General features: G+C 36.0%; 48 protein-coding genes and 1 pseudogene (1 of these 49 running past the window's edge). 12 read left to right on the top strand and 37 right to left on the bottom strand.

Annotated elements, in window-relative coordinates; all coding sequences use genetic code 11:
- The 5 genes from LC095_RS21010 to LC095_RS20990 all read right to left on the bottom strand — a co-directional run.
- Nucleotides 1–304 carry the beginning of a DsbA family protein gene (locus tag LC095_RS21010; RefSeq protein ID WP_226530030.1) on the bottom strand. The gene continues 377 nt to the left of window position 1, outside the view, so only the first 304 of its 681 coding nucleotides appear in the window; its start codon is at nt 302–304; the stop codon falls past the left edge of the window.
- A 9-nt stretch (nt 305–313) separates the two neighbouring features.
- Nucleotides 314–715 carry a DoxX family protein gene (locus LC095_RS21005; protein ID WP_026562190.1) on the bottom strand — a complete coding sequence of 134 codons (402 nt, stop codon included), beginning with the start codon at nt 713–715 and terminating at the stop codon, nt 314–316.
- A 138-nt stretch (nt 716–853) separates the two neighbouring features.
- Nucleotides 854–1,708 carry a M56 family metallopeptidase gene (locus LC095_RS21000; RefSeq protein WP_226530029.1) on the bottom strand — a complete coding sequence of 285 codons (855 nt, stop codon included), beginning with the start codon at nt 1,706–1,708 and terminating at the stop codon, nt 854–856.
- Entirely contained in the window at nt 1,705–2,124 is a 420-nt protein-coding gene (locus LC095_RS20995) for a BlaI/MecI/CopY family transcriptional regulator (protein WP_226530028.1), read from the bottom strand. Before LC095_RS20995 ends, LC095_RS21000 begins: the two co-directional genes overlap by 4 nt.
- Nucleotides 2,125–2,383: 259 nt before the next feature.
- Nucleotides 2,384–3,076 carry a TerC family protein gene (locus LC095_RS20990; protein ID WP_226530067.1) on the bottom strand — a complete coding sequence of 231 codons (693 nt, stop codon included), beginning with the start codon at nt 3,074–3,076 and terminating at the stop codon, nt 2,384–2,386.
- A 464-nt stretch (nt 3,077–3,540) separates the two neighbouring features.
- Between LC095_RS20990 and LC095_RS20985 the strand changes: the two genes are divergently transcribed.
- The gene (locus tag LC095_RS20985; RefSeq protein ID WP_226530027.1) at nt 3,541–4,476 is read left to right on the top strand and encodes a pectinesterase family protein; all 936 of its coding nucleotides are present in this window, start codon (nt 3,541–3,543) and stop codon (nt 4,474–4,476) included.
- A gap of 131 nt (nt 4,477–4,607) precedes the next feature.
- Nucleotides 4,608–5,393: an alpha/beta hydrolase gene (locus tag LC095_RS20980; protein WP_226530026.1), complete on the top strand. Its 786-nt coding sequence runs from the start codon at nt 4,608–4,610 to the stop codon at nt 5,391–5,393.
- Between the two features lie 51 nt (nt 5,394–5,444).
- Here the strand turns inward: LC095_RS20980 and LC095_RS20975 are convergent, their stop codons facing one another.
- The 6 genes from LC095_RS20975 to LC095_RS20950 form a co-directional block, all read right to left on the bottom strand.
- Complete coding sequence (locus LC095_RS20975; protein ID WP_226530025.1) at nt 5,445–6,797, bottom strand: glycoside hydrolase family 28 protein; 1,353 nt, start codon at nt 6,795–6,797, stop codon at nt 5,445–5,447.
- Between the two features lie 17 nt (nt 6,798–6,814).
- A complete protein-coding gene (locus LC095_RS20970) occupies nt 6,815–7,930 on the bottom strand; it encodes a glycoside hydrolase family 105 protein (RefSeq protein WP_226530024.1) in 1,116 nt (371 codons plus the stop codon).
- 6 nt (nt 7,931–7,936) lie between these two features.
- Complete coding sequence (locus LC095_RS20965) at nt 7,937–9,523, bottom strand: glycoside hydrolase family 43 protein (RefSeq protein WP_226530023.1); 1,587 nt, start codon at nt 9,521–9,523, stop codon at nt 7,937–7,939.
- An 89-nt stretch (nt 9,524–9,612) separates the two neighbouring features.
- Nucleotides 9,613–11,124: an extracellular solute-binding protein gene (locus tag LC095_RS20960; RefSeq protein ID WP_226530022.1), complete on the bottom strand. Its 1,512-nt coding sequence runs from the start codon at nt 11,122–11,124 to the stop codon at nt 9,613–9,615.
- A gap of 111 nt (nt 11,125–11,235) precedes the next feature.
- Entirely contained in the window at nt 11,236–11,859 is a 624-nt protein-coding gene (locus LC095_RS20955) for a YesL family protein (protein ID WP_226530021.1), read from the bottom strand.
- 47 nt (nt 11,860–11,906) lie between these two features.
- Complete coding sequence (locus LC095_RS20950; protein ID WP_319005829.1) at nt 11,907–12,764, bottom strand: ABC transporter permease; 858 nt, start codon at nt 12,762–12,764, stop codon at nt 11,907–11,909.
- Between the two features lie 429 nt (nt 12,765–13,193).
- Here LC095_RS20950 and LC095_RS20945 point away from each other — a divergent pair, with 429 nt between their 5' ends.
- Nucleotides 13,194–14,066: a carbohydrate ABC transporter permease gene (locus LC095_RS20945; protein WP_226530020.1), complete on the top strand. Its 873-nt coding sequence runs from the start codon at nt 13,194–13,196 to the stop codon at nt 14,064–14,066.
- 289 nt (nt 14,067–14,355) lie between these two features.
- Here LC095_RS20945 and LC095_RS20940 read toward each other — a convergent pair whose 3' ends face one another.
- The 3 genes from LC095_RS20940 to LC095_RS20930 form a co-directional block, all read right to left on the bottom strand.
- A complete protein-coding gene (locus tag LC095_RS20940; RefSeq protein ID WP_226530019.1) occupies nt 14,356–16,638 on the bottom strand; it encodes a helix-turn-helix domain-containing protein in 2,283 nt (760 codons plus the stop codon).
- A 381-nt stretch (nt 16,639–17,019) separates the two neighbouring features.
- Nucleotides 17,020–18,123 (bottom strand): alpha/beta hydrolase family protein, encoded by a 1,104-nt coding sequence (locus tag LC095_RS20935; RefSeq protein WP_226530018.1) that lies wholly within the window; start codon nt 18,121–18,123, stop codon nt 17,020–17,022.
- A gap of 126 nt (nt 18,124–18,249) precedes the next feature.
- Nucleotides 18,250–18,990 (bottom strand): rhamnogalacturonan acetylesterase, encoded by a 741-nt coding sequence (locus tag LC095_RS20930; protein WP_226530017.1) that lies wholly within the window; start codon nt 18,988–18,990, stop codon nt 18,250–18,252.
- A 192-nt stretch (nt 18,991–19,182) separates the two neighbouring features.
- Between LC095_RS20930 and LC095_RS20925 the strand changes: the two genes are divergently transcribed.
- Nucleotides 19,183–20,052, top strand: a complete 870-nt coding sequence (locus LC095_RS20925; RefSeq protein WP_226530016.1) for an AraC family transcriptional regulator — start codon at nt 19,183–19,185, stop codon at nt 20,050–20,052.
- Between the two features lie 33 nt (nt 20,053–20,085).
- Here the strand turns inward: LC095_RS20925 and LC095_RS20920 are convergent, their stop codons facing one another.
- The 14 genes and pseudogenes from LC095_RS20920 to LC095_RS20855 all read right to left on the bottom strand — a co-directional run bounded on the left by LC095_RS20920 (nt 20,086) and on the right by LC095_RS20855 (nt 40,319).
- The gene (locus LC095_RS20920) at nt 20,086–22,176 is read right to left on the bottom strand and encodes an ABC transporter ATP-binding protein (protein ID WP_226530015.1); all 2,091 of its coding nucleotides are present in this window, start codon (nt 22,174–22,176) and stop codon (nt 20,086–20,088) included.
- A 1-nt stretch (nt 22,177) separates the two neighbouring features.
- Nucleotides 22,178–22,411 (bottom strand): hypothetical protein, encoded by a 234-nt coding sequence (locus tag LC095_RS20915; RefSeq protein ID WP_226530014.1) that lies wholly within the window; start codon nt 22,409–22,411, stop codon nt 22,178–22,180.
- 117 nt (nt 22,412–22,528) lie between these two features.
- Nucleotides 22,529–22,855, bottom strand: a pseudogene (locus tag LC095_RS20910) (ATP-binding cassette domain-containing protein); the annotation flags it as partial.
- Nucleotides 22,856–22,869: 14 nt separating this feature from the next.
- Complete coding sequence (locus tag LC095_RS20905; RefSeq protein ID WP_226530013.1) at nt 22,870–23,970, bottom strand: ABC transporter transmembrane domain-containing protein; 1,101 nt, start codon at nt 23,968–23,970, stop codon at nt 22,870–22,872.
- Nucleotides 23,971–24,174: 204 nt separating this feature from the next.
- Nucleotides 24,175–24,960: an NAD-dependent epimerase/dehydratase family protein gene (locus LC095_RS20900; RefSeq protein ID WP_226530012.1), complete on the bottom strand. Its 786-nt coding sequence runs from the start codon at nt 24,958–24,960 to the stop codon at nt 24,175–24,177.
- 119 nt (nt 24,961–25,079) lie between these two features.
- Entirely contained in the window at nt 25,080–28,799 is a 3,720-nt protein-coding gene (locus LC095_RS20895) for a GH32 C-terminal domain-containing protein (protein WP_226530011.1), read from the bottom strand.
- A 98-nt stretch (nt 28,800–28,897) separates the two neighbouring features.
- Nucleotides 28,898–29,866 (bottom strand): carbohydrate kinase family protein, encoded by a 969-nt coding sequence (locus tag LC095_RS20890; RefSeq protein ID WP_264196146.1) that lies wholly within the window; start codon nt 29,864–29,866, stop codon nt 28,898–28,900.
- A 94-nt stretch (nt 29,867–29,960) separates the two neighbouring features.
- Nucleotides 29,961–31,439, bottom strand: a complete 1,479-nt coding sequence (locus LC095_RS20885; RefSeq protein ID WP_226530010.1) for a glycoside hydrolase family 32 protein — start codon at nt 31,437–31,439, stop codon at nt 29,961–29,963.
- 170 nt (nt 31,440–31,609) lie between these two features.
- A complete protein-coding gene (locus LC095_RS20880; RefSeq protein WP_226530009.1) occupies nt 31,610–33,214 on the bottom strand; it encodes an ABC transporter substrate-binding protein in 1,605 nt (534 codons plus the stop codon).
- Between the two features lie 49 nt (nt 33,215–33,263).
- Nucleotides 33,264–34,142, bottom strand: coding sequence for a carbohydrate ABC transporter permease (locus LC095_RS20875; RefSeq protein WP_226530008.1), 879 nt, complete (start codon nt 34,140–34,142; stop codon nt 33,264–33,266).
- A 20-nt stretch (nt 34,143–34,162) separates the two neighbouring features.
- The gene (locus tag LC095_RS20870; RefSeq protein ID WP_226530064.1) at nt 34,163–35,083 is read right to left on the bottom strand and encodes an ABC transporter permease; all 921 of its coding nucleotides are present in this window, start codon (nt 35,081–35,083) and stop codon (nt 34,163–34,165) included.
- Nucleotides 35,084–35,380: 297 nt separating this feature from the next.
- The gene (locus tag LC095_RS20865) at nt 35,381–36,712 is read right to left on the bottom strand and encodes an ABC transporter substrate-binding protein (protein ID WP_226530007.1); all 1,332 of its coding nucleotides are present in this window, start codon (nt 36,710–36,712) and stop codon (nt 35,381–35,383) included.
- A 20-nt stretch (nt 36,713–36,732) separates the two neighbouring features.
- Entirely contained in the window at nt 36,733–38,316 is a 1,584-nt protein-coding gene (locus tag LC095_RS20860; protein WP_226530006.1) for a response regulator, read from the bottom strand.
- Between the two features lie 239 nt (nt 38,317–38,555).
- On the bottom strand, nt 38,556–40,319 hold the full coding sequence (locus LC095_RS20855; protein ID WP_226530005.1) for a sensor histidine kinase: 1,764 nt from the start codon (nt 40,317–40,319) through the stop codon (nt 38,556–38,558).
- 228 nt (nt 40,320–40,547) lie between these two features.
- Here LC095_RS20855 and LC095_RS20850 point away from each other — a divergent pair, with 228 nt between their 5' ends.
- From LC095_RS20850 to LC095_RS20840, 3 genes are all read left to right on the top strand, one after another.
- Nucleotides 40,548–41,549 carry a fatty acid desaturase gene (locus LC095_RS20850; protein ID WP_226530004.1) on the top strand — a complete coding sequence of 334 codons (1,002 nt, stop codon included), beginning with the start codon at nt 40,548–40,550 and terminating at the stop codon, nt 41,547–41,549.
- 139 nt (nt 41,550–41,688) lie between these two features.
- Nucleotides 41,689–42,801, top strand: coding sequence for a sensor histidine kinase (locus tag LC095_RS20845; RefSeq protein ID WP_226530003.1), 1,113 nt, complete (start codon nt 41,689–41,691; stop codon nt 42,799–42,801).
- A 10-nt stretch (nt 42,802–42,811) separates the two neighbouring features.
- A complete protein-coding gene (locus tag LC095_RS20840) occupies nt 42,812–43,411 on the top strand; it encodes a response regulator transcription factor (protein ID WP_226530002.1) in 600 nt (199 codons plus the stop codon).
- Nucleotides 43,412–43,669: 258 nt separating this feature from the next.
- Here the strand turns inward: LC095_RS20840 and LC095_RS20835 are convergent, their stop codons facing one another.
- Complete coding sequence (locus LC095_RS20835; protein WP_169908222.1) at nt 43,670–43,843, bottom strand: hypothetical protein; 174 nt, start codon at nt 43,841–43,843, stop codon at nt 43,670–43,672.
- Between the two features lie 335 nt (nt 43,844–44,178).
- On the opposite strand from LC095_RS20835, the gene LC095_RS20830 reads away from it, so the two are divergent.
- The 4 genes from LC095_RS20830 (at nt 44,179) to LC095_RS20815 (ending at nt 46,607) form a co-directional block, all read left to right on the top strand.
- Nucleotides 44,179–45,111, top strand: a complete 933-nt coding sequence (locus LC095_RS20830) for a LysM peptidoglycan-binding domain-containing protein (RefSeq protein ID WP_226530001.1) — start codon at nt 44,179–44,181, stop codon at nt 45,109–45,111.
- Nucleotides 45,112–45,400: 289 nt separating this feature from the next.
- Nucleotides 45,401–45,544, top strand: coding sequence for an FbpB family small basic protein (locus tag LC095_RS20825; protein ID WP_253958147.1), 144 nt, complete (start codon nt 45,401–45,403; stop codon nt 45,542–45,544).
- Nucleotides 45,544–45,930 carry a sporulation protein gene (locus tag LC095_RS20820; RefSeq protein ID WP_226530000.1) on the top strand — a complete coding sequence of 129 codons (387 nt, stop codon included), beginning with the start codon at nt 45,544–45,546 and terminating at the stop codon, nt 45,928–45,930. Before LC095_RS20825 ends, LC095_RS20820 begins: the two co-directional genes overlap by 1 nt.
- 407 nt (nt 45,931–46,337) lie before the next feature.
- On the top strand, nt 46,338–46,607 hold the full coding sequence (locus tag LC095_RS20815) for a YkvA family protein (RefSeq protein ID WP_226529999.1): 270 nt from the start codon (nt 46,338–46,340) through the stop codon (nt 46,605–46,607).
- A gap of 188 nt (nt 46,608–46,795) precedes the next feature.
- Here LC095_RS20815 and LC095_RS20810 read toward each other — a convergent pair whose 3' ends face one another.
- From LC095_RS20810 to LC095_RS20785, 6 genes are all read right to left on the bottom strand, one after another.
- Complete coding sequence (locus LC095_RS20810) at nt 46,796–49,876, bottom strand: efflux RND transporter permease subunit (RefSeq protein WP_226529998.1); 3,081 nt, start codon at nt 49,874–49,876, stop codon at nt 46,796–46,798.
- 149 nt (nt 49,877–50,025) lie between these two features.
- The gene (locus LC095_RS20805) at nt 50,026–50,598 is read right to left on the bottom strand and encodes a TetR/AcrR family transcriptional regulator (protein WP_226529997.1); all 573 of its coding nucleotides are present in this window, start codon (nt 50,596–50,598) and stop codon (nt 50,026–50,028) included.
- A 163-nt stretch (nt 50,599–50,761) separates the two neighbouring features.
- Nucleotides 50,762–51,691: a manganese-dependent inorganic pyrophosphatase gene (locus LC095_RS20800; protein ID WP_226529996.1), complete on the bottom strand. Its 930-nt coding sequence runs from the start codon at nt 51,689–51,691 to the stop codon at nt 50,762–50,764.
- 85 nt (nt 51,692–51,776) lie between these two features.
- Entirely contained in the window at nt 51,777–52,667 is an 891-nt protein-coding gene (locus LC095_RS20795) for a 50S ribosomal protein L11 methyltransferase (protein ID WP_226529995.1), read from the bottom strand.
- 249 nt (nt 52,668–52,916) lie between these two features.
- Nucleotides 52,917–53,768: an NAD-dependent epimerase/dehydratase family protein gene (locus LC095_RS20790; protein WP_226529994.1), complete on the bottom strand. Its 852-nt coding sequence runs from the start codon at nt 53,766–53,768 to the stop codon at nt 52,917–52,919.
- Nucleotides 53,769–53,780: 12 nt separating this feature from the next.
- A complete protein-coding gene (locus LC095_RS20785) occupies nt 53,781–54,728 on the bottom strand; it encodes an aldo/keto reductase family protein (RefSeq protein WP_226529993.1) in 948 nt (315 codons plus the stop codon).
- 158 nt (nt 54,729–54,886) lie between these two features.
- On the opposite strand from LC095_RS20785, the gene LC095_RS20780 reads away from it, so the two are divergent.
- Nucleotides 54,887–55,204: a winged helix-turn-helix transcriptional regulator gene (locus LC095_RS20780; protein ID WP_078432946.1), complete on the top strand. Its 318-nt coding sequence runs from the start codon at nt 54,887–54,889 to the stop codon at nt 55,202–55,204.
- Nucleotides 55,205–55,274: 70 nt separating this feature from the next.
- On the opposite strand, the gene trpB is transcribed toward LC095_RS20780, so the two are convergent.
- Nucleotides 55,275–56,441, bottom strand: coding sequence for a tryptophan synthase subunit beta (gene trpB / locus LC095_RS20775; RefSeq protein ID WP_226529992.1), 1,167 nt, complete (start codon nt 56,439–56,441; stop codon nt 55,275–55,277).
- Between the two features lie 105 nt (nt 56,442–56,546).
- Entirely contained in the window at nt 56,547–57,437 is an 891-nt protein-coding gene (locus LC095_RS20770) for a peptidylprolyl isomerase (protein WP_226529991.1), read from the bottom strand.
- Nucleotides 57,438–57,671: the final 234 nt, after the last annotated feature.

Genomic DNA, 57,671 nt, shown 5'->3' with positions numbered 1-57,671 from the left:
TAAAAGAATAATTAACGAAGTAAAATTTAGCTTGACCATTTTCTACAAAGTCCTTCTGTATTTGCGGAACAAATTCTTCATGAAAATTTTTACAAATAGGACATTTATAATCTCCAAATTCTGCGATTTGAACAGGAGCATTGTCTTGACCAAGATATGGTTGATTTTCAACGTTTAGTGCCTCCACTGTTGTGCTAGAGGAACTTGATATAAAAATCAATGCAGCCATACATATAACTAGAATACTAACGATCCAAACGATTAATTTTTGTGGTTTACTCTCTCTTTTCTTATTAGAAACCATTGGTTCACCTTACTCTCTTCCTTTATTCCCTATCTTAGATTCCAAAGATAGAGATGACGCAGGATAAAAAACGAAGAAGATAGCCATTACAGCATAAGCCAAATCCAGTTCAAACCCTGATCCTTGACCATTTCCCATAAAACCTGAGGATAGTTTCACCTTTAATGTTGCAACCAACATGATGATAAAAAATAGTGCTGATATGTAACGTGTGCCAAACCCAACAATTAAAAGTAATCCTCCAACTAATTCAACAGCTGCAACTATATAAGCTGCAAAGCCCGGTAACCCGATACTATCAAACCAACTAGCTGTGTTACCAACACCACCTTGAAACTTTGCAAGTCCATGCATAAAAAAAGCAAAACCCAAATAAACCCGAAGAATGAATAAGCCTACTTCCAATCTCATTTTTAATCTCCTCTCACCATAACACTACGTATTGTAGTGTTTGTTTTTAAAAAAATATAGGGACAAATATACTCTCTCCCACCTACACTACCCATTGTAGTGCAGGTGAACTTTTAGGTCAAGCGTAAACATTGTAAACTAAACCATCATCATCAATAGCACCAAAAATGCAATCATATTAATAGAAACAATTATCGATATGAGCGGACATTTAACAGGTATTGTAGACTCAGGTTCTAATAGCTGTTTTATACGGTAATTTACCGATCCATCTGAAAATGGTACTAAAACTGGAGCAGAGCTTCGATTTTGGATATAGGATTTTATTAGTTTTATTAAAGCACTTCCAAGTCCAACCTCAGATCCCATACATTTAACCGCATATTCATCCGCAACCAGTTCAACCATTATTTTATAATTTTCATAACACCATTTTGCTATCGGAATGTACCACATAACCTCTGATATGAGTTGTAAAAGAAAGACTTTGAATGGATCATTGTATTTTTGATGCGCTGTTTCGTGGTGAATAACAGCCTCAAGCTCATTTTTGTCCAACAATTCGATAAGACTGGTTGAAATGATAATGATCGGTCGGATAAATCCTACTGTATAAGCAACAGGCTCTTGATTTTGGATCACATAAATATCTTTATTCCCGCGATTAAATAGGGTATTCACTTTTTCCGTTATAGAATGATTTAATTTTTCTTTCATTCTGTTCTTCATTTTAGAGTAAAAGAAAACCTGTTTTATAATTTTTATACATACCATGATAAAAGTCCATGCTATAAACGAGTTTACTAAAAATAAAACGAGATGATAAAGAATCGTATTCCCACTAAAGAGACTAATACAAAGCTGAAATACATTGTAATGAATAAATGTACCAAACACATGATGATATAAATACAACCCCATTTGGATAAAAAGAACGATTGCTAAGAAAAAACCTAATCCAAAAACCATTAAGGATTTATATCTCCAAGTCATTGTTTCTTTCCTTTCTTTAGTTGGTCAATTTTTTCTTCTAGTCGATTCAGTAATTGTTGATCGACTTCTGTAAGGGAATCCAACATGTGATTCACAACTAAACCGCCAAACTCATCTAATAAATTATCTGTTAATTTTTTCGATTGTTCCTCAATAAATTCTTCTTTCGTTTTAACCGGTTTAAAAAAGGAAGTTCTTCCTTCTAACCTTTTTTGAAGGATGCCCTTTTCCAGAAGACGATTCATCACCGTCATAACGGTATTAAAATTAATGGGTTTCTCTACCTCAAGCTGTTGTTGAACCTCTTTTATACTTTTCTCAGAGCCTTCCCAAAGAATATCCATAATTTTAGCTTCTAAAGGACCAAAAAAGCGATTTAACCCTACTTGATCGAATCGGAAGTTATTAATATTCATACTGATCTCACCTTTCATTACATATTGTAGTGTAATAGAATACATAAGACAAGAATTAAGAAAAGCGCAAGTGCCTTGATTAGCCCCGACAAGCATAAGACGAATAGGAATAGAAGGTGTTCTTTGCCTTCAATTCCTATTTGACTTATGACCTCGAGGGGCTAGGCGCTGGAGCTAGACACCTACACTAAGTATAAGATTTTATTATTTCTTACCTTATAAAAAGACCAACCCTTCAATAAGGTTGGCCATCTTAGGATTAATTTGAACCCGTTTTTAATAGAACGGTTTCTTCTTCTTGATTTTTCGCTGCTTTAGACTGAACATATTTAGCTGTGAGGATAACTGCGGCAATAACAAGGATTTCAAATCCATATTTCACAAATCCATTCTCAAACAGCCCACTTAAGAAGTGTTCACCGACAATCATTTTAGAAGCAGTCCATGCAAGTATACCCGCCCCAATTGTTATAATAATCGGGAAACGATCGATCCATTTCAATATGATTGTACTTCCCCACATAACCACAGGAACTGAAATTAATAGTCCGATTACTACTAATAGCATATTTCCGTGAGAGGCACCCGCTACTGCCAAGACATTATCGAGTCCCATTAATGCATCTGCTATGATAACTGTTCGAAGCGCTGCCCAAAAGTTATCCCCGGCTTTTACATCGTCATGATCATCATTATCAACAAGCAATTTGTATGCAATGTAGACTAGTAATAGTCCGCCAATAAGGTGAAGACCCGGGACCTCCAATAACCAAACAACAGCTAAAGTAGCCACGATACGAATAATAATTGCTCCTAAAGATCCCCATAAAATTACTTTCTTCTGTTGATGTTTTGGCAAGTTTCTTGCCGCTAATCCGATTAGGATGGCATTATCTCCGGCTAAAACTAAATCAATCACGATAATAGATAAAAGTGCAGTGAGAAATTCCATTTCCATTAAGATTACCTCCTATTTGCTAGATAATATCTTTTATAAATAGCTAATTATGCAAAATAAAAGAGACCTTTGCCGATTAGGCAAAGGTCTCGCTAAGCACAATGTATGCCAACAAAGCCGATGAACAATGTTCATGTAATGACGACTTTATTTCAGGATCATCCTGACGCTACTCCCCTTTACATTGGAAGTGTTCGCTATTTAATCTATCTTTCATTATACCTTATTTTATGGGCCAACGTCTATATATTTATCTCACTCTATAAAAACCACGATCTTTTCAGCATAATCATTATCTTATATTCGTTTCACCAGATCACTTATTTTCAAATGATTCCATCAAATTAAGAAAGGTTATAGATGTCCCCCCGAATATAAGCTATTGTAAAGTAGACAACACAAAAAAAGGATTCTTTATCTAGCAGCAAGTATATAAATTATAGGGGTGGAGTAAATACATGAGAAATATCGTGGTATGTAAAGAAGGTAATGGTGACTTCACAAGTATACAAGATGCAATTGATTCAGTACGGGTTCTTACACTTGAACCTGTCAGCATTTATATTAAAGCTGGAAAATATGAGGAAAATGTAGTCATTCCTGATAATAAGCCAGATATTCATTTAATAGGGGAAGATGTTGAAAAAACAATCATTAGTCATCATTTATATGCCGAAATGGTTGACTCTAAACAAAAGAAACTTGGAACATTTCGGACACCTGTTGTTTCTATACACGCTGATAACATTCAACTGGAAAATATCACAATTGAAAATACAGCAGGATATGGTAAGGAGATTGGGCAGGCGTTAGCTCTATATGTATCTGGCGATCGCGGTGTCTATCAACATGTTAGATTATTAGGTAACCAGGATACACTTTACTCAAGTCGGGGTCGGCAATATTTTTCAAATTGCTATATTGAAGGTCATGTTGATTTTATTTTCGGCTCTGGAACTGTTGTTTTTCAACACTGTGAAATTCATAGTTTACGTGATGGATACATAACAGCTTCTTCCGCACCAAAGGAATCAACATTCGGATTTATCTTTTTTGATTGTAAATTAACCGGTACTGCAGATGACAATTCTGTTTATCTTGGAAGACCTTGGCGCCCCTATGCACAAACCAGTTTTATTCGAACATGGATGGGATCACATATAAAACGCGAAGGATGGGATAACTGGAACGACAAAGAAAATGAAAAAACGTCCAGATACTATAAAGGAGAAAGCTTCGGTCCTGGTCGTGCAGATGAACATCGTGTGCATTGGGCAACAAGTTTATCAGATAGTGACATTGAGGATTTAACGCTTGAAAAAATATTCGAGAGTTCAGACAACTGGGTTCCAAAAGAAATGCGCAAGCGCCTTGATCATCCCCGACAGGCATAAGACGTTCAGGAATAGAAGAAGACGTTTTTTGTCTTCAATTCCTGAGTGGCTTATGACCCCGAGGGGCAGGCGTTGGAGCTGGACACCAAAACTAAGTTTAAAAAATGATAAGGTTTAAGGAGGTTTATTTCATGACAAATTTATTATGGACTCAAAATGCACCATTTCTTAGTTCTGAAGATGATTTCATTCCAACAATTACTCCGTACCTAATCAATCGTAAAGAAAAACATGGAGCGGTCATTATTTTTCCAGGTGGAGGTTATCAAGGTCGTGCACATCATGAAGGAGAGCCAGTCGCAAAATGGTTAAACACTTTTGGTATCTCTGCATTTGTATTAAACTACCGTGTTTCACCTTCGAGACATCCAGCTCCATTAGCGGATGCTCAGCGTGCTATTCGCTATGTTCGACATCATGCAGAAGAATGGTCCATTGATAAACAAAAAATTGGGATATTAGGCTTTTCAGCAGGTGGACATCTAGCATCAACTGCTTCAACCCAGTTTTTAGAAGGATGCTACGAATCTAGTGATCGTATTGATGAGGTAAGCTGCAGGCCGAATATTGCCATTGTCTGTTATCCTGTTATATCCTTTACACACTATTATCATGAAGGCTCTGTTCAAAATTTACTGGGAAATAACTCATCAGAGCAACTGCGTCTTTCATTATCCAATGAAAACAATGTTACCGATGATACACCACCCACTTTTCTCTGGCACACAGCTGATGATGGTGCAGTTCCTGTTGAAAATAGTTTACTCTATGCACAATCATTAAGTAAAAATAATGTCCCCTTTGAAATGCATATCTTTCCCAATGGACGTCATGGTTTAGGACTTGCTGAAGAAGACCCTGTAGTGGGAAAATGGACAAGTTTATGTGGAAATTGGTTAAAACAACAAGGATTTTAATATGACAAACTTAAAAAGACTTTGTCCTGTCAGGAACAAAGTCTTTTTTGGCTAAGAGGAAGTTACATTTTTCAACTCAATCATAGAATTTTCTGAGCTTGTTTTTTGTTTGCATTGATTAAATTCAATGTCTTCACCATTTTCCACATAAAATGCAGGTCCTTCATGGTTACTAATTGTTACTCTATGAAAACTAACACCTTTGACGTTTCCGCAGAAGAAGCCGCGTTGTTTCATCGGCTTTAATTCGGACATCATGGCAGGCATACCTGGTTCTGCATCTTCAGCCAAATCGACAGTGACATGATCAAATGTCACATCTTCCACATACATCTCAGGCAGTCCGTATAAAAATCCTGCCGCCGCACTTACTTCTCTTGCCGTTATATTTGAGAAATGTATTCTTCTAAAAACAGGAGTTTCATCCGTTACAGGATATGGATTTTTATCCCATACATATTTTTCTTTACCACGTGGTCCACAGAAATAATAGAGGTTTGCAATAAACGGACAAATCACTCCATTCATTATAATATTACTAACTCGAATGTCTTCTACAACACCACCACGGCCACGTCTTGATTTCAAACGAATCCCTCGGTCTGTTCCCTCGAATATACAATTACTTACTGTTACATTTCGAATATCACCGCTCATCTCACTTCCAAGGACAACCCCGCCATGTCCATGGATCATCGTGCAGTTTGTAATTGTAATATTTTCGCATGCTACACGTTTTTCGGTGTCCTCTGTTCCCGCTTTAATTGCAATACAATCATCACCAACATCAATATGGCAATCTGATATTCTAACATTTCGGCATGATTCCGGGTCAATGCCATCAGTATTAGGTGAATGACTCGGATTTACAATTGTTAGATTATGAATTGTCACATCTTCACAGCATATGGGATTAACCGTCCAGCTAGGAGACTGAATCATCTTTACTCCTGAAATTAATATATGTTTGCAAGAATCAAAGCTTACTAGCTTTGGACGCGGGTATTTATTTTCCTTTTTTCTAAAAAGATCCCACCAAAAGGCACCATTCCCATCCAATGTCCCATATCCTGTTACAGATATGTTTTCACTATTTTCAGAATAAATACATGATGCATATACATCCTTTTTAACTCCTTCCCACCTTGAGTGGACAACTGGATACTCATTTATATCAGTACTAAATAGTAGAGTAGATCCAGCCTCTAAATATAGATTCATATTACTTTTTAATATAATAGCACCTGTTAGAAATCGACCTGAAGGGACATACACCGTTCCTCCTCCAGCATCCTCACATGCCTGAATAGCCGCGGCAATCATTTTTGTATTAACTGTCTTCCCATCCCCTACCGCACCATATTGTGTAACATCATGCAGACTGGTTGTACTTGTTGGAATCATTTTTCTCTCTCCTTTCTCTATTGAATGCTTTCCATTTCTGCGGCTGCTAAAATAAAAGCTCCAATTCCTTTTAAGTCATTTGTTATAATCGGCTCACTAATATAGTATTCAAATGTTCCATCTCGTTTATCTGGCCCACCCAGTCCGGCTACCTGGCAGTTTTTATTTAAATTAACCAAACCTTCACTTGTTTCTGTAATAAACTCGTTTATAATCCCTTCATAAACCTGATGGGCTAACTCTTCCCATTCTTTTGTTAGATACCCTTGCTTTACTCCCTTTGCAATGGCATATAAAATCATGCATGAAGCTGAAGCCTCAAGATAATTCCCCTTTCGATCCCCCTTATCAAGGACCTGATACCAAACTCCTGATTCTTTGTCTTGCACATTTTTAAGGGCAAGTAAAACATCTGTCAGTAAGACCAGTAATGCACCTCGGTCTTTATGATTCACAGGAAGGAATGTGAGTGTATCAACTAGTCCCATTACAAACCATCCCATTGATCTTCCCCAGAAGTTCTTTGAATGGCCTGTTACTGGGTTGCACCATGACTGTATTCTTTTCTCATCAAAGGCGTGAAAAAGAAGACCTGTCTCATGATCTTTTGTATTTTTCGCACAAAGTAAAAATTGCTTTGTTATATCATCAAATTCCTCTATTTGTCCAAACTCCTTTACATACTCAGCGTAAAATGGGGAGCCCATATAAAGACCGTCGAGCCAAATTTGATGAGGATACACTTTCTTATGCCAAAAAACTCCCTCAGACGTACGGGGATGATATTGCAACTGTTTTCTTAACAGGTCGATTGCCTTTTTGTATTTCGTTTCTCCCGTTTCTTTGAACAAAGTAAGTAAAACCTTTCCATTGTTTATGTGATCAATATTAAAGTGTTCAATATTGTATGCCCGGATATCACCTTCTTCATGGACAAAAGCATCCATGTTTTTTTTCATATAATTAAAATACTTCTGATCACCTGTTTTCCTCCAGACAAGCTCTGTCCCTTTTAGCACAACACCGTAGTCATACGACCACTTATCATTTTGAACACCTTCACACAAAAGCGGTCTTCGGACAATAACAGAGTCGATCATTCTTTGTGACCAATTAAGTGTTTTTGTTTCCATCTTTATTCAACCTTCTTCCTGATTGTTTTCCTTATAACTAAAATAATGAAAATCAGCATGTATGTTTGCCCCCAAAAGATCCTGTACACACACCCCAACAAAGTTCCCTGTAAATCCGTTCCCCTCATCTGAAAGGTGGGCAATACTGATTGGAATGTCAATTCTTTCCCAATCATTAGCATCAGACTTATAAAAGAATGTTGCTACCTCATCATGTAGAATTGCTTTGAGTTTGCAGCTCTTCGCGTCGTTTATAGGAACCCAGAGATCTAACTGTTCAAACTCTCCCCACACACATCTCATGATATTGAGACATTTCCCTTTTTCTTCATCATGTGAAAGATAGAAATAAACATAATTATCAGTATTGTAATAAAGAACCAGACCTGCCATCTGCAGAAATGTTTCTGGATCAAATTCAATGTCTGTTTCCACTTCACATGAGAAATGCTGCTGTCGTCTTGCAATTAAATGCTGGTCATTCAGGGAGTGAAGAGATTCTCCTCCCTTTAATCGCAGGCATCCTTTTCGTTCCTTTAATGAGCACCAGGATTCATCAGGAGCTTTGCGGATGGTATTCCACGTTATATGTAATGATTCATGTTGAAAATCATCATATTCATTTTGATCATGTGGAAAAGGATGTTGAGGAAGATTAGGTGCGATGACTTCTACTTGTGCTTCATTTCCTCCGTTTTCAAGTCGAAGCCATCCATCTTCTGTCCATTTCACACGCTGAATAGCAGTTTCCCGACCTAAAATGGAGTATTTCCCTTTCACAGGTCTGCTGCATAAGTGGGCCATAAACCATTCACCCGTTTGTGTACAAACTAAACTACCATGTCCGGCCTTTTGCAATGGTAAATGTTCGTCATGTGCAGAAGTTAACATTGGATTTTGCGGATCAACCTCATATGGACCGGTCAGTTCTTTAGATCTTGCAACAGTGACAGCATGTGTTTTACCTGTGCCACCTTCAGCAGTTAGTAAATAGTAATAACCATTCTGTTTATAAATATGGGGAGCTTCTGTTTTCCTAAGATACGTCCCATTAAATATTTTATAAATTGGACCGATCAATTTTTTATCCTCCAGAGAATACTCCTGCATCACAATCCCTGCAGATTTATTTCTGCCATCAATTCGATAATCCCACTCAACATTCAAAAACCATTTCCGACCATCCTCATCATGAAATAAAGATGGATCAAAGCTTCCACTGTTTAAAAGGATAGGCGCTGACCAAGGACCCAAGATATCGGTTGCTGTAATCAAGTAATTATGTGCATCCTTAAATGGATACTTACTTCTTTTTACGTCCGTGTAAACCAAATAAAATACACCATCGTGATGACTTAAAGCAGGGGCCCAAATACTGCATGAATCCGGATTGCCGGTAAAGTTTTGATCCCCATTCAAAATATTGGTTAAGTGCCCCCAGTTTTGTAGATCTTTAGAATGATAGACTGGCACTCCCGGATACCATTCAAATGTTGAAGTAACGATATAGTAGTTTTCCTCCACCCGAACTATACATGGGTCAGGATTAAATCCCGTCAAGACCGGATTCTTTATATTCGACCTTTTCTTCATAAAAAAGCTCCTTTCTTAATGAAACGTATTCAGAAAAGAAGATTCTTTCCCCATTAGGGAGAAAGAATCTTACCTTTACCAATTCATCATCAACCTTGTGCTTTCTTATAAGCCTCTTCATATTCTTTTGCCATTGCATCTCCACCGGATTTCTTCCACTTATCAACTGCCTCATCAAAGGCCTTTTCATCAATTTCACCCATGATGTATTTGATTGTTGCATCCACAATTATTTTCTCTAATTCCGTTCCGCGTTCATTTGCTGTTTCTGAATCAAGCGGTACAGTAGGATCGAGTACGGCAAACTCGGCATTTTCTTTAATTAGCTCATTAACTAGTTGTTTAGAAGGGTCTGCGTCGACAAGTGAGTGAGTAATCTCACTTGGTCTTGAGCTGGAAAATGGTTGTACGTCTTTTTGCCATAAATCGTTGTCTAAAATAGTAAACGAGCCATTGCTATCAGTTTCATAGTGAGTTCCTTCAATACCGCCTGTCATCATCATAAACACTTCTTCATCAATTAAATCATTAATAAATTGCAGTAAGCGCTTTAACTCAGCCTCTGTTTTCACTTCTGATTTAGGGAACGCCATTAATCCCCCTACACCGCTATTTTCCGACCAGATATGATTTCCACCATCAGGGCTTTCAATTTTGTTTACTGGTACAATCTCCATCTCATCTTGAATACCCTCTGCCATTGTTTTTAAGTTCTTTATATCAACCATACCTGTATAAATTCCCGCTTTACCTTGTGCAAATTTTTGTTGTTGATCTGTTTTAGCTGTTACGGCGAAATCCTGGTCCAAATAGCCATTCTTATATAAATCTCTCGAATAATTCATTGTATCTTTATATGCTTGTGTCTCAAATTCCGGTGTAAATGTCCCGTCTTCTTCAACTTGCCATCCGTTTGGTGCTCCAAAGTAGGAGCTTAATGTTTTGAAACTGCTGTATCTAAGATCACTTCGATCACTGAAAGCGACTGTATCATCTTTTCCATTACCATCCGGATCATCCTCTGTAAATGCTCTTGCAACTTCAAATAATTCATCCAATGTTTTTGGAACTTCAAGTCCTAAATTATCTAACCAATCCTTACGAAGCAAAAGTCCGGAACGTGCTAAATCTTTTTGAAATGGTACTCCATATAATTTTCCATCGATGGATGCAGCTGTTCGAATGTCTTCAGATATTAGTTTCAAATTATCGTAATCATCCAAGTACTTTTCTACATCCCAAAACATACCGGTTTTTAAAGATTGCCTTACAGAAGAATTGGTCATCATTGTTAAAGAAACAATGTCAGATAATTCTCCGGAGGCGAGTGCAGCTGTAATTCTTTCTTCTTTAGATGCATCAGGTACCCAATTAAAATTGATCGTCGAATTTGTCGCTTCTTCTATCTCTTTTAACACGACATCTGTTGGTGGAGAAGCTGTATGCAGGATTGCTGTCCAATTCACTTCAACCTTTGATTCTGGATCATATTTTTCTGTATCTCCGCTTGCTTGTTCATTATTATTTGAACAAGCAGCAAGAAGAATTTGTGATGCTACTAATACATTTACCCCAATTATTTTGGCTAGCTTCTTTTTCATCTTCCATTTTCCCCTTTCTGACTTTGAGCTTTTTATTTTTCTTTTTTTGATTATGCATGATATATCCCCGTACACTATGCTTGTTTTCTTATCCACCCCCTTAAAATTGTCTTAAGATTGACTCTCGCTTTCTAAGAGCACAGCCTGATTTTCAACTTTTATAAATACTTGGTTTGCCATCCACATAATGACGTAATTCCCAATACTAAACCCAAAGAACACGAGCGCACCCGAATTCATAAAGAAAACAAAATAAATGAACGCCAATGAAAGAAGCATGATCAATGTATACTGTAAATATGAAATCCCAAATAAGACAGAGCACTTGATTTTAACAATGGTGCTTTTCCAGTCATAGTGGGCCATAATGGGAAACACATAACAAAGTGAGACAACATAGATAAAGCTGACAAAGATCACTAAAGCACGCAAGTAAAAAGACTGAACATACAAAAGATCAACATATAAAATCCAGCCGATGACAAGATAAATCATGCCAATAACAGACGCCTCTTTAAAGGAAGAGCGATAGGCCTTCCAGAATGTCAAAAAAATGGGAATATCACTATTTCCTCGAATCCACTGCCTTATGACGGTATACAGTGCTAATGTGGCTGGACCGATTCCTGCTAGAACAAGGCCCAGCAATGTAAATACGATCCATAAGATATTGAGATATACCAGCTGTAAAATACGGATACATATGTCATTTAACCGCTCAGCCATTTTATCCATTATTCACACTCCTTTCTACCTAATGATACCGTTATCAATTCCTTCCATTAGTAAAGACCGTCCTCCCCAAATTTCTTCGCTAATTTATTTGCGCCAATAACAAGGATTAGTCCCACAAGGCCTTTAAATAAACCAACCGCTGTACTATAGCTTAATTGGCCATTTTTAAGTCCAGCCGTATAGACATACGTATCAAAGATTTCCATTGATTCTCTATTAAGCGAGTTTAAAAGAAGGTAAACATGCTCAAAACCTAAGTCTAATGTTTGACCAATTTTTAAGATTAATAGAATAATGATAACCGGACGAATTGCAGGCAATGTAACATGCCAGATTTGACGAAGACGATTGGCGCCATCCATTTTTGCAGCCTCATATAATTGTGGGTCAACAGCTGTCACGGCCGCCAAATAAATGATGGTTGACCAGCCCATTTCTTTCCAGATAATTTGCAGGATGTAAATCGTCCTTGTCCATGCACCATCTGTTAAGAAATCCATTTTTTCGCCGCCTGCTTTAGCAATCAATTCATTAATAACTCCCCCATCTACTGTTAAGAAGACGTAAGAAATCGATACAATAATAACCCAGGACATAAAATGCGGGATATATATAACAGTTTGAATTGTGCTTTTGAAGATTTTCCCTCTTACTTCATTTAACATTAATGCCAATATGATAGGAATCGGGAAAAAGACAAATAAATTTAATGCAAATAAAAACAATGTGTTTGTTAACAACATAAAGAAGGTTGGTTCTGTAAATAATCGAATAAAATGTTTAAAACCGGCCCAAGGACTTCCTGAAATCCCTAAAAACGGCTGGTAATCCTGAAAGGCGATGATCAGTCCACCCATTGGTACATACTTAAAAATAAGGAAATACAATAGACCTGGCAATATCATAAAATACAAATATTTATTCCTGCCTATACTTGCAATATTCTTTCTTCTGATTTCCCGCTTGATTGCTTTCTTATCTGGAACAGTTTGCACGCTATGCTGATCTTTTATAGGAATCATTGTTTCCCTCACTCAGAAATCCTCCCTCAATTTTTCTCCGTAAATGTTGGTACTATTCAAAATTAATCTATTTCATAGCGTAACGTCTACAATCATTCGGTCAGAAACCATTCTCCAACACCATTTGTAAACGCTTTCTGTTATCGATATGATCTATTGAGTACTTTTAACCGGCCATGATTATTCTTCGTAAGATCCATAATCATGGCATGAAATAACTACTGTGGAAATGATTATAGACATGCTTATTTTTCCGTTGCTATATTGGAAGTAGAAATATAGATAAATATAAATTGAAATGGAGGGTTTCGATTGAAACATGAAAGTTCATTAAGCAATCGTATTTTTAATTTCCTTAACTATACGGTCCTGCTGCTAATTGGGTTAGCTTGTTTTCTCCCATTTGTAAACGTTATCTCAAGTTCCTTCGCAACAACACAGGAGGTTGTTGAAAAAACATTTATTCTTTTTCCAACAACTTTTACTTTGGATGCTTACCACTATATTTTTTCTACACCTACGATTTTTAGAAGCTTTGCCGTCTCAATTGGTGTAACAGGTGTTGGTACATTCGTTAGTATGGTGTTAACTGCTTTCATGGCTTACGGATTATCGAGGAAGTACCTATATGGAAGGAAAGGGATCAACTTTATCGTAGTCTTTACCATGCTTTTTAGCGGAGGGATGATCCCTACCTATCTTGTCGTAAGAAATTTAGGCCTTATTGATACGTATTGGGCACTAATTTTGCCAGTCGCAATTAGTGCCTTTAACTTAATTATTATGAGGAATTTTTTCCAAGCCATTCCAGACAGCTTGGAAGAATCAGCAAAGGTTGACGGATACAACGATATTATGATTTTTTTCAAAATTATTCTGCCGTTATCTCTGCCTTCAATCGCAACAATTTCATTATTTTACGCAGTGTCATATTGGAATGAATATACAAATGCGATTCTTTACTTAAATGATTCAGGTAAATGGCCTATTCAGGTGTTACTTCGTCAAATTGTTATCGTATCAAGCGGCATGCAAGCAGATAATTCTGCTGTTGATATCGTTCCACCGGCACAAACAATCAAAATGGCCGTTATCGCAGTTGCAACAATCCCAATGCTAATCGTCTACCCATTCCTGCAAAAATACTTTGTAAAAGGTGCCTTTGTAGGATCTGTGAAGGCTTAATAAGGTTAAAAAGAAACTATCCTTATGTGAAAAGAAAACAATATAAAAAAAATAAAGGCTACTATTATTTGATATTTTCAAAATAGTAGCCTTTATTATAAATAATTTTGTTTTATTCTAATTCTTTGCAGAAGACAATGAAACAGCCTGTTCTAAAAGCTTTACAATAGAATATTATGGAGCACTTTACACAGCAAAAACATCCCCTTTAATGTTCAAATTACATATTATATAAAGGGGATGTTTCATATTACTCTATTAATTTTAATGAAACAAAAAGAAACTTTCATCAACTTTTCTTATAAACCAATGTCTCACCACAATGCAATTCCCTATATTTCCCCGGTGTTATTCCTTCATATTTACGGAAGGATCGGATAAAATTTTGTGAATTATTATATTGCAGCTTTTCCGAGATTTTCTTTACTGACATATCTGTTTCTTTCAGCCATTTTTTCGCCATATCATATCGATACAATGCAAGATATTCACTAAACGATTGATTGAACTCCTTTTTAAAAATACTGCTTAAATAATTTTTATTATAATGAAGACGGGCTGCTATATTTTCTAAAGAAAGCTCTGTATCAAATTCATTTTGAATAATATGAACAATTTTATCTGAGATCGTTTTATATTGATAATCAGTACGTTCAGTAATCGCATTGATCATAGGATACACGATTTTATGTTTTACAAACATTTCAATTTCTTCGGAAGTTTTCATTTCCGAAATGGCATTATACAATGTTTTATGATCCTCAATAATTAACGTGTCCATACCCAACACATGCATAAAACTAACTAAATCATTGATAAACCGCATAATATTAACTTCAAGTTCATGAGGATTATGATTATTTTTAAACAAGTCTGCAAGCAGTTGATGTAACGTTTCTTTTGCCTTTTTGTTTTCTCCTAATTTAATTGAATCGAATAACTGATTTTCCAGAATTTTAGGGAAATATGTCTTAATTTCATTGCTATTAAAAATAGCTGAAACACTTTCATAAAAAATAATCGATTCTTTACCAACCTTTAAGCGGTACTTAAGGGCTTCAATTCCTTGTTGAAGTGCAAGTTTACTGTCTCCTAAATCTTTAAATGGGCTACTTATTCCTACACTAACTGTCAAGTTAAAAATCTCTTTCACCACTTTTTGAATTCTTTCCATATAATTGTTTATGACTAAAATATGCTGATCTGTATCCTCGTTTTGGCAAAGTAAAATGGTTGCTTGCGTCCTTGAATCAATAACAGCAGGTGATAACTGCTCATCCTTACTAATAATGTCAGAAACGAGCTGATTGATGGAAAATAAGAGGACATCTTTGTCCTTTCTTGAATAATTATTGTTTTCAAGATGATCAAATTGAATAGCAAGAACATACAAACTTTTCCATTTTTGCTGGAACTTAAAATCCTGCAGTTGCTCCTGAATTTCCTGTTCATTCATTCGTCCGTGAAAAAGATTTAACATAAATAATGTTTTTAATTGTTCATGCTGGCTTGTAATTACATTTTCAAGGGATTGATTTTTATTTATCACTTCACGAATTGATCTGCCTATAAGTTCAAATTCATCTTTATAATCATTTTTTTGCATTTTCGGAATGAATTTCTGTAGTTCACGAATGGGCTTAGAAAAATAGTCGGAGCTAACATAACCTATAATTATTGTCACTGATAGCATAAAAACACTCATCAAAACTGTTCCAATAATAGTTGGTTTCATTGCCTCAGTAAACTCTGAATCCTTTATTTTTGTAACATATAACCATCCATTATACCCAGATTTTGAATAAACCAATTTATATTGGTCTTTTTGTTGTGAATCAACAGGATAGATCCCAGCTTGTCCTTGGTGGTGATTTACTAAATCAGAAATAATATTATGCTTAATTTCTTTTTCCTGAGGTTCTGCATCATTTTGATAGATTAATATTCCATCTTGATTATAAATATAGACAGGATTTGATTCAGCCTGATTATAGATTAGACTTGATAATGACTTTAATGGGATATGTACAATGAGAACGCCGTTTTTTGTTGACTGATAATAGGGGGTTTGTTTGATAAGCTTAATCTCATTTTCCACATTTTCTTCCTTCAACCATGTAGAGGGATGTGGAAGTGACATATAATTTGATACAATGTGATCCATTTCTGTTTTAGTAACTGATTTTAATCCGTATTGATTTATCTTCCAGTTTCCTTGTAAGCTAACTAATTCTATGGTTGTTTGACTTGGTCCAAATGATGAAATGTAGTTTAATTGTTTATCAATTGCTTGATAAATATCAAAATTCTTTACCGTTAAAGGTTCTTTAATATATTGCTTAAATGAGGAATCATGAACATAGGAATTAAGTGAATAATCTAAAGTTTGCATTTTTTGTTCAAGCGTATTCATGATTTGAACAACATTTTCCTGCTTCTCCAAAATAATCTTCTCTTCAAATGAAGCCTTGGTAAAAAAATACGCAAAACCATTAAATAAGATCACAACTAGAGTACCTGCTAAAACAAAAGGTAAAAAAATGCGATAAAAATATTTTGGTTTTTGTTTCAACATTCATCACCTCTTCCCTGCCAATAAAACGCTTACATTAGTTATCATTATATGATTCCACTAAATTTAATGTCAATATGCTGTTACTCTCTTATACTGCCATTTTCACAATTAAATTCCTCCTTTATTGATCTTTCGTTTGATAACACTTACAACTAAACCTACTTTATTTTTAATAAGATCGCTATAATCATTACAACAGGTAAATCAAATTGGAGTATAAAAATAGGATTTCAACTAATAAAGTGATCTAGTGAACCTGACATAACGTAATGATTATATAAAAAAATCAACAGATTACAAAGTAAAAAGAGCCGGTCTAGATAGGACGCCCTTTTTACCTTCTTTAATATCTTCATCTCAAATGTTGTGGAATCACTTCTATTCATCAGATCCTGCCAAGTTTTTTAAAAGCCAGTTATAGGACTTGTCACCGCATATTTCGTGCTTTCCATCAAAAAAGTGTTGATCTATAAAATTTTCCGCACCAAACCTTCTGTAAATTTCATAAATGGTTTCCAACGCTTCTTTTGCATGTTTAATTGGAAATACTGTATCATGTTTTCCTGTCTCAATAAACAAAGGTCTTGGTGTAAGTAACCCCAACAACTCAGGCATTTCACCTAGATGTAAAATTCCTGGAATATAATTATCAAGGCAGTGATTTCGATCCATGATACTGCCTTTAAATGTATTGGTATAGCCGGAAAGAACAGTAGCTTTTATCCGTTCATCGATAATTGAGGTAAAGGCTGCTACAAGGCCCCCGCCAGAGAAACCCAAACATCCAATTCTGTCTTGATCAACCATATCAATCGTTTGTATGTAATCTATAACTCTTCTACATTCAAAAACCCTCAATCCTGCTATCGTTTTCCCCATTAAGAGCAATTGACTTGCAATTGAAAAACATGAACTACTACTAGGCTCGCTAGACTCAGCATCTTTTGCCAGCTTTCGTTCACCAAATCCGATTAACTCTGGTACAACAACAACCATCCCTTTTTGTACAAGTTCTATTGCACAATTCGTATGTATGCCCGGCTCTCCTTCAATTTCAGTTCCATTATGATTTAACCCAACCATTTCTTTATTTCCATAGCCATGACCATGAAGAGCAAGTATGGCAGGGACTTTTGTGTTTGTTTTTTTCTTCGGGAGAAGGACATAAGTGGAACAACGTAGTTGGTCAGTTGTTGTTATTTCTATTTTTAAACGCCAATATTCATCTTTTTCCGTTTTCTCAATAAGTTTAGTATTCAACGAAGTTTCTTCTGGGTATGGAAAACGACCAATCAATTGTTCAAATTTAGATTTTGTTTGTTCTTGCCAGTGTTGGTCATAAACTTTAGCTTTTGAAACAGTGTCATTATATAAATTTTCAAGAAAGTCATCGGGATTTAACAAAGTGAACTCTCCTTCTTTTTCTAAACTAATTCGTTCCATTGCGCTCCAGACACTCGCTTTCCGCGGGGAGGAAGTCAAGTCTTCTCGGCTTCGCCTGTGGGGTCTCGCCATTCCTCTTCTACCGCAGGAGTCGAGTTCTTCCGCTCCATTCCACTGTAGCTTTTTTGAAAAGATTCAGAACCACAATCTATTAGTAAAATTACTTCAATATATGAGATATTTTTCAATTGGTAAATCCAAATCTCGAATTCCTTCAACTATTAATTTTGCAACCTCAAGGGCTCCGTTTTTAGAAAAATGAGTGTTATCTTGTAGTCCATTCGGGTAATTAGAATGTTCATCTGGATCAAGCCAAAGAAAGATTTTTTTTGTGTTCTCAGTACCTATGTTCTCAAAATATTCTTTGCTTCGTTTTCCTAAATCGATTACCGGAACGTTTTCTTCCTTTCCTAGTTGAATGATCGCTTCCGGATAATTGCCATGTGTTTCGTTTACATTTTCATACTCATCAAAGCTTCTTCTTTGAACAGGTGTTAGTAAAATGGGTTTTGCTTTATGCTTTTTGGCTACATGAATATACTGTTTCAAATAATGTTTAAAATCTGTAAATGGATCTGTAAACCTTTCATCTGTTTTTGAATCATTATGCCCAAATTGAATAAATAGGTAATCGTTTTCCTTGATATGTTCATTAATTTTCGTTAGCCTTTTTTCTACAATAAAGCTTTTTGAGCTTCTTCCTGATGCTGCTTCATTTGAAATGGTTATATCATCAGTAAAGAATTGGTGTAATACCTGCCCCCACCCTGCTTGTGGAGCTCTTTCTATTGGGTATGATGCAGCAGTAGAATCACCAGCTATATAAATGGTTGGATATTCGTTATGAGATATTGTATTACCCCCCCAGCTCCTGATATAGATTTTCCTATTTCCATTTTCATTCATATGTTTGATGATGTCTAATCTCTCTTTAGAGAAGAAACAATCATATGTTTTAATGATTACTATGTGATCTTAAGAGTATGATTAGGTTTCTATGCACCAGGTAAAAGGTTTGTTCTATTTTCATGGATTTGGCGTATGGATAGTATGATAAATGCAGTAATTCGGAAAGGGGATTGTCATTTGTGTCACAGCATGAGTAACCTTTCATCTTCATTACATAAGCTTATTTTCTCCATATTATTAGCCGGACATAAAATATGTCCTCCTGATTGGGTTCGAAAAAATAAAAGGCCGCGTTATTACTCCCTTTGGTATGTAACAAAAGGAAGAGGAGAAGTCGTCATTAACGGAAAGAAGCATAAATTACAGCCAGGCAGACTCGTTTTTTTTACTCCTCAAATGGTATGTGATAAGAAGTCATACCGTACGAATCCGTTGGAATTTTATTATGTTCGTTTTTCATATGCAATGGCTTTTGAGGATAAAGATGTATGGCAATTTAAACATTCACAGGATGTCCCTTTTCCTCTTAAAGGAGTTTATACAATTAGCAATCATTCCGCCGTAACAGTTTTACTTGAGCAGTTAAGCTCATTAGCAAAAAGACAAGGGACAACCGTTAATATGCAGCAAAGAATGGTTTTTGGGGAGTTGTTATTAACCTTTGTAGAAGATTTCAATTCTCAAATGATAAGCGGTGATAGCAAAAAAGCGATTGAAGGAACGATAGAGTACATGATTAATCATTACAAAAATACGATCACCTTGTCTGAACTATCCCAAATTGCCGGACTGAGTACCAGCCATTATTCAAGACTTTTCAAAAAATATATCGGCTTAAGTCCGATCGATTATTTAACACATCTACGTATCGACCGTGCAAAAGAACTACTTGTCTTATCTGATGTAAAAATAAAAGAAGTAAGCCAGACCGTTGGATATGGTGATGAATTATATTTTAGCAGAACCTTTAAACGAATTATTGGAGTTTCCCCTTCTCAATATTGTGAAGATCACAAACAGATTAGCGGAGAGCTTTCTAATCATCCTGACAAAAGGTAGAGCTTCATCCTTCAAGCCCTACCTTCAAGTTTTTTATACCCGAACTCTTGATCGATTTGCTTTGCTCTGACTCTTACATAGTTGATAATACATGTTCCTCGATTTAATAAGCTCTTGATGATTCCCCATTTCCACGATCTTCCCCTTATTTAAAACGATAATTTTATCTGCATGCTGAATGGTTGATAACCGATGGGCAATGATGATTGTGGTGCGATTTCCAGAGATTTTTCTTAATGTTTTTTGGACAACCGCTTCTGTTTCTGTATCAATATTTGCTGTTGCTTCATCAAGAATTAACACTTTAGGGTTGGCCATAATTGCTCTTAAAAATGATAAAAGCTGATTTTGCCCTGTAGATAATACAGTACCTTGCTCACCTAGCACTGTTTCATATTGGTTTGGTAAAGTGCGGAAAAAGGAGTCAATGTTGACAGATTTCGCCACCTTAATGATGTCTTCATTCGTAATATCCTGCTGATTTAATCGGATATTATCAAAAACAGTCCCGGAAAAAACAAAGCTATCTTGTTGAATAATCCCAATATGTTTTCTCAGCTCTGACAGCTGAACATCCTTTATATTCACATCATCTAGGCAAATCTTTCCCTTTTGGATGTCATAAAAACGGTTAATAAGCTGAATAATCGAGCTTTTTCCTGCACCTGTTTCCCCTACAATTCCAACCGTCTCCCCAGGTTGAATATGAAAATGAATATCTTTCAACACCCATTCCTCATTCTTATAGGCAAAAGATACATGGTCAAAGCGTATTTCTCCTTTAATATCGCTCCCTAATTTTTTTGGAGTATGAGGATTAAGGATCGTTGACTTTGTGTCCAAGGTTTCAAAAATACGTTCTGCTGACGCAAGTGCAGACTGAATTTGGTTGAACTGATCAGCAAGTGCCCTTAGCGGCTCAAAAAATTGCCTCACATAATGTGTAAAGGCATACACAATACCGAAAGTTATCGCACCTTCCAAAACATTTCTTCCTCCAAACCAAACAAGTAATGCAAGAGAAAGATTACCAAAAAAACCGATGGAAGGATTAAAAATGGAATTTAAAATCGTCTGTCGCATTCCAGCTTTATAATGACGTTCATTCAACTCATTAAATTGCTCAAGCTGTTTTTCTTCCCGTACAAAGAGCTGGATAATACTCATACCTGATAAATTTTCAGCAAGAAACGAATTAAGCTTTGATAAAATAAGGCGAATTTTTCGCTGAGCCTTTCTCATAACCGTTTTAAAATAAATGGTTGTGATCATAACAGCCGGTATGACAATTAAACTAACTAATGTAAGCTTTACACTGAGATGTAACATGATGAAGATAATACCTAAAAGAATAAGAACTTCCTTAATTAAGTTAACAATAACCTGTGAGTATAATTGATTGAGAGCTTCTACATCATGGGTAATTCTTGTGACTAATCTTCCGATCGGGTGCTTCCCATAAAAAGAAATCGACATTTTCGAAAGGTGCTTAAAAATAGTCTCTCTAATATCATATATAATTGATTGTCCAGTATATTGCAGCGTATTTTGCTGATAAAAGGTAAGAACGGCGGAACTTGCGATGAGAATAAAATAAATCGCCCCCAATATTAGTAGGCCTGTATAATCCTGCTCTCGAAATTGATTCATTTCCGCTTGACTCAAATGATTGACCGGAAATAGCTTTCCATCAATTTCAATTTGATTAGTCGATGAATGGAGTTGATATTCCTCTGCCTTTGATAATCCTTCATTCCAGCCTTGAACCAGATAATGGGTATTCTCAATTGAAACAATTGATGCTTTCTCTAAGTCTTGGATCTCCTTTTCATTTTTAGAACCTGGTAATCTAATATATACTTTTTCTTCTAAGCTAGCCATTTCCTGAAACTCCATATCAAGATGATTCAACCTGTTTTTCATATCATCTGCCTCATCCCGACTTACGACAACCATCGGTGAGTAGATTCCGTTTATATACGTGTCTATCGCTACTTTAATAATATAAGGCTGGGCGAGGCTGGCAATGACAATCAACCCTGTGATAAAAATAGATAAGATCATTCTTTTCCAATATGGCTTTGCAAAACCAAGCATTCTTCCTAATAACTGACGGTCGCTCATATTAGCGATGTTCATTCCCCCACTTCTTTAAACGAATTGTTCTTTCGTTTGAGGTTTCCATGACCATTTCATTGGATTGCTGAACATACATATTTTTATAAATCCCACTTTTTCTAAGGAGGGTTTCATGTGTACCTTGTTCAACAATTTGCCCTTTATCCATTACAATAATTTGATCGGCATGCTGTATCGTTGAAATACGGTGACTGATCATGATCGAAGTTTTCCCCTTCATTTCCGCTTTCAAAGTGTATAGAATTCTTTCCTCCGTTTTTGCATCAATAGCACTTAAACTATCATCAAGAATTAAGATCGGTGAATTTTTTATTAATGCTCGAGCTATGCTTACTCGTTGTCTTTGTCCACCTGATAATGAAAGTCCCCTTTCCCCTAATGCCGTTTGAAAACCTTCGGCAAATCCTTGAATGTCTGCATAAACTTCAGCCTGCCGAGCTGCTCGAAAAACATGTTTCGTTTGATAATCTTTTGGATCGAAGGCAATATTATCTTGAATAGTAGAAGAAAAAAGAAAGTTCGTTTGTGGGACGTATCCTATTGAAGATCTTAAAACATGAAGTGGGAGTTTTCGTATATCGTAATGATCAATAAAAATAGTGTCTTTAGGTGGATTATATAGTCGTAATAGAAGATTGACTAAGGTCGATTTCCCACTGCCAATTCTCCCAACAATTCCTAAACTTGTTCCTTTTTTAATTGATAAATTAATATTATGAAGAGCTTCAAGTTGGCTATTTGATAGTAAAAGGATAGATTTTTGATATCAATGTCTCCACTCAGAGCCATAACAGGAATGACATCTTTTTCATCTTTAATGGTTGGCTCCGTAGCAAGCACCTCAGATAATCGTTGATCAGCAGCTTTTCCATGTTGAAATAAATTGATCACTTTTCCAAGGTTTTCTATTGGTGAAATAAGCAGGGACAGGTATGTATTAAATGCAACAAATTCCCCAAGCGTAATCGTACCCCGCATGACCAAAATTGAGCCAAACACGATAGAGAGTAAGTAACTAAGTCCTACAATTCCCTGACTAAGTGAAGTGAAAAGTGAATTTGCACGGATCAGTTGTTGATTCGCCTTTATATTTTGATCATTTTCCTTCATAAACTTTTTCATTTCTTCTTGCTCTTGGACATACGTTTTAATGACCCTTATTCCGGTACAAAACTCTTGAACACGGCTTGTTAACGTACCAATGGCTTCTTGGACCTTCGTTGAGTGCATTCGAATTTTTATTCGGAAACGGTAGGCCAAGTATGTTAAGGCCGGCAATGGAATGAAGACGAGTAAAGTAAGGTACAAATTAATCGTACCTGCCATAAGGAAAATACCAATTGTTATTAAAATAAATGCTTCAATCATTTGAAAAACACCTTGCATCCCAATTTGACGAAGCACATTCACATCGTTTACAGCGTGAGCCATCAGATTACCGATTCTTTGATTTTGATAATATTCCGCAGGGAGCTTCTCCCAATGTTGAAATAATCGGGTACGTAAATCACGTTCAAGCATTCTTGATAAGCGGAAAATATAAATGCGGCCGCAAGAACGAAAAACGAAAATTCCCAGACCTAACCAAATAAAGTAAACGGCTAACTCCATCAGATCACTTGCTGTGGTCGTGGCATATTGAATTCCATTCGTAAACTCCTCTAACACCAAGGGAACCATTAATTGAAGAGCAAGAGAAATTGTTAATAACACTGCTCCCAGCAAATACTCCCATTTATGTTGGAGAAAATATTCCGTAAATAGCGCTCGCTTTTTCACCAAACCCCACCTTCTTACTTATAGTAGTGTTAAGGTTACTCCTTCTTTAAGCAATTAACAATGGATTTCCTCATCATGTTATATGGATTATTTTGCTTTGCAGAAAGACTGCGGTTAAACATTACGGTTTATTCAATCACTTTGGATGGAGATTACGGTTACATTCAGGAGCATTCAACCAAACTACAAGTAACCGCATCTTTTTCAACCTTTTTCCAGTCCATCTATATTCCTATTCAGCACATCAACTGCATTAACCTCTGATGAAAATCCTAATTCCTCCCATGCATTTTCTGTTGACCATGGTTTATTCGGGTTATCGGAAACACCGTAATAAGTTCCGTATTTTACTGTTGATTGGAGAGCCAAGTGAAAAAGCTGTATGGTATCCTCATGTGATAGTAAGGTATGGTGCAATCTTTGTTGTTTCTTTACTGATTCATATTCATCCTTTAATACACTGCCGATTCGTAAGTTGATGACAGACAAGTTATTTTCTTTTTCTCCCGCAAAGATATGTCCTATATTTTCTGATGCAAGCTTTAATACACCATATAGTCCTCTTGAAAAAGGGTAATCATGAATTGCAATTTTTCTATCTAAAGTTGAACGTCCATCTTTTTCATAGTAATCTGTTGTGTGATTGCTGCTTGCATAGACGAGCTTTTTTATTCCTAATGCAACAGCTGCGTGTAATAGATAAAATGAAGCTATAAAGTGTATGTTTGTCATTTTATGAAATTGGTCAATATTCTTTAAATCATCTTTCGATTTAATCGTTAATAAGTTTATAATCGCATCCGTATCTTTTGGTATATTATCCAGTAAGTCCTGATAGTTTGTTGCATCTACTTCAATAGCATGACAAGATAATGAAGTAGAATGTACATGTTTATCGAGAATAACAAAGTCATATGTATCAGACAGACCGTTCACTAATATACTTCCTATTGTTCCTGCTCCACCGATGATCGTTACCTTCTTTTTCATTCTTTCACCTACTTTTAGACGTTTTAGTTATGGGGTGTGAAATATGGGTCGATATCATATTCTTACCACAAAAAAACCCTTTCATAACTTTTCAGCAGAAAGGGTTTTACCACATTATTTTATTCTTTCGGAGGTTTACTTGCTTCAATCAGCCTCCAGTTTTGAGAGCCTTCTGAATTTTTTTCGTTAATCTCAACCACTGTTCCCTCTTCATTACTTTCTTTTGGAACTTCTAATAATTTCCCACTATTTACTGCATGGAAGGTGTATGTGCCATCCCCCTTTGGTGTAAGATACCATTGTTGATTTCCATAACCAAAGTATTCCCAGATTTGTACATCATCACCATTTGAAATTCCCGAGGCATCAAGAACTTTATTGCTTTTGGAGGACATAACCTTGTAGCTGCCTGATTGATTTCTTTCCATATTCCAAATTTGTTCTATTGCATCTTTCTTCTGTTGAATGTTTACTTTCGATCCATTTGATGTCCCCTCAACAGATAATACCTTCCCGCTTTTTGCCTCTACAATATGAAAGAATGCTTTACTTTCTACTAGCGTTGTTCCCACTACTTTTCCATTTTTCGTAGAAGCAGTAATCATTGATCTTCCATGTCCAACGATTTTAATCTCAGAATTGTTATGATCTATTCTTTTTACTTCAACGATGGATGGATTGCTTGATCTCCAATTTAACTTTTGATTTTTATTAGAATATGGAAGACCTACCGCTGAGAGCTTGTGTGTCTCACCTACTCTTAGTGCAAGATTTTGATGATCCATAACGATCCTGTTAGTTGTTATACCGTTATTTGATGCATCCTTCCAAATTCCTCTTAATGGGTAAATTTCCAATGAAACAATCTTTACATCTCCTCCTTTTGTATAAAAGCTCATTTCATCACTGGCACCGTCGGGAAAGATAACATTTGAAAAAACGGCCTGACCGTCATTAACAAATACTTCTGCAGATGATTCATCTACATACATCCGCATTTTTATTCGATTATTATCTGGTTTGATATTCGTTTCATGTCTTGTAGAAAATTTCTCGGAAAAGTCGATTTCTCCAGAGTTTGATCGATCAAAGAACGCTTTTGAATTTGTTACATTGTAGCCAACATCTGTTTGTTGTGTTTCTGATTTTCTTAGCTGAAAACCAAATTCCTCCGCTCTGTTTTTTTCAGGTAATTCAATTTCCGCTACGATTTCAAATGCAGTAGCCCTCATTTCTGAGAGTAAGTTAGCTGTACTAGGTTTTACAAGCTTGTTACTCCAGGATGTATGACTTCCTCTTAACTGTTTTAATTCATCGATCGGTTGTTGAACTAAGCGAACACCTTCCCCAGGTACCGTTTTTAACATCACTTCACGTGGTATTGACATCTGCCCCTGCCAAGGTGATGTAGGGAAGCTAAATGGATAATCCCAGTTACTCATCCAACCTAAAGAAATTCTTCTTCCATCTGAAGCCGGAATATCAGAAAAAGACATCGCTGCATACATTTCTTTACCAAATTCATTTTTTAGGACAACACCCGCTGGATTGTCACTTACAAATTGCTTACCATCAAACGTTCCGACAAAGTATTCAGAATCAGAGCCGTTTGTATTTGGGTTTGCCCCGGTACTGATTGAGAGTACCCACTTTTTCTTTCCGTTATCACCATCAACAGGTAGCTGAAAAAAGTCCGGACATTCCCATACTCCGCCTCTGACATAATCTCCATAGCCAAACGATTCAATCATCTCCCAATTTAATAAATCCTTTGACGTAAAGAAACGGATATGATCTCCACCTGAAATGACCATCACCCATTGATTATGGTCTTCATCCCACACAACTTTCGGATCACGGAAGTCCCAGCCTTCTCCACCGTAGAATTCACCTATATTCGGTATGATCGGATTTCCATCATAAAACTCCCATGTTCTTCCTTTATCCCGGCTATAAGCTACGCCAACCTTTTGATCACCATTATGTTTAGCTGGATTATAAGATGTATAAAAAGCGATTAATCCCGAGCCTTCTTCATTAAATAAACCTGAAACATTATTCTTATCCACTACAGCAGAACCGGACCACGCATGGCCCATTTCATTCCACGGAATAGCAATCGGCAACCGCTTCCAATGAACTAAATCTGTACTCACTGCATGTGCCCATTTACCGCCATCCTGGTGAAAAAGATGGTATTCTCCTTCATAATAAACCAAGCCATTCGGGTCACTGGCTGCACCTCTGGCCTGTGTATAATGATACTGAGGCCGATAGAGTTCTTCATAATATTCATCGAATTTGGTTGCATAAACATGTTGAAAATACGCTGTACCATTATACACATTTAAACCAAATTTCCCACTGGAATATGTTGAATCTTGTTCTGCGATCACAGGCTCCGCATATCCATCTAAGTACACTTTCATTGTTGGACCTTTTGCATGGATCTCAAAATGATAGGTCTTACCTGTTTCAATATTACTCTCAGCAAGGCCAATTGTTCGATCTCCACTTAGGTCTAATAAACGGACTTGATTTAAATTAGGATCCAGCTTTATCATGTACCCTTTTGTTGCATTTGAATTTGCACGAAAAACAAAGCTGGCAGTACCATATGGAGTCGAAGAATCTATCTTTAAATCACCTTCCAAAATAAAATCCGTTTCCTCCGACTCTGCCAAATAATAAGTGTTTTCTGATTCAGGACTTTTGCCCATAATCCCTTCAAGATGTGGAAGCCATTCCCCATTATGTGCTTGCCAACCCTCTAAGTTCGTAGATAAATCACTCACTTGAATATTCTGAAACACAACTACTCCATTATTAACCTGAAGCCCTAATTGACCTTGATCATAGTTTTGATCTTGAACCGTCATGATAGGCTTTGAGCTGTTCTGCCAGAAGATTTGCAACGATTTTCCTGCCGCTTTTACTCTAATGTGATATAGCGATCCTATATCAATCGTTTCGTTATAATGTGAAATAACTTTATTACGTTTTGTATCTACCAGTCGAATTTGATCTTTCCCAGCATCTATTTGCAAGCCATATCCTTGCAATCCTTTTTGATCTGTTCTAAAAAGCAATGTCCCGATACCACTTTTGTCATTGATCATCAAATTCGCTTCATAGTTAAAATCGGTTACCTTTGTTTTTGTTAAAGCATAGATGTTTTCATTTAATTTAGCATTCCCTGCTAACCCTTGTGAAGTTGCCGACCATTGATCTGTCAATCCCCATTCACTTAGATTTGTTTTCACCTCATGTACGAAAACTTGACTAAATTCTGCTCTACCATGATCAACGTTCAAGCCGGTAAATCCCTTTGAATGTTTAAAATCTTTTATATCGGCAACGATTCTATCATTCAAGAATACTTTAATTGATGGACCATCTGCTGCTATTTTCACCTTATAAGCGACATCTTCTTTTACCTGCTTTTTCATTTGTTTTCCGATACGCTTACCTGTTTTTATGTCAACTAATTGCACGCTGTTTTTCTTTGAATCTAACCTTAACATATATCCTTCAGTTCCCATTTCATTTGCTCTAAAAACAAGTGAACCGGAAGATGAGTACTGAAGTTTCACCGTTGCTTCATAGACAAAGAAATTGCCGACCTCTGTAGATGATAAGATGAGTCCTGGTTGTTTCTTATCACTCTTTCCTCTGATTCCACCATTTTTCTCCTGTACCCAAGATCCCGCTATAGGAACATACCCAAAGATTGCTGCATTTTGTTCTGTGGCCTGTACTTGAAAATGCTGATCCATATAAATGATTGAAAGAACAAATACAAGCAGAATCATGAGCTTCGTCTTTTTTATTTTCTTCATTCATCACAGCTCCTTTAACTTCGTAAACGCTTTCATTAAATTACAATAGAAAAGGGATTAAGACAACGTTCCTTCATCCCTTTCATATTCACTTCATGTCATCTTCCACAACAATTGGATTGTAATTTAGACACAGCAGAAATTGCACCTATTTGAGTACATGTAAATGCCCCAATCTTATTACTAAAGAAAATGATATCTTTTAAGTCTTCAAAAGAATGGACGATATCATGGGGATTTTCCATTTTTGAAATTTGAAATAAAACAGCTCCTACAAATGCATCACCTGCACCGGTTGAATCTATCGCATTTACTTCAATACTTGGAATAAGCTCTTTTCTGTTTCCATCCGATACGAGGGTCCCGGTCTTTCCTAATGTAACGGATATAAGGGATGCTCCTAATTGATGAAGGTCATTTATTCCTGCTGTTACCTCATGTTTTTTCGTAATAATCCCTATTTCCTCTTCACTTACCTTCACAAAATCAGCTATAGCGATCGCTTCTTTAGTGAATTCGATAAATTGTGGTGTGCGTTCGTCCCATAAATCTTTTCTATAATTAGGATCAAACGAAATAAACTTCTTATCTACTTTTGCTTGTTTCATCATATTCAGATAGGTGCTTCGGAAAGGATCGTCTAATAGTGCTGTCGCAGATCCGAAATGAATAATGGCAGCTTTGTTAAATGCCGTATTATCTATTTCTTTTTCATCAAGATAAGCATCTGCTCCCCGGTTAAAGACAAAGTCACGTTCACCATTACCTTGTAAGGATACAAATGCCAGGGTGGTAGGATGCTCTCTATCAAATAAAAGCATGGATGTATCAACATTCACGTTATCGAGTGTTTTTTTCACGTAATACCCAAACGGATCGGTCCCAACCTTTCCACAAAACATGGCATTTCCCCCCAAAGATGCGATCGTCGCACATACATTGGCAGGGGCTCCTCCGGCTTGTTTCTCAAAGTTTTGTCCTTCTATTAAATCAATGTTCACGTCTTTACAGAAAAAATCAATCAATAATTCACCTATACAAATAATTGATTGCCCTATTGTGTTCAACCTCCTTACGTTTTTCTTCTATATTTAATAGTGTTTTCACGAGTATTTTTACTTTGCATTAAGTATTTTGAATGATTGATTGAAGCTCCTTACCTTACTCAGACCAAATAGACGAGAGTTTTGTTAATTGCAGAGAGTGGATTTTTATACTTCCACGCTGTGATGATAACTCTAGTTTTTTACTTCCTTCTGTTGGAAAAATTAAACTAGTAACGGCTGCGACTCCATCATTTGCAAATACTTCAATTGATGAGGTATCAAGGAAGACTTGCAGTTTTATCCTGTTATGGACCATTGATAATGGTGCATGTTGTATGGCTTGAAAAGAAGATGAAAAACTGTGTTCACCTGAATTTGTACGATCAACAATTAATTCTTCCTTTTCAGTGTCATATCGAATCAGCGTTTCTTCCGTATTTGAATGCTTAATCATACAATCAATAACTGAGGAATCTATATTTTCAACTTCTATATTTATTTCCTGTAAAGCATCATCAAGAGTAATAGATAACGGGTGAGTGTTAACGATTACCTCTTCATCATATTTGAAACATTTTTCTCTTAAACGGTTTACTTCTGTTACGGGTTTTTGAATCAATCGAATTCCATTTTGCGTCGAAACCAAGTTTAATTCTCTCGGTAGTGTCATCGCTCCCCGCCAACCGGTCGTTGGAACAAGATTGGCATATCTCCAATTGCTCATCCATCCGAGATAAATTCTTCTTCCATCTGACTCAGGGATATCTGACCAACTAACACCTGCATAATTATCTCTGCCATAGTCAAGCCATAACACGGTTTTTGCATCGTTATCATTTTTAAAAGTGATCCCATCAAAATCCCCGATAAAATATTGAGTTCTTGAACCTTCACTAAATTCACCTGTATCACCAATGCTTACGATCATAACCCACTTCTGATTGCTGGGATCTTGATCAACCTGTAACGGAAAGAGATCCGGACATTCCCAAAATCCCGCATGTGAGCCATTATTGTCTCCAAATTGACTAGCAAATTCCCAATCTATTAAGTTTGATGAAGTATACAAGGTAACGCATTGCCCTGTTGCAAGAATCATAATCCATTTACTTGTAGGCTGATGCCAAAACACTTTAGGATCACGGTAATCGGTCAATGAAGGATCTGTTAACACAGGATTTCCTTCATATTTTATCCACGTTCTCCCCTTGTCATGGCTATAGGCAATACTTTGTCTCTGACGGACTGTATCTGTCTCCGGATAGGCATCATGGTGCGTAAAGATCGCTACTAAACCAGGCTCATCGTCAAAAAATCCGGTTGTATTATTCCAGTCAACAACGGCACTTCCCGAAAAAATGGCGCCGTGCTCATCAGGATGCAGGGCAACCGGCAAATGCTCCCAATGGATTAAATCCTTACTCACCGCATGCCCCCAATGCATTGGCCCCCATATTGTGTCTGATGGATGATATTGATAAAACAAATGGTATTCACCTTCAAAATACACCATCCCATTCGGGTCATTCATCCACTTTTCTTCCGGAGAAAAGTGGAATTGCGGGCGGTACTTTTCAGTTAATTTTTGAATCATTGTTTACAGCTCCTTTTTATGAAATTTTTTACGTTTGGAAGTATAATTTATCAACTTTCTAATAAAATCTTTTAACTTTCACGCGAAATCAACTTTCACCGATATTCTTTCATCCGACAGATTTCGCCCCCTATCCACAAAGGAGGCTAATTGGTAGCCTCCTTATATTTTTACGATTGATTTCGGTCATATCCCGTTTGTTTAATTTCCAGCCACTCTTGCAGACCTAAGCGATCAAGCTCTGCTAAATATTCACCCCATTCCTCTTCTACTTTTCCATTTGTCATCCATTCAGCTCTTTTTCTATTAACATAAGCGAATAAGTCTGTTTCAATATCTGAAAGTTTATCTAACTCTTCCAGTGAGAAAAACACTTTTGGATACGTGTTTTCTGCTTTCATATGTGGGACCATGACTTCTTTCATTAAGTCCAGTCTCCATGCTGCATCATCTGGTTTTGTTGTAACTTTGCCATAGTATTCATCTAAGATGGCCAAAGGACCGTTAATACTTGTTTTTTGACGTACTTCAACAGGTGCAGCTCCATCTAATGGCAAATGCTTTAACATACCAGCTGCTTCATCAAATTCAAAAATATTTTGTTGTGATTCATCACCATATGTCCCCCAGTTGTTTTGGACAGATTGATGTGGGTCATATAATTGATCGATCCACTTGGCTGTAAGTTCCAAGTTTTTATTTGCACTTGTAATGACCATTCTTCCACGGTCAAAGCCCATACCATTTGTTCTTGCCACATTCACATGACCATCAGGACCTGCTAATGGAGACATTAGCTCATATTTTTCATTCATACCTGTAATATTTGCTTTATCCCATGTAAAATACATACCATATCGTTCATCTTTTCCTTTGGCTAAATAGGTATTCCAATCATGCTCAAATGCTTCGACATCTATTAATCCTTCTTTATATAAATCACTAAAATAAGAGATTGCTTCTTTATAGCCTTCATCAGCAGCTGTAAATAATACTTCACCTTCATTGCTTACAACTGTATGATCCCAGTTATCCCCAAGCCCAAAAGAGCCGAATAAAAAGGCTGGATCTTCTCCACCGTGATTAATAATAAATGACATCGGAATTTCGTCTGCTTCACCATTTCCATTTGGATCCTGTGTCTTAAAGGCTTTAAGCACTTCTTTTAATTCCTCTGTTGTTTTTGGCATTTCCAATCCTAATTTGTCTAACCACTCGACATTAATCCACGGAAAATCATCTACAGAATGAATATTTTCTTTCCCTGTACCTAGTTCTTCAATCCATGGAAAAGAATAGATATGTCCGTCCGGAGCCGTCATCATCGCTCTATATTCAGGTGCTGCTTCTAGTACTTTTTGAAGATTTGGCATGTATTGATCAATCAAATCTTCAACAGGGATAATGGCCCCATCTTTTGCAAGTTTTAATAAATCATAGTCTCCATAACCGGCATCCATAATTGCGTCAGGGAGATCTCCACTTGCTATTGCTAAGTTTCTTTTTTCTACAAACACATCATTTGTGTAGTTTTTCCATTCAACATTAACCCCTGTTTTTTCTTCTAATCTTTGATAAATTAATTTTTCATTTGGATCTTTTGGTGCTAATGGAGAACTTTGTGTCAAAAATTTAAGTGTGACCTCTTCTTTTAATGGAAAGGTGATATCAGAAAGCTCGTAGTCTTCAGAAGAAGAGACATTTTTACTGCTGCAGCCGGATAACAGCAACATCGCAACAGCAGTAGAGTAAACCATTTTTTTTACATGTTTCATAAACTTACCCCCAAAATAGTAGATTTATTATTTATATCTAATTGATCCATTATTTTAATGAACCAACCATAACACCCTTTTCAAAATACTTTTGGAAAAATGGATACATCACAATTAACGGTAGACTTGAGATCACAATAGCTGAGTACTTAATCATTTCAGATACTTTTGCCAATTCAGCCATAGCAAGCTGATCACTTATCATTCCAGGTTCAGCTTGGTTTTGAATTAGGATGGATCTTAAAACCAGCTGGAGTGGATGCAGGTTTGGATCTTCCAGATAAATCATTGCATCAAAATATGAGTTCCACTGACCAACAAAAGCATAAAGGGCCAGTACAAAAATGATAGGTTTCGAAAGCGGTAACACTATTTTGAAAAAGATAAGTAAATCTGATGCTCCATCAACCTTTGCTGCTTCATGTAATTCGTGTGGGATTCCCTTAAAATAGGTTCTTGCCAGGATAATATTCCACACATTCACAGCTCCTGGCAGCAATATCGCCCAAATCGTATTTAACATTCCTAAATCTTTGACGACTAAATAAGTAGGAATCAATCCTCCACTAAAAAACATCGTAATAAGGAATAGCGTCATAAATACATTTTTTCCTACAAAACCTTGAATGGATAATGGAAAAGCCGCAAATACAGAGACAACAACTGTTATTACTGAAAATCCAACAGAATAAAGAATGGCATTTAAAAACCCTCTCACCATCGCATCATCTGATAATATCCGCTTGTACCCCTCTAGACTCCAATCAGAGATATTGAAAGATAAACCTTTGTTCAGTAAAACTGTAGGGTCCATAAAGGATGCAATAACGACGTAAACCAAAGGAACTAAAACAACGAGAACCGCTAAACATAAGAATATGCTATTTAAAGATAAAATCATTCGATCTATACGTGTGTGCTTAATCATTGTAAAATCCTCCTTTCCACCTAATATAGTCCTTCACCCTCATTTAACTTTTTCACAACGAAATTCACGACAACGAGCAAGATGACATTAATAACAGAATTAAAAAGTCCAACAGCTGTTGAATATGCATAATCCCCGGCTTGTAATCCTACTTTATACACATAAGTTGGAAGAATCTCAGATGCCGGTATATTCATCGATGTTTGCATTAAGTAGGCCTTCTCAAAACCAATCGCCATAATTCCTCCAGCGCCTAGAATGAAAATAATTGCCATTAGCGGCTTTAATGTTGGCAAATCAATATGAATAATTCTCTGTAAAATATTTGCACCATCAATTGTTGCCGCATTATGAAGCTCAGGATCAACATTTGCTAGTGCTGCCACATAAACGATGGACGACCAGCCTGCCGCTTGCCAAATCCCAGACAAAATATAAATGGATCTGAAGTATTCCGGCTCTGACATGAACATAACGGGCTTTCCAGTCATAAATGAAATAATATGATTAATTGGTCCTGTAGGAGATAAGAAAATAAATAGCATCCCGACTATAACAACAACTGAAATAAAGTTTGGTGCATACAAGATCAGTTGAACATTTTTCTTAATAGCATTTCTTCTAACTTGATTTAGCATCAAGGCTAAAATAATCGGAACTGGAAAACCAAGTAGTAATCCGTACAAGCTAAGCTTAAGGGTACTCATAAAAATGACTTCAAAATTCGGAGAGGTTAGAAAATCTTCAAAATGTTTAAAACCTACCCACTCACTTCCTAAAATTCCTTTAATCGTACTAAAATCTTTAAAAGCAATGATCGCTCCGTACATTGGAACATACTTAAAAATAATCGTAAGAATAACAGCGGGAGCAATAAGTAAGTAAAGGAAATAATTCTTTTTGATATACTCAATATTGCTCTTTAGTTTTGTGTTTTTCACAGCTTGAACTGGTAATTGGGTATCACTCTTCACATTTGTTAAATCTTGCAATCTATTAACCCCCTTTAGAAAATAAAATGACTTTTTTAATAGTTGTAACCGGATTTGGTAAGCGATTTCAAACAAAGCTATAAAAACAAATCCCTTCAACATTTTGTTCCGTCATTCTTTTTTCTTATCTTTGTGATTTCAACTATACCAAATGGGTAAAAGGGATTATTTTAATATCTTTGGATCTTGATATATAAAATTTTCGGATTTCTTTCAAGACAAAAAGAGGTTGTCCATTGGACAACCTCACTCACTACTTTTAACATCTTGTAAACTTTTATTTATTTTTTCAACTGCTTCATTTGCAGATGATTCAACATCCTTTCCACCTATACCCACATCTTCAAATAGATCCTTTATGGCATCACTGATTACAGGATACACTGGAGTAACCGGCCGATTTTTTGAATAGTTTTGGGCTTGTTGAACAAAAATGTTTTTTGGATAATTATTAAGTTCCGGAAATTCTTCTGCTACCGAATATCTTGCAGGCAAGTCTCCTGTCATTTCTACATATTTCATTGACCCCTCAAAGCTTGTTATATATTTTATAAATTCCCATGCTTCTTGAGGGTGCTTGGATTTTGTTGAAATTCCTAGAGCCCATCCTCCATTTGGTGTAACTTGATACGCTTCTTTAGGTAATGGTGCAACTCCAAAGTCTTCTCCCAACTTAAATTCCGGAAAGTTCTTCTCAAAATCAGCTAAAGTCCAAGAGCCCATTACAGACATAGCAAGATGTCCTGATACAAAGGGATCGGGAGGCAGTTCAACAGCCGCCACTTTATGAGTATGATAAAGATCTTGATAAAATTGTAATGCCTCTAAAGCTTGATCAGAATTCAAATATCCGTCTGCTGTATTTGCCTCCAGGTCTAACACATCTGAACCAAATTGCCATAATAGCGGGAGCTTGAAATAAGCTGGAGATTCTCCGTCGTTAAATCCTTGGGCAGGATCTATTCCAAAGACCTCTTTAGTTGGATCATTGAGTTTTTTAGCAATTTCCAACACCTTTGCCCATGTCAAAGGTTTATGAGGATCTTTTGAAGGTAATGGAATGCCGGCTTGTTTAAACAAATGGATATTATAAAATAATGCGACTCCGGACTCTACTACCGGTGATAAATAGATTTCCCCGTTATACTTTAAACCCTCCAGGGTTGAAGGGGGAATATCATCAATATTACCTTCAGATTTCATCCATTGGTCGATAGACAATAGCGAACCGGAATGTGCATAAAGAGCAAGGTTAGGACTATCTACTGACATAATATCCGGAGGACTGCTTGCGGCAATTTCAGTTCGTAACCTTAATTCATAATCTCCATAAGGAACTGACACCATATTGATTTCTATGTGAGGATGTTCCTTCTCAAATGATGTAATTAGCTTCTTATAAGCATCATTCTCTGATTTTGTTCCATAATTTCTCCAAAACTGAAGTTGAATTTTTTCTTGACTCTCCTCTTGGATCATATTTTGATCTTTAGTGTAAGTAAGAAAAAGAGAAAAGAGGTATCCGGCAATCGCTATTATGAAAAGAATAAAACCAATAATGACAACTCTTTTTTTCATTGCATTTCCTTCCTAAGCTATTATTTAGTGATCTCTTTCCGAAATTCTGCAGGTGTTTTTCCAATATGTTTTTTGAATACTGTACTAAAATAACCAGAATTAGAGAAACCAACTAAATAAGCAACATCAATAATTTTCAGCTGTCTGTCTGCTAAAAATTCTTTTGCTTTCTCCATTCTCACCTGTATTAAATAGTCACTGAAGTTTTGTCCGACATGGTGTTTGAATAACTCAGATAAATACGCACTATTTATATGAAATTGCTCTGATAACGACGTTAATGAAATTTCGCTAGCATAATGCTTATTTAAATACTCACGAACATTTTCAACAATTTCAGATCCGTTTGAAGAACACCTTGCATCTTGAATTTTCTTAATAACGAGCTCTGCCAGCTTACTTAGCTGGTCGATCACAGTAAGTTGTGTGTTTAGTTGCCATATACTTTGTTGGCAATTCCATATAAGTTGATGGCGTTCATTTGTATCGAGATTATATTTAGTAGCTAAAGAGCTTAATAAAAACAGTACCCTGCTGGCTGCAAATGAAAATGACATCATCGATTGATTGTTTGTTTCACCTAAGATTCCTTTCAAATTATGCTTGAAGTCATGAATACTAACATTTTCTATTGAGTTTACCAACCTTTTTTCAACATCAGGTGAAAACTCATACAATTCTTGATTGATTGTTCCATCTATTACCTGGGAATGTGTGCCGAGTTTGCTTTGACTCCAAGAAAGCAGAGCAGATATATAGCCTGATTTAAAGTCTTTCAGTCCAGTTACAATCTTTCCAATTCCCACAACAGTCTCTATCTTTAAGTACATTTTTACATGTTTTTGAACTCGATCAACAATCATATTTGTTTGTTGACCTTTATCACAGTCTACACGATGGATAAAGTGAAGCATATTTGTGTAATTCGCATCATAAAAACAGTATGTGTTGTCGTATTCCCGAGCAATTTCCTTGCATAGCATCATAAATGGAAGCCACAGCTCTTTTAACAACTGAGGATCTTTTGTTCTCATTTCAATTGTGAAAAACTGGACATTTACATCTTCACTAGTAAATTCTTTTAACTGTAATTGCTGTAACCGTTCAATTGTACTTTTTAACTCAGATAATTCCTCTTTAGCTAAATGAAGAAGATATTGTTGTTTCATTTCTTCTAACTGATTATGAACTAATTTGTTCATTTTCTCTGTTTCAAGCTTTTTTCTCTTTTCTTCCTCAACCTCACTTCGAATTCTGTATAGAGCCTGGATCAATTCATCTGGTGCAACCGGCTTTAATAAATAATCCTTAACACCTTCGACAAGTGAGGATCTTACGTATTCAAAATCTGAATAACCTGATAAAACAACAACTTTCACATGTGGATATTCACGATTTGCTCGTTTTACAAATTCAATCCCATCCATGATCGGCATTCTCACATCTGTGATGACAATATCAACTTCGATTGAATTCAAAAGATCAAGAGTTTCTTTACCATTGGAAGCTTCTCCAACAATCTGAAAGCCTTCTTCTTCCCAATCTACTTTCATCTTAAGCCCTTTACGAATTTGTATTTCATCATCAGTAATCACTACCTTCATCATGTATAGCCCCCTCAGTTACTTTATCCCATTCTTAACGGGCAGTAAGACTCCTACCCTACTTCAATTCAAGATTCGAGAGAAACAAAGGAGATAGGTGGAGAGATAACTGCCCGTAAAGATCTGACGAAGGACAGGACCGTCCAAGTCAGGCGAAGCCACAGGATGTGGCGTTCTAAGCGTGATAAGTTTCGCTAACCATCAGTGAGGGATGAAGTAAACCCCCACTGATGGAAGTCTCACTTTATACATAAGGTAATTTTTGTTCCTTGTCCCACTGCAGACTCTATTGAAAAAGAAAAGTCAGCTCCATAATATAAACTTAATCTCCCTAAAACATTTTTAAGCCCGATACTATGACCATCACTATCTAAAGCAGAATCGTTTCCATCATTTTTAACAGTTTGGCATATGTTCGCTATCTCTTCATCTGACATTCCGATCCCTTTATCTTCTACGACGATAACTAATTGACCATGTTGCACCTTTGTTTTTATTTTAATATCGGCTACAGTATGGTGGATAAAACTATACTTAACAGCATTTTCAACAAGAGGTTGGATAATAAATTTAATAATGGAAATAGATTTAGTTTCTTCTTGTTCATCAATTTCGCAAGTTAGTGCTCCCTCATATCTTAACTTTAATATTTCTATAAAACTTCGAATATAAGAAATTTCCTCACCTAATTTCACCACATCTGTTCGAGTGTTCAATGAGTATCTCATCATACGACCTAAATAAATACTTACATTCATGACTTCTTTCTTCTTTCCTTGAACAGCTAAGCCACCGATGACTTCAAGTGTATTATTTAAAAAATGAGGATTTATTTGCAACAATAATGCCTTGTATTCTGCATCCTTTCTACGAATGTTTGCTTCATATTCCGTTTCGATTAAATGATTTAATTGCTCAATCGTATGATCGAAGACTTTAATCACATAACCAATTTCATGATGATGAGATTTGATGGAAGGCATGACCCGCTTTGCTCCATTGAAATCTCCACGTTCTACAAATTTCATTGCTTTTGTTAACTTCCCTAATGGACTTACAATATTAGAAGACAATAAATAAGAGGTTAGAATGGTCAAAATAAATATTAAGGCACTTGTGATGAGTAAGTTCTTTTGCAGTTGATCGATTTTAGCAAATAACTCTGACTTCGTTATTTCACTTATTAAGATCCAATCACCAATTTTTTGTTTTTGATAGAAAACAAGGTATTCCTCGTCATGATGGTTCACTTCAACTAATCCCTTTTCTAAACCGCTTTTGATATTCTCAAGACTTCTATTTAAGACCTCCTTGGGAGTATGAACCTCTCCGGGTAAAACATTAACACCCTCTCCATCCAATAAGTAAACTCTGCCATTTTCACCAAGCTTAATTTTATTTAACGCCGTTTCTAGTAAAGAAGATGGAAAACTTACTTTTATAATCCCGGATAACTCCAGCATATTCATATCAAATAAAGGGATAAGATAGCCATTTAAGTTTATTTCTCGCATTTCTTGATGGAGTTGAAAGGAGTCAATATGAGTATTCATCCACCTTTGATCATTTACTAAAAAATCTTGGTACCACTCAGTTTTCTGTAGGGAAGGATTATTGCCCCAAGTCCCGGTCCCATCATTAAGAAATATAGAAATGGACATATTATTTGAATTGTTTATCATCATGGATGATAACTGCATTTTAAGTTGATTCTTGATCAATAGTTTTTGTGCATTAGTTGTTGTTTCTTCCTCCTTTTCAGCCTTCAGCCAATCTTGTGTTGCCTGACTCACCAGCACTTGTTTCCCAAGATCTTCCGCCTGCGTTGTAATGGAATCAATGTATAAAGAATATTGATCCATCATTTCAATGGTTGAATCCTTTGTTTGCTGTTCTATGATCGAGGTAAACCAGGAAGGAATAATAATGGATAAAAGCAAGAATGGAACCGTTAACAGTAAAGTAAAAATTAAAAAAAGTCTATTCCTAAGCGAATAAAACATAGTTCCTCCTGAAATCTAACATTCTATTACCTAGTAATATACACCTTCCATTTTCAATTTTAAATAGCCAAAAGAGAATATTATATAAGGTAAAAACCTAAAATATATATTGCTGACACGTTCATGTATATATGACACTTGTCATACTGTCCCTATGACACCTATGTCTACAATATTTTATTTCTTCTCGATATAATTAAGGTACAAACAATGAAGGGAATTAAAAAGATGAGTAAAGAATTGCAAAGAAATTTAAGAAAGCAAGTTGCTCCCTATGAAAAATCAAATACAAAAGCTAGCATTTGGCAACTTATTACAACACTGGGCCCGTTTTTTATTCTTTGGACACTTGCGTATCAAAGTTTAACGATATCTTACCTCCTTACCTTTGCGTTTACGGTCATTGCGGGAGGATTCCTAGTACGGATTTTCATCATTTTCCATGACTGTTGTCACTACTCATTCTTTAAAAATAGAACTGCTAACAAAGTGCTGGGAACGATTACTGGCATCTTAACATTATTTCCATATAGTCAATGGCAGCATGATCACTCGATCCATCATGCAACAAGTGGTAACCTTGACAAACGAGGGACAGGCGATATATGGGTACTAACAATCGATGAATATCTCGCTTCCTCAACTTGGCGTAAAATAGGCTACAGACTTTACAGAAATCCGTTTGTGATGTTTGGTCTTGGGCCAATTTATCAATTTTTAATTAAAAACCGCTTTAATAAAAAAGGTGCTAGAAAAAATGAACGCCTGAATACGTATTTAACAAATGTTTCAGCAGTAGCTCTAATCATTTTCCTCTGCTGGGCACTTGGGACAGTCCCTTTTCTTTTAGTACAAATCCCGATCTTTATGGTTTCAGGCTCACTCGGTATATGGCTCTTTTATGTCCAACATACATTTGAAGATTCATATTATGAAGAAAATGAGGAATGGGAATATGTATTAGCAGCTGTTGAAGGCAGCTCGTACTATAAGCTTCCAAAACTTTTACAATGGTTATCAGGCAATATCGGGTATCACCATGTCCATCATTTAAGCCCTAGAGTACCAAATTATAAGCTTGAGGAAGTTCATAATCGTACAGAGCCATTACAAAATGTCCCTACGATCACGTTGGCTACCAGCTTACAATCACTAAAATTTAAGTTATGGGATGCACATAACAAACGCTTTGTAGGCTTTAACGCATTAAGAAGTTACCAAAATAATTAACCTAAAGAGGATGACTCTTAGCGCATTACAATCCTGATTCATTTGGATAGTAAGACCTAAGTTGTCATCCTCTTAAAGCATGGAAAAAATGTATATGATAAAATATCACTAAAATCAATCTTTAAAGTGGGTTCAAAAAATGAAGAGAATTTTTCAAATAAGTAATGGCATTTCTCCATATATATGGGCTTTTTTAAGCATTTTACCTTTTTATTTCATTTTTCAATCATCTTCTACAGCTGAAATAATTACTGGTATTATTCTGACAATTATGTTTTTTATCACGTTTCGTTATGCTTTTCTCTCCAAGAGTTGGAGGGTTTATGCTTTCACACTGATTCTCATTGGAATTTCCTTTACTTCTACGTACTTATTTAATTATTTCTACTTTTCCTTTTATATTGCATATTTTATTGGAAATATAAAGATCCGTGTACACTTTTTGACGCTTTATATTATTCACTTAGTTGCAACAGCTGTAGCCATAAACTTTAGTATTGTTCTACATGAGGAATTACTATTAAGACAATTACCCTTTGTTCTAATAAGCTCCCTTAGTGTGATCTTCTTGCCTTTTAGTATTTACAATCGAAAAGTACGTGACAATCTTCAAGAAAAATTAGAGGATGCCAACAAACGAATTTCCGAATTAGTCATTCTAGAGGAGCGTCAAAGAATAGCTCGTGATCTTCATGATACATTAGGACAAAAACTGTCGATGATCGGACTAAAAAGTGATTTGGCTCGGAAAATTATCCATAAAGACCCTGAACAAGCAAAAAACGAAATGAAGGACATTCAACAAACTGCACGGACAGCATTAAATGAGGTTAGAAATATGGTCTCACAAATGCGCGGGATTCGATTAAAAGAAGAAATGACACATGTAAAACAAATTTTAAATGCTGCGCAGATTAAATTAGTTTGTGATGAGAATATATCGGTAACAAAAAATGTACCCTTACTAACAGAAAACATTTTAAGCATGTGCTTAAAGGAAGCTGTTACAAATGTTGTGAGACATAGTCAGGCATCAACATGCTATATTTCATTAGAACAAACCCAAACTGAAATTATATTAAAAATAAGTGATGATGGAATTGGTAATACATCCACTGATTTTACCAAAGGAAACGGATTAGCAGGCATGAGAGAACGTCTCGAATTTGTTAATGGATACCTTAGCATTTTGACAGATAACGGTACATCACTCCACATAACCGTTCCACATGTCGTCAAACAAGCAGATTAGGAGGATACTTATGATTCGTATTATCATTGCTGAAGATCAACAAATGCTTTTAGGAGCCTTAGGTTCTTTACTTAATTTAGAAGAAGACATGGAAGTCGTAGGGAAAGCTGGTAATGGAAAAGAAGCACTCACTCTTGTTGAAGAATTTGATCCGGACATTTGTATTATGGATATTGAGATGCCGGGCATGACTGGTCTAGAGGCGGCAGAACATTTAAAGGAGAAAAATTGTAAAGTCATTATCCTTACAACGTTCTCCAGGTCCGGCTATTTTCAACGTGCATTAAAAGCAGGTGTAAAAGGGTATCTTTTAAAAGATAGTCCAAGTGAAGAATTAGCCAATTCAATCCGTAGTATTATGGCCGGAAAACGAATTTATGCTCCTGAGTTAATGGATGATCTGTATAGCGAAGAAAACCCTCTAACTGAACGTGAAAAAGAGGTACTTGGCTTAGTCGCTGAAGGAATGAACACAAAAGAAATTGCAGATCAACTTAGCATTAAATCAGGCACTGTGCGAAACTATATTTCAACGATTTTAGAAAAGCTCAATGTAAAAAATAGAATCGAAGCTATTAGCCAGTCCAAAGAAAAAGGTTGGTTTAAATAAGAAAAGCGCAAGCGCCTTGATTTGCCTCGGGCAAATAATGCGCTTTGGAATATAAGGCGTTCTTTGCCTTTAATTCCAAATTGCCTTATGACCTCGAAGGGCTAGGCGCTTGCACTAGACACCTCCACTAAGTACAAAATTTTATTATACTTTCTTACCTGTTTAAAAGATAAAGAGATACTTCCAGCAATAGGTAGAAAACAGAAAAACGCAGCGTTTATGGTTCAGACCATTCGCTGCGTTATATTAAGAAATCATTTAGTTTGATTGACTATTTGTTTCCCCTTTTAATAGGTTAAAATCTGCAACTGGCATCGTAATGATTTTCCCGCCAATCTGGATATGAACGGTATTATCAAAGATTGCTTTTACAATTCCTTTTAATGATATTGTTGAGTCAACAGTAATCGGATTTTTTATATTAGCTTCCATTCTATGACACACCTTTCTATTAAAATAGGTTTGTGTGAAACGAATATAAAGTGTTTCAACCAATGATCGTTTTCAATCATCTATAAGTAAAAATGATTATATGCTTTATTATAAACGGCTAGAACCCAAAAGTCTCTTGAAAAGACTCAAAAATAATCAACAAAAAGCTCCAATTTTCATCATATTTAAAGTCCACAAAAATTAGGCTCATCCATTTGAAACGATATGAGCATTCATTTCGTCTAATGTACTAAGTACGGCATCTTGAAAAGAACATGTAAATTGACCTCACTCTTCCACTCATCCGTATATAGAATAAATATTGGGGGATTAAAATGAAGACAACGAAAGGTATCATACAATTAGCAGCTTTAACATTGGGATTAACGGGTATGTGGGGTATTTCCGGTGCAGAAGCTTCAACACATTATACGATAAAAAAGGGTGATACACTTTATCGTATTGCTGAAAAAAACGATATGACAGTACCGCAATTAAAACAACTTAACAACCTCTCTTCCTCACTCATTTATCCTGGTAACACATTAACCATCCCAACTATGATTACCATCAACAAAGGTGATACACTCTACAGTTTTGCCAGTAAATATAACACTACTGTACAACAATTAAAATTCCTTAACCAACTTTCTTCAAATACAATTTATGCAGGAGATAAGCTCATCATTCCTACAACTGTTACAGTAAAAAAAGGTGACACCTTATACAGTATTGCAAACAAGTATGGTTTAACAGTGAAAGAATTAAAAACCATCAACTATTTAACCTCTGATTTGATTAAAGTCGGTCAAATTCTAAATGTCGCTCAAGCAGGGACAACATCCTTCACTCCAAGGAATTACCAAGCATCTGAAATCATGATCAGTGCTTCTCCTATAGAAGGGTACAGCTTTGATGCTGAAGAACCTAGACGTTTTATAATAAGTTATGACAAAAATGGTGAATATTTTTCCAGAATTGAAGTGTTGGATGCAAATGCCAATATGAATGAGATAAAGGAAAACTCAAGGGCATACTTAAAGGATTATAAGATAACCGAATATCCAACTAGAACAAGTTCACACCCATTCTATCAAGATGCTGAATTTTTTCTGCATGGAACCTCAAGTAAAACCCAAGTGAATATTGTCATGAAAAAAGTAGATGGTGTTTGGATGCGTATGACGATTCATTATTTAAACAAAGAGGAGTCAGAAGGGATCACTCCAAAAATGATTGAAGCATTACAAACAATTAAGGTCAAATGACCTTAAAATCGTAACAAAACTGTAACATTAAAACAATTGACGATAACAGTTAAATACTTTAAGATTAACTTAATTAAATAAGTCGTTCTCCTAAAGGGGAGTAGCTTTTACAACAAAGTCGTCATTACAGAGTGAATCGCTCTCGGCTTCGTTGGCAACCTTAACGTTGTTAGCAAGACCTTTACTATTTTTGGTAAAGGTCTTTTATGTTTTCTAAATAAACCTTTACCATGACGGTAAAGGTTTTTCTTTTATACCTATAGGATAACGAATAAAGGAGATCACTATATTGGTAAAAAAACTATCAATGGAAGAATTAATTAAGAAAAACAAAGAAGAGCTTCTTAATGATAAAGATCAACTAGATAAAATTGAAAAACGCCTTGAACAAAAATATGTCAAACAAAGCGAATATATTGGAGGAGATAAATAATGTTACTGAGGAAATATATGTCCCTTTTAGGTGTTGGTTCAGCTGTGATTGACCTAATTCTACCAAAAGACACATATAAACGCGGTGATTTAATTAAAGGTTTTTTCCACCTTAAAGGTGGTACAATTGAGCAACAATTAAAAAGGATTGATAGTGATCTTGTTTTAATTGATAGTAATACAGATATAGAGAAAGTCATTGATACAGCGACGATCTTATCATCAAAGCTTATTAATCCTGAAGAAGATAGCAAGGTATCATTCACCTTTAAATTACCAGAAGATATCCCAGCTTCAACTGATCGTATTTCATATCGATTTAAAACCCGGCTTACTTTTAATGAAGGTGTTGAAAGTAGAGACCAGGATATCATTAAGGTCATATAAGATTATTAAATTTGAAAGGGCGATGAAAGATGTAGAAAATCCATTTCTTCTTCATATTTTATAAACAAGGAGAAATGATTTGCATTGACACATAGGCATATAAAATCTCTATTTTCCCCACCTTAACGGGCAGTAAAACTCCTAACGAAGATTCTTGAAGCAAAAAAAATAAGTTGGGAGATAACTGCCCGTAAAGGTCCGATAAGTCTCGCTAACCATCAGTGGGGATGGAGATAACTCCACTGATGGAAGTCTCACTATATAGGGATAGTGCTATTAACGATTTTCGAAACAAAGCTTGTTGCCTCACTTACGTTAGAGGTGAAAAATCCCCCAAGATTCCATCAAAGTCTTGTTACTACGATCCAAAGCTTATCGTTCAAACCATAAAGGGGTGATTAATATTGATGAAACGATTAAAGAGACTTAAGTTTATCATTACTTTCTGGAGATTCCTTCCGTTTTTAAAGGAGTTCTTCTTCTCCGAACAAGTAGAATCTCACAAAAAGATATTGGGAACTTTACTCATTCTCACATACGCTTTCTTCCCATTTGATTTAATTCCTGATTATATTTCATTTTTAGGAATTGTGGATGATGTTGTGATTGCGACATTTGTGCTGGATTGGATGATTAAATTGGCTCCGGAGTCATTGAAAGAGAAATATAAACTCTAGTTAGGTATGAAAAAAACGTCCTTCATATCACTATGAAGGACGTTTCTGTTTGTTCTCTCTTCCCTTTTGTCCTTCATCACCGGCATGAAGAACATTCCTACTATCATTCTCTTCCCTTTTGTTCTTCATCACTCATCTATAAAACCAGGCGGGAATGTCACGCCTGATTGTAGTAGAACCTATAATCCTTATTCAGCTACCATTTTCTCTTCAACCTTTTTTCTCTTGATCACAGTATAAAAAGCAGGAACGAATAGTAATGTGAAAATAGTTGAAAAGAAAATCCCGGAAATAATAGAGATTGCTAGTGGGGTGAATAAAACATCACCACTTAATGCAACCGGAATGAGTGCTCCCATCGATGTCACAGCTGTTAATAGAACAGGTCTTAACCTTGCCTCTCCTGACTCAATAACTGCATCTATTAAATCTGCCCCTTCTTTAAGTCTTTGGTCCATAAACTCAATAAAAACTGTTGCATTTCTTACAACAATTCCAGCTAGTGAGACAATTCCCATCATTGCCATAAAGCCTAATCCTGTCTGAGTAATAAACAGCCCAATAACTGCTCCAGAAATAGCCAAATAAACTGTACTCATGATTAATAGTGGAATTCTTAATGAATTAAACTGAACAACCATTAGTATATAAATCAGAAACACGACAATAATAAACAACTTACCAACCTCTATGAAAAAGTCGGTTCGGGCAGAGGATTCACCACCAACTGAAACATCAATAGATCCAGACTTATACTCTTCCGCAAGTTGGTTGATTTCTTTTTCAACCTCTGATTTTTGATCTTCATTTGGATACGTTCTAATTGTAACTGTACGTTTGCCATCATTATGAGGAATAAACTGAATCTCTTCCCCTTCATTTACAGTAATCAAGTTTGATAATGGAACAAGCTCAGGTGGACCCTGTAAGGCAGTGACTTTTGAAGGTAATTCTATCTCTTCAAGATTCATATCCTTACCTTGTTCTACACCAGCTATTCTTATCGAAAAGTCTCTGCTTTGTGTCCCATCATCGTATGACCCCATCGGAACACCATCCGTTAATAAGCGAATTTGCTGGCTAATTTCATTTGTTGAAATTCCATGTTTTTGCATTTCCTCTCGATTCGGTGTGTAGACAACAGTCGGACGTGATTTTCCCACATCATCGATCACGGCACCATTGCCTTCAATCTTTGAAAGATCTTCTTTCATATTATTTACAGTATCCACCAGCTCTTGCAACTGGTCTCCGGAGACTTTTATGGCAATTGGCGCACCAACAGGTGGTCCTGCTTCAATTGTGGACATGGAAATAATCGCATCAGAATATTTATCTCTTAATGTATCCTCCCACTTTTCAATGGTTTCTTCAGCAGATTGAGATTCTTTGTCTACCCTAAGAACCAATTGACCGCTATTTTCTCCTGGATTCGACATAACACTCCCAAATAAACCAGGTTCTCCTGTACCAACAAACGTAGTAACTTCATAAATGGTTGAATCTTCTTTCTCCAAATATGTTTTCATATTAGATAAATATATTTCTGTTTGTTCTAACGTTTTTTCAGGAGGTAAAGTGACTGAAACAGTTACTTCTTCCCGATCTGCACTTGGAAAAAAGACTACAGGGATAAATGGAACTAATCCATATACTAATGTACAGAAAGCTAGAACAAGAAAGCCAATTCGCAGTGGAAATCTAACAATTTTCTTCAAAATCTTTTCGCTATACCAGGCAGCAATTGAATGTAATGGTTTATCTAATAATCCTTCTCTTTGTTTAGCTTTCACAGGTTTTTTTTCAGTTTGTTTCTGTCTCCAAACTAAGAAGATAGGAACTAATGTTAATGCAATGATTGTTGATCCAATGATTGCTGTTATAAGTACTGTTGGTAAAGATCTAATGAAGGCTCCATTAGATCCTCCAATAAATGTTAGTGGAAGAAATGTAAATACAACTGCAAGCGTTGACGTAATAATAGAGACTCTTACCTCTTTTGCTCCTCGTAAAGCTCCCTCCAATGGACGATCACCTAGATTGTACCTTCTTCTAATATTATCGCTAATGACAATTCCGTCATCTACTAAAATTCCAAGTGCTATAATCATGCCTATAATTGAGATCTGATTCAAGTCTACATCCAGATAAGGAAGTGGGATTAATCCCAGTAGAATGGACGTCGGGATAGCAATTGCAACAATTAAGGCTGAATTTGCACTTAGCCCTAACACACTAACCAATATAACGACAATAATGGATATTAAAAATGATAAGCCTAGGTCATTAAAGATCTTCCCGACAATTGTATCTTGGGTATAATAATCGTCTAACTCGATTCCACTAGGTAAATCTTTAGCAAGCTCCATTACCTTTTCATCAACCATTTTATGAAGTGAAGGGATATCAACACCTGGTTCTTGATGAATTGTCATTGAAATGGCAGAAGTATCTTGAAAGGTAACAAGGTTCGGCTTTTCTTTTGGCACAAGCTTTAACACACCTATATCACCAACAAGAATTTCATTCCCCTCCTCATCTACCTTAATAAAGACTTTTTCAACCTCTTCAATTGTATTGATATGATCGATTAATAACTGCTTTTTTCCTTCTTCCAGTTCTTGACTACCTAATGGAGTTATATTTAATTCATTGTTGATTGCCTCTGTAATGTCTGGAAAAATAATTCCCATTTCTTTCATTTGATCAGAGTCGAGTATTAGTTCATACTGTTCCTCAGGAAGTCCTTTGAATGATACCTTACGAACACCCTCAATTTCTTCTAACTCCTTTTTCCAACCCATCATTAGCTCTGTTTGACTTTGTAAAAGTTGCCTATCATCACTTATTAAATGATAGGAGGAGAGAGTTCCTGCTGAAATATCTGAATTTACCTCAGGTATCATGACATTCTCGGGAAGTGATTTACTCACATCAGCAACACCTTGCCTTACCTCGGACAAAATTTGATTACGGTCTTCCTTATCATCCAATTCAAGGACAATATTAGAAATGCCTGATCCTGAAACAGATGTCATTTCACTTATACCTTTGATACCTTCAAGCTCTTCTTCTAGCGGATTGGTTACCGTTCTTTCAACTAATTCTGGATTTGCCCCGGGGTAAACTGTCGTAATTGTGCTCACATTTACCGAGACCTCAGGAATTTCCCGCTTCGGTAATTGTAACGCAGTTAATGCACCGATAATAATTAATAATAGTAAAAAAGTTATCGTAATCTTAGGGCGTTTTATGAATGTATCAAACATAAAGTACTCTCCTCTTTTCCTTTATATTATTTTTGCACATATGACCAATGGGTACTAAGAAATTAGACAACCATACCGATATCCCTCTATTAAACCGGATCACACACTGACCAATGGGTACTATTGAAGCAGAAGGAACTTCTTTTTCATTAAGGAACGTTCCTTTTACACCCGTTTATAAAGAGATCAACTACAAATAAAACAGTTTTTAACAGATTTGAGTAATCATAATGTTGATCAAAGAAAATATCACGTTTATAATTTTCAAGCATACCTATAAATGCTTTAGCATGCTCACTTGCATTTTCAATGTTTTCTTCTTCCATAACAGATGTCACATATTCATGGTAGTGATCGAGAAATTCGTGTAAACTTTGAATCATTTTTGGGTCATTGTTGTAAGCTTGTAAGTATTTATTCGGAGTATGGCGATCATTATAAAAAACAGCTAACTGCTCCTCAGCAATACAAATTAGTTTTTCCTTCAAAGTTGAAAATCTGGATACCTTTTCTTCAATCATTTTAAGATAACCACGAAATCTATGCACATGTGTCTCAATATATAACTCATCCTTTGAAGAATAATATAAGTAAATGGTGCCCTTTGATACGCCAGCCAGTTCAGCAACTTCGATCATTTTTGTATCATAAAATCCTTTTTTCCCAAATACTTGACTTGCTGCAAGTAATATCTTTTCCTTTTGATCTTGCCCTCTTGTCAAAACGAAACCTCCACTCAAAACCAATTGGTCAATTCAACTATATTATGCTATCCTCAAAAGTTCAATTTCTAATGTGCTGAACTTTTTTACATCTATATGGCAACAGATTTTTTCTCAATAAAAAGCCACATTCCAAGTTTATTGAAATGTGGCTCTGACATTATTATTTACTAAATGCTTCTGTTAAGACAGGAACAATTTGCTTTTTACGTGATACAACACCTTGTAATGTCGCTTGATTATTATCTAATGCCACATTAAATGCCTGCTCTACTTTGCTTGCTTGTTGACCGATTGCAACAGCAACTGAATCATTTGTTAAAATATCCGTTACAACAAATAAGAATAGGTCTAAGCCTTTTTCTGACACAACATTGTTAAGTGCTGCTTCAATATCTGCTTTATTTGCAAGAACGTCGTTTGTATCAACAGCATTTACTTGTGCAATTTCGACTTTGCTAGAACCCATTTGGAATTCTTTTGCATCTAATGAGATTAATTGCTCAACTGATTTATCACTTAAATCAGCACCGGCTTTTAACATGTCTAAGCCATAAACATTTGCATCAACACCAGCTATTTCAGCTAATTCTTTAGCTGCATCGATGTCTTCTTGAGTGCATGTTGGAGATTTGAATAATAAAGAGTCAGAAATAATGGCTGAAAGCATTAATCCTGCAGTTTCTTTTTCAATTTCTACACCATGTTCTTTGTAAAGCTTATTTAAAATTGTTGCCGTACAACCAACTGGTTCAGCACGATAGTACAAAGGATCACTTGTTTCAAAATTTGCAATGCGGTGATGATCAATTACTTCAAGAACACGAACTTCATCGATATCGTCAGCACTCTGTTGACGCTCATTATGGTCAACTAAAATAACTTCGCCTGCTTCTCCGGCTACTTTCTCTACTAAACGTGGAGCATCTTTTTTGAAGAAATCAAGTGCGTATTGAGTTTCACCACTTACTTCCCCTAAACGTACAGGTTCAGCGTTTTGTCCGATTTTATTTTTCAACTCAGCGTATGCAATCGCAGAACAGATTGTATCTGTATCAGGATTTTTGTGACCAAAAACAAGTACTTTTTCCATAATTAACTCCTTTACACATTGAAATATACTCTATCATATCATAACTACTATGGTTTAATTAACTATGATTTGTGAAAAAATTGTATTAATCTCTTTTAAAATGGATGGAAACCCATTCATTTGTTTGTGATTTTTCTTCAATAGAGAAGCCACCTTTAGCGAATACATTGTTTAAGTCATCAAGATGCCATTCCACAAGCCCTGATATAAAAAAGTCATCACTATTTTTAAGAAGATTATGTCTTTCAATAATGCTTATCGTTTCATTCGCTCCGATATTTATCAAGATTAAATCATAGTATTCATTAATCTCATAATCTCCTGTGATTAAATCCGCTTGAACAACCTGAAGATCATTTGTTAAGTCATTTAGCTCCGCATTATGGTAAAGTTCACGTGCAACCTCCTCATAATCAACTGCAACAACTTTATCTGCTCCTTTTAAAGATGCCGCAATTGCAAGCATACCAGAGCCTGTACCAAGATCAAGAACGGATTTACCCGTAAGTTCCTTATTAAGAACCATACGTAAGCATCCTTGTGTTGTTTCATGTAGACCTGTACCAAATGCCGCAAGAGGATCAAATTTCAATACATGCTTGTCATCGTATTCCTGTTCTGAGCTAGGATACTTTATGATCCATCCATTTCCTAAATCAATGTCCTCAAACTCATAGGATTGCTCCCAATTTGTTTCATCGTATGTTTTATATGTAATGTCATCTCTAGAAATGGAAAGAGTTGCTTCTAATAAAGGGTAGTATGCTTCCGGTAGATGGTCTACCTCCTGATCACTTGCATAAATTTTCAGTTCAACAAGCTGATCTTCTTTTTCCTCATACCCATAGCCATTTTGTACCTTAATAATTTCAATAGGTGATTCATAGTATAGATTGTAAATACCTGCTGCATTAAGCAAATCAGTCACTTCATTGATCTCATTAGAAGGTACATATATTGAAAATTCATGTAACATTTATCGATTCCTCTCTTTATGTAGCTTTTTTTTATCACTACAATTGTCCATACACAGTTTAATATACAATGAAAGAGGATAGCAAATTGTTTTTGTTAATATTTTTTGCAAGTAATGGTTACAGCCCGAAAAAGCCGGAAATTTTTCAAAAATCCAGGAAAATCTTTTACCTTTTATGGAAAACTATCATCGACATATTCAGCGCACATCCACTAAAAAAACCTAGCTTTAAGCTAGGTCAATTTAATATTAGTTTTCAACTTCCACATAATCACGCCATCTATGCTTAGGTTGCCAATTTAATAGTTTCTTTGCCTTTTCATTTGAAAACAAAGTTTCATACCCCTGTAGTGGTCTTCTAATTTCTGCATCAGGATAAACAGTTTCCATCAACTGATGACTTTCGATATTAACGCTCGTTTCATCTGCAGCAATATTAAGAGCAACTGAACCTAGCCCTTCTGCTTCAATTGCTAGTCGGAAAGCGGTTGCTGCATCCCTTGCATCAATATAACTCCACATAATCACCTTTCGTTGTTCAGGATCATGTATAAAACTTGGAAAGTTGTTATACATATGAGGAGCAATAATATTTCCAAGTCTCAATGAAACAACTTGGAGGCCTGTTCTTCGATGAATCATATCAGCTGTTTGTTCATTTACAATTTTAGATAACCCGTAGCTATCTTCCGGTAATTGTGGATGATCTTCATCAAGTGGTACATATTGTGGTGAAAGCTCTTTTAGCGGAAACACCAAACCATATGAGGACTCACTTGAGGCAATGACCGCTTTTTTGACTCCCAATGTTCCGGCTGCTTCCAATACATTATAAGTAGACATCACATTGTTTTTAAATGTTACTTCATTAGGATGTGAGTATGCGACTGGAATTGCTGCTAAATGAACCACAGCATCTGCTCCAGCTAATACACCATACACTTCTCCTAAATTTTGCAAATCTACTAAGACCGTTTTACATATAGGTTCTGTTGGATATGTTCTATCTGCATTTACGACTTCATATCCATTATTAAGAAATTCCTTTATAACGGATGATCCTAGTAATCCGCTCCCACCGGTTACGACGATTTTTTTCATTCGTTCACATCCTTATTTTAAAATTTCTTCGATTTGTGAAAGAACACCACCTGGTAATGTCACATCAGACCCTTTTGCATTTTCTATGATTTGTTCAGGTTTAGTTGCCCCTACAAGAGTACTTGCAATACCAGGTAAACGAAGTATCCACGCAATTGCTAATTGTGACAAACTAATATTTAATTCCTTCGCAATCCCATCTAATTTTTCTACCTTTGATAAAACCTCATCTGTTAAAAGCCTGTTCATATGCATGTTCGATTTCGGATCAGTAGCACGACTTCCTTCAGGAGCACGATTACTTAAACTATATTTCCCAGTTAATAATCCTTGAGCTAATGGAGAGAAAACAATTTGACTAATTCCATGTTGCTCACTAACCGGCAAAACTTCATCCTCAATATAACGATGTAACATACTGTAATTAGGTTGGTTAACGACAATTCGATCCAATAAATATTTATCAGCTGTTCCAATCGCTTCTTGAATTTGCTGTGCTGTCCATTCACTCACACCGGCATATAAAATTTTTCCTTGACGTACCAAATCATCAATTGTGCGTAATGTTTCATCAACAGGTGTTTCTGGGTCATAACGGTGACAGTAATAAATATCCACATAATCTGTTTTTAATCTATTTAAACTTGCATGCAGTTGCTCAAATACATGCTTTCTTGATAGACCCCGATCATTCGGTCCTTCACCCATCGGCCAAAACACCTTAGTAGCCAACACGTATGAATCACGACGATACTTCCCTAAAGCCTCACCAACTACTTTTTCAGATTCCCCTTTGGCATAAACATTCGCTGTATCAAAAGAATTAATTCCTAAATCATATGCTGTTTCAATTGTTTTTATCGCTTTATCATTTTCCGTAGAAGCTCCATATGTGAGCCAGCTTCCCAAGCTAACTTCACTTACTTTAAGCCCCGATCTTCCAAGTCGTCTATACTTCATTCAACCCCATCCCCTTTATAATGTATGAATTAATAGAAAACGTTTACATTTTTAAATTATAAATTTTTTGAAGATTGTATACAAGTACTGAAATTTTGTTGATATAATTAAAAACAAGTAATCTACTATACTTTTTATAGTAACTATAAGGGGGTACTATGGAAAAAGTAAATGAACTACATATTGAATGTTCGATTGAAAAAGCACTGAATATTATTGGTGGAAAATGGTCTTTTCTTGTCATTAAACAGCTTTTTGATGGCACAAAACGATTTGGTGAATTACAACGGGCTATACCGAAAATTAGTCCAAAGGCATTAACAGATACTCTTCGCCATTTAGAAAATCATCAGGTCTTAACTAGAGAAACATTTGCAACAGTACCTGTTACCGTGGAATATACATTGACAGAAAAAGGCCATTCTCTTCATCCTATGATTAAAGAAATGAAAAAGTGGGGTTCACATTGGGGATAAAACCGTAACAAATAAGGTCCAGCAGAAAAAGGATTCGATGATTCGAACCCTTTTTTTGTTTAACAATTTTTCACTTTTTCAACATATTGTAAACCTGTTCAACATCCTTATCTCCGCGCCCTGAAAGATTTACGATAATTGAGTCTTCTGATCCTAGTTGTTTTGCCAGCTTCATTGCATACGCAACGGCATGTGAACTTTCAAGTGCCGGAATAATGCCTTCTACTTTTGACAAAATTTGAAATGCTTCTAAAGCTTCCTCGCCTGTTACTGTTACATATTCAGCCCTGTTTGTTGTTTTCAAATAGCTATGTTCAGGTCCAATCCCCGGGTAATCCAGTCCTGCTGCAATCGAATAAGTAGGCTTTGGTTCTCCGTTTTCGTCAAGCAATGTTAAGCATTTAAAACCGTGAATAACAGCGGGTTTCCCTTCAGTTAATGAAGGAGCTTCCGCAGGTTCTACTCCAATTAATCGTACTGCTTGTTCATCAATATAATGAGCAAATGCCCCGATAGCATTACTGCCTCCACCTGCACAAGCAATGACTGCTGCCGGCAGCTTTCCTTCCTTCTCTATGATCTGCTTTTTCGATTCTTCACTAATGATGGATTGAAAATGCTTGACCATTGTTGGGAAAGGATGTGGCCCAACGGCAGAGCCTAAAAGATAAAAGGTATTTTCATAGTTTTGAACTAAATCATTTAAGGCTGCATCTACCGCATCTTTTAATCTACCTTGCCCCTTATCGACTGACACTACCTTTGCCCCTAAAAGCTCCATACGAAATACATTCAATGCTTGTCGTTCAGTATCTAATTTTCCCATATAGATCGTGCAATCCATACCACCAACGATCGCACAAGCAGTTGCTGTTGCAACTCCATGCTGGCCGGCACCAGTTTCTGCAATAATTCTTGTTGCTCCCATTCGCTTTGCTAATAATATTTGTCCGATTGCATTGTTAATTTTATGTGCCCCTGTATGGTTTAAATCTTCACGTTTTAAATATATTTTGGCTCCACCTACTTGCTTCGAGAGATTTTCCGCATATGTAAGTGGGTTTTCCCGCCCAATATATTCTTTCATATAGTATTGAAACTCTTGAATAAACTCAGGGTCGTTTTTATATTTTTCAAAGTTTTCATCTAGTATGGTTAAAACATTTTTTAAATCATCCGGAACAAAACTACCACCAAACTCACCAAAATATCCTTTTTCAATAGTATGATTACTCATCAACGCTTCTCCCCTTTGTTTAAAAATATGAAAATTCAGATTTTATCTATTATTATATCATTGTTTATATTTAAGCCATAACAAAAAAGAGCCACCGGGGCTCCTTTATTCTTCTGATAGGTAGTTCTTAACATCATATTCTTTTTGTTTTTCCTCTAACCATGTTGGATATTCAGTTGTCATTTTCTCGTCTAGTAAAATTCCTTTTATTTCTTCTTTACTCTTTTCAAAGTTTGCTTCTGCGGCTTCTTGAGTGTCGGTTACTTTAATAATATGATAACCATGTTCCGTTTTAACCGGATCACTTATTTCATCTACTTTCATTGAGAAGGCCGCTTCTTCAAATTCAGCCACCATACTTCCTTCACCAAAGAACCCTAAATCTCCACCTGATTCAGCTGAAGCTGTGTCTGTTGAATACTCTTTTGCCAGCTTAGCAAAGTCTTCTCCATTATCAAGTTTCTCTTTTACTTCTTTTGCTGTTTCTTCATCCTCAACTAGGATGTGACTTGCTTTTACCTGCTTCGTTTGTGCAAAAGAGTCTTTGTTTTCATCGAAATACGTTTGCATTTCTTCTTCAGTAATTTCGATTTGAGGTTCTAAGAGTTTTTCAATTTTAAGATTAACTTCAATATCTTCTTTAATATCATCCTGTGTTAATCCACTTGCTGTTAATTGTTGTTCAAATGTTTCTTCTCCACCATAAGAGTCAATCAACTCTTGCAGCTCTGCGTCTATTTCCTTACTTGAAACGGTTACCTTCTCTTTTTCCACCTCTTGATTAATCAGGTTTTTTGTAATAAGTGTATCTAAAGCCGCTTCACCGTTTTGTTCAACAAAAAATGTATATAAATCGTCCTTTGTCAGTGATTCACTACCAACCTTAGCGACAACATCGCTGCGAGTTGATAAAAAGATAAAAACAGCAATAGCTGCTATTATTAGGACTGCTAGAATAGCTAATGTTTTTTTACTTGCAAATATTTTTTCAATCATCAAATTCTCCTCAATCTTAGTTATTGTTAACCTTCATCCCTCTGCTATCTACTATAAGAGACAAGTATGGGATAAATATGTACGAATTATGGGAAATTGTAAAAACAAGCCCAAGTTGTAGAGTAGAGAACTGATTTCTAGGGGTAGCCTTTCGGCTACCTCTTTACTTTCAGCTCCCCCTCATCAAACCGTACGTGAAGTTTTCCCTCATACGGCTTTCCGACGTTCTTTTTC

The organism is Metabacillus niabensis (genome assembly GCF_020524345.1).
Lineage (GTDB): Bacteria > Bacillota > Bacilli > Bacillales > Bacillaceae > Metabacillus > Metabacillus niabensis_B.
This window is presented reverse-complemented; position numbering and strand designations above follow the sequence as displayed.

What these genes read in the sequence shown, in the direction of transcription:
- LC095_RS21005 (WP_026562190.1), bottom strand. Translation starts at nt 715, where the DNA reads ATGAGATTGGAAGTAGGCTTATTCATTCTTCGGGTTTATTTGGGTTTT.
- LC095_RS21000 (WP_226530029.1), bottom strand. Translation starts at nt 1,708, where the DNA reads ATGACTTGGAGATATAAATCCTTAATGGTTTTTGGATTAGGTTTTTTC.
- LC095_RS20995 (WP_226530028.1), bottom strand. Translation starts at nt 2,124, where the DNA reads ATGAATATTAATAACTTCCGATTCGATCAAGTAGGGTTAAATCGCTTT.
- LC095_RS20990 (WP_226530067.1), bottom strand. Translation starts at nt 3,076, where the DNA reads ATGGAATTTCTCACTGCACTTTTATCTATTATCGTGATTGATTTAGTT.
- LC095_RS20985 (WP_226530027.1), top strand. Translation starts at nt 3,541, where the DNA reads ATGAGAAATATCGTGGTATGTAAAGAAGGTAATGGTGACTTCACAAGT.
- LC095_RS20980 (WP_226530026.1), top strand. Translation starts at nt 4,608, where the DNA reads ATGACAAATTTATTATGGACTCAAAATGCACCATTTCTTAGTTCTGAA.
- LC095_RS20975 (WP_226530025.1), bottom strand. Translation starts at nt 6,797, where the DNA reads ATGATTCCAACAAGTACAACCAGTCTGCATGATGTTACACAATATGGT.
- LC095_RS20970 (WP_226530024.1), bottom strand. Translation starts at nt 7,930, where the DNA reads ATGGAAACAAAAACACTTAATTGGTCACAAAGAATGATCGACTCTGTT.
- LC095_RS20965 (WP_226530023.1), bottom strand. Translation starts at nt 9,523, where the DNA reads ATGAAGAAAAGGTCGAATATAAAGAATCCGGTCTTGACGGGATTTAAT.
- LC095_RS20960 (WP_226530022.1), bottom strand. Translation starts at nt 11,124, where the DNA reads ATGAAAAAGAAGCTAGCCAAAATAATTGGGGTAAATGTATTAGTAGCA.
- LC095_RS20955 (WP_226530021.1), bottom strand. Translation starts at nt 11,859, where the DNA reads ATGGATAAAATGGCTGAGCGGTTAAATGACATATGTATCCGTATTTTA.
- LC095_RS20950 (WP_319005829.1), bottom strand. Translation starts at nt 12,764, where the DNA reads ATGATATTGCCAGGTCTATTGTATTTCCTTATTTTTAAGTATGTACCA.
- LC095_RS20930 (WP_226530017.1), bottom strand. Translation starts at nt 18,990, where the DNA reads ATGAATGAAAATGGAAATAGGAAAATCTATATCAGGAGCTGGGGGGGT.
- LC095_RS20925 (WP_226530016.1), top strand. Translation starts at nt 19,183, where the DNA reads ATGAGTAACCTTTCATCTTCATTACATAAGCTTATTTTCTCCATATTA.
- LC095_RS20920 (WP_226530015.1), bottom strand. Translation starts at nt 22,176, where the DNA reads ATGAGCGACCGTCAGTTATTAGGAAGAATGCTTGGTTTTGCAAAGCCA.
- LC095_RS20915 (WP_226530014.1), bottom strand. Translation starts at nt 22,411, where the DNA reads ATGAAGGGGAAAACTTCGATCATGATCAGTCACCGTATTTCAACGATA.
- LC095_RS20900 (WP_226530012.1), bottom strand. Translation starts at nt 24,960, where the DNA reads ATGAAAAAGAAGGTAACGATCATCGGTGGAGCAGGAACAATAGGAAGT.
- LC095_RS20895 (WP_226530011.1), bottom strand. Translation starts at nt 28,799, where the DNA reads ATGAAGAAAATAAAAAAGACGAAGCTCATGATTCTGCTTGTATTTGTT.
- LC095_RS20885 (WP_226530010.1), bottom strand. Translation starts at nt 31,439, where the DNA reads ATGATTCAAAAATTAACTGAAAAGTACCGCCCGCAATTCCACTTTTCT.
- LC095_RS20880 (WP_226530009.1), bottom strand. Translation starts at nt 33,214, where the DNA reads ATGAAACATGTAAAAAAAATGGTTTACTCTACTGCTGTTGCGATGTTG.
- LC095_RS20875 (WP_226530008.1), bottom strand. Translation starts at nt 34,142, where the DNA reads ATGATTAAGCACACACGTATAGATCGAATGATTTTATCTTTAAATAGC.
- LC095_RS20865 (WP_226530007.1), bottom strand. Translation starts at nt 36,712, where the DNA reads ATGAAAAAAAGAGTTGTCATTATTGGTTTTATTCTTTTCATAATAGCG.
- LC095_RS20860 (WP_226530006.1), bottom strand. Translation starts at nt 38,316, where the DNA reads ATGAAGGTAGTGATTACTGATGATGAAATACAAATTCGTAAAGGGCTT.
- LC095_RS20855 (WP_226530005.1), bottom strand. Translation starts at nt 40,319, where the DNA reads ATGTTTTATTCGCTTAGGAATAGACTTTTTTTAATTTTTACTTTACTG.
- LC095_RS20850 (WP_226530004.1), top strand. Translation starts at nt 40,548, where the DNA reads ATGAGTAAAGAATTGCAAAGAAATTTAAGAAAGCAAGTTGCTCCCTAT.
- LC095_RS20845 (WP_226530003.1), top strand. Translation starts at nt 41,689, where the DNA reads ATGAAGAGAATTTTTCAAATAAGTAATGGCATTTCTCCATATATATGG.
- LC095_RS20840 (WP_226530002.1), top strand. Translation starts at nt 42,812, where the DNA reads ATGATTCGTATTATCATTGCTGAAGATCAACAAATGCTTTTAGGAGCC.
- LC095_RS20835 (WP_169908222.1), bottom strand. Translation starts at nt 43,843, where the DNA reads ATGGAAGCTAATATAAAAAATCCGATTACTGTTGACTCAACAATATCA.
- LC095_RS20830 (WP_226530001.1), top strand. Translation starts at nt 44,179, where the DNA reads ATGAAGACAACGAAAGGTATCATACAATTAGCAGCTTTAACATTGGGA.
- LC095_RS20820 (WP_226530000.1), top strand. Translation starts at nt 45,544, where the DNA reads ATGTTACTGAGGAAATATATGTCCCTTTTAGGTGTTGGTTCAGCTGTG.
- LC095_RS20815 (WP_226529999.1), top strand. Translation starts at nt 46,338, where the DNA reads ATGAAACGATTAAAGAGACTTAAGTTTATCATTACTTTCTGGAGATTC.
- LC095_RS20810 (WP_226529998.1), bottom strand. Translation starts at nt 49,876, where the DNA reads ATGTTTGATACATTCATAAAACGCCCTAAGATTACGATAACTTTTTTA.
- LC095_RS20800 (WP_226529996.1), bottom strand. Translation starts at nt 51,691, where the DNA reads ATGGAAAAAGTACTTGTTTTTGGTCACAAAAATCCTGATACAGATACA.
- LC095_RS20795 (WP_226529995.1), bottom strand. Translation starts at nt 52,667, where the DNA reads ATGTTACATGAATTTTCAATATATGTACCTTCTAATGAGATCAATGAA.
- LC095_RS20790 (WP_226529994.1), bottom strand. Translation starts at nt 53,768, where the DNA reads ATGAAAAAAATCGTCGTAACCGGTGGGAGCGGATTACTAGGATCATCC.
- LC095_RS20785 (WP_226529993.1), bottom strand. Translation starts at nt 54,728, where the DNA reads ATGAAGTATAGACGACTTGGAAGATCGGGGCTTAAAGTAAGTGAAGTT.
- LC095_RS20780 (WP_078432946.1), top strand. Translation starts at nt 54,887, where the DNA reads ATGGAAAAAGTAAATGAACTACATATTGAATGTTCGATTGAAAAAGCA.
- trpB (WP_226529992.1), bottom strand. Translation starts at nt 56,441, where the DNA reads ATGAGTAATCATACTATTGAAAAAGGATATTTTGGTGAGTTTGGTGGT.
- LC095_RS20770 (WP_226529991.1), bottom strand. Translation starts at nt 57,437, where the DNA reads ATGATTGAAAAAATATTTGCAAGTAAAAAAACATTAGCTATTCTAGCA.